This window comes from Vibrio crassostreae, assembly GCF_041439375.1.
GTDB lineage: Bacteria > Pseudomonadota > Gammaproteobacteria > Enterobacterales > Vibrionaceae > Vibrio > Vibrio crassostreae_D.
The window spans coordinates 1-57,519 of record NZ_JBGONY010000034.1; the positions used below are offsets into that span (position 1 = coordinate 1).

Sequence of the window (57,519 nt, forward strand, 5' to 3'; positions counted from 1 at the left end):
TCGAGCCCGAGTGTTCTTTGGATTATAAATTCATCAAAGTATGCTCGCGCCCTGGTCGTTTGATAAAGACTTATCTTGATTGATTTCAATTACTTTCAACCATCCAATTAATGGGCGGTTAATTGTTGAACGTTTGTGTTTCTGTAACTTCGTTATCTAGGGCATGGGTTTGGAAAAATAAGTCAGCAAGATTGATTAGAAAGATATATTGTTGACTGGATGGTGAGTAAGAACGTAAGCCATCATAAGAAATGATGTTGTGATAGGTAGGATCAAAAAATGCAGCGAACAACCTTTCGATTGTTGCTGCATTTTTGTTTGTATCGCTCGAATTAACTTGATTGAACGCGATTAAGCATCCCCAGGCTTTTCCCGTTTGCTGTTCCAGCCCATAAAATTATAGATGTTGTATCGAGCAAAGCCGACTTGTTCGTGCAGAGCAAAGTCTGTTACCGCAAAGTTGTACCACAGTGGCAGCCATGAGATTTGAGCAGCCATATAGTCGGCTCTCACTGGAATAACATTCAAGCCGAAGTGGTTGAAGTAGAGCTCGCTACGACGAATATGTAGGCCAGATGAAACCAACACAATGTTGTCGAATTTATGATGCTTCATTAGGTCACTAGTGAGCTGAGCGTTCTTCCAAGTGTTGACGCTATTTGGCTCTTGAATGATGTCACCCATCGGAACGCCAAGTCTCAGCAATTGTTGCTGATAAACTTCTGCTTCGGCAACACCGTTATTTTGTGCATCGCCACCACTGATGATCACTTTGCATGTGGTTTGGGTTTTGGCGCAATCTTTATATTGGCTGGTGGTTTCACTGATTCGGCCAAAAGAGAAAAAGGCTGGCTCGAACTCTTGCGTGCTTTTAATTAACTGCGTTCCCGCACCCAGAAGAACAATGGCGTTATTGTCAGACCATTGGATATCAGGCTTATTTTCGTAATCGGCTTGCAGATCGTTCAGTAAATAACGAGGAATTAAACCTGAACCAATCAGCACAAATGACGATATAAGAACAAGAGATAAAAACAGAGAGGTTTTTCGCCACTGAAGTAAACGTGTAAAGCATACGAATAGCAGAAGAAGTAATAATATAATAAAGCTCATGAGGATCCTGTTATCGAACTGGTGCCAAGATGATGTGACATACTGAAGCGGTGCATCATATATCAGTTATGTTAATCATTCATAGGTAACTCATTTTATTATTGAACAAATGCACGATTTCTCTCTATTAACGATTAATGTTCGCGATAGTAGTAACTAAAATGCTTCATTATTGTTCGATTAATCCCTCTTAAAATATAGGCATATAAATCAGGAGGATTATTTAAATCTTATTTTGTGTCATTTAAACCTTATTTCGTGTTATTTAGTTTATTTGTTTATCAACTTCTCATCTTTTAAATTCATCAACTCAACTCAACTCAACTCAAGCTATCAAAGTAATTCTGAGAAAACTTGATGAACATTTTATTCAACATCAAGGGCAGGTGATTGGTGCTATTGGTATTAGCGGATTAAGTGAAGACGACGATGAAGCATTAGCTGAGAAAGTGATTCGATTAGTGCTTTAAGTTCTACTGTTTACAGAGTGGCTCTGACATAAAACAGATAATAAAAAACCGATGCGTGGGCATCGGTTTTTTTGTTTGTCGAGCTGTTTGATTCAGAATTAAGCGTTCGCTTGTTCCAGATCTTGTTGCTTGTCTTTCTTACCTAATAGGCGACTTGTAATCGTACCGGCTGTCATCGCACCAGATACGTTAAGCGCTGTACGAGCCATATCGATAAGTGGCTCGATAGAGATAAGCAGTGCTGCAATCGTTACTGGAAGGCCCATAGCTGGCAGTACGATAAGTGCTGCGAATGTTGCGCCGCCACCGACACCAGCGATACCGAATGAGCTCACTGTGATAATAGCAATCAGAGACAGAATGAAGTTGATGTCCATTGGGTCGATGCCAACTGTAGGCGCAACCATGACTGCTAGCATTGCAGGGTAGATACCCGCACAACCGTTTTGACCAATTGTTGCGCCGAAAGAGGCAGACAGGTTAGCAATCGCTGGTGGCACGTTTAGCTTAGTGATTTGAGCTTCAACGTTCAGTGGAATCGTTGCTGCAGAACTACGAGACGTGAAAGCGAACGTCAGTACAGGCCAGATCTTTTGGAAATACTCTTTCGGGTTTACACCAACAAAAGAAACCAACACACCGTGTACAACGAACATCAGTAGAATCGCAACGTAAGATGCAACGATGAAACCCAGTAGGCTGAGGATGTCAGAAGCACTTGATGTTGCAACTACCTTCGCCATTAACGCTGCGATGCCGTATGGCGTTAGTGCCATGATCATCTTAACTAAGCGCATAACGATAGATTGTGCCGCTTCAACAAACGTACGGATCGGAGATTCTAGTTCTTCTTTCTCTGCCATCACTTTACGAGCAGCGATGCCCGTTAGCACACCAAAGATAACAACCGCGATGATAGACGTAGAGCGAGCACCCGTTAGGTCTGCAAATGGGTTAGTCGGAATAAAGCTGATCAGCATTTGTGGAATTGTTAGGTCTGAAACGCTACCGATGCGGCTTTCAAGTGTTGCGATACGTGCTGTTTCGCGAGCGCCTTCTGTTAAACCTTCAGCAGATAGGCCGAATGCTTGCGTTACAACAATACCAACAATCGCAGAAATCGCGGTTGTTGCTAACAGTACAGAAATGGTGATACCAGAAATCTTGCCCAGTGAGCCGCCTTTTTCAAGCTTCACTACTGCTGCAATCATTGAAACCAATACTAATGGCATGATCACCATTTTCAGTAGGCCAACATAACCACGGCCAACAATATTTACCCAGTCTAGTGTTTCGTTGATGACCGGATTGCCTTCACCAAATAACAGCTGTAGACCAAGACCAAATGCGCTACCAAATACTAAACCGAGTAAAACGAGGCGAGAAAGTGTGTTTTCTTTTTTCTGCTGTCCGTAGAGAAAAAAGAGGATACCAGTGAATACCGCTAAGGCAGCGATAGCTGAAAATGACATTTGTTTTCCTTATGAATCTCTTTAAATCGATAGGGCGCTTAGATATATGGGCGCAAATACTGTTAGCTACAGTAGCGACCTGTAACAAAACGTAAAATAAGGAAAAGTAATTTATTAGAACGATTAGTAATATCCACTCAATAGGATGGGTGGATATTCAACATTGTGATGAATAGGTGAGCTTTTTAGCGATATTTTGCCAATAAATTGAGCATGTCACTTGACGAGTAAATTTCGATATTTTGGAAATTATTTTCGAATAACCGGAACAACATTGCTTTGGCTACGTCTTCCGACTGAATAGGGCGTAGGTTTTTGAACTTACCAAGCATAAATGGAGACAGCAGAGGAAAGACACTTTGCAGGAGTTTTTCATCAGCTCTAGGTTCATCACGCTCACCCACCAGAGGCCCAGGGCGTGCGATGAAAAGCTGCTTGAAGCCAATACGTTTTAAATTTTTTTCCATTTGTCCTTTACAGCGAAGGTAGTGCGAATAGGAATCTGGTGAAGCGCCATAGCTAGAAACGACCGCTACGCGTTGAACCCCAAGAAACTTCATCGACTGTGCGACTTGGCTAACCAGTTCCACATCGATTTTGCGAAGCGCTTCTTTTGATCCTGCCTTTTTCTTAGTCGTACCTAAGCAGATAACGCCAAGATTAGGCGTCGCATTCGTGTCATCCCAACTGGTAACTTGCAGGTCGCTGTGAATGAGTGTGTGGAGCTTGTTGGAATCAAACTGTGAATCTAACGCTCGGCGAGATAGGGCATAGATATGATCAACGGCGGGTTCATCGATGAGCAACTTCATCACATGATGACCAATTAACCCGGTTGCACCAGCCACCACGACCGATGTTTTGTCTCCAGAAATGCTCATTTTAATCCCTTCTTCACTCCACAAGTGCTTGTTTAATATAAACAGTGTTTGAATTTTAAGCGAATAAAAGTTTGTTAAACGAGTGGTCAGTAGTATGTGGGGAGTCGCCTGTTTATGGAAAAAGAGATGATTTAGTTTGGCTCGACGCATAAGTACGGTCTGAAGCATAAGTACGATATGAAACATAATGGCGGTGGGAAAGATAAATGCGGTTTGAAACTTAAGTTAGGCGTTAAACATAACAAAGCCCGCTGGGCGACGGGCTTTGTTACTTTTCTTGCTTCTTACTAGGTAAAGGACAGTGGGATTTTCCTTACCTTTTTGCTAGCTTTCTTACTTGATTTATTTGGTTTTCTTTTACTTGAATTTGGAATCATTACCCCTCCTAAATCGTTGTTCTGTTTTGTCTTTCAATCGATTGTCTTTCTTCGTGTAGCGTCAGTGTTGTGGGCATTCACTGTATGGGTACTTATCAATGGAGAGATTAATAAGTAATTTAGATAAGGCATAAACGATGCCAAAATGTAAGTTATTGATAAATCTATTATCAGTATTATTTGTGTTTTAGGGTTCGTCAATTTGACTGTCAATCTGAGAAAAAACCAGTGTGATCTGTTTAAATTAAGAACACTCTCTGCGGTTTCTGCCACATAGCCATAGATACAGCCTTGCTTAACACGTAAACTGAGTCGTAATTCACATAGACCAAGGACGTGCTATGAACCTCAAGCTTGATACTCTTGCTCCCACTCAGATTTATCACCTGATGACACAAACCGTTGTTCCTCGCCCGATTGCGTGGGCATTGACGGAATCTTCTGACCAAGAGTACAACCTCGCGCCTTTCTCTTATTTCACGCCTGTTTCTAGTAATCCGCCGTTACTGATGTTATCGGTTGGGAAGAAGCCGTCCGGCGAAATCAAAGATACCACTCGTAATGCCCTAGAAACGGGTAAGCTAGTGATTCACATTGCTTCTTCAAGTTCTGCCGAAACCATGACGGCGACAGCAGCTACCCTTGAACATGGTGATTCGGAAGTCACCGCGAATAACATTGATCTGGTTGAATTTGAAGGCTTCTCTTTACCGAGATTGAAAGAGTGCGCGGTCGCTTTTGGATGCACCTTGTACGAAGTAAAAGAGGTTGGAGAAGTGCCACAAAGCCTTATCTTTGCTCAAGTCGAAACCGTGTACATTTCCGAAGACGTGATCGACAAAGACAGTGAGCGTCTTAAGATCGACGCGTTAGCACTTGATCCTTTATCTCGATTGGGTGGCGGTGAATACGCCACGCTTTCCAATGTGTTTTCTGTCGCACGCCCTAAGTAGCAGCCCTATATCAACGTACCCAGAATAAGCGTTTTTAAAAACTATGTTAGATACCCAATACTCGCAGTACATCCAACACCGAATTGACCAAAAAACCAAGCCACTTGGCGCACTTGGCTTACTAGAAAAAGTCGCACATCAACTGGCTTTGATTCAGAGCCAAGGCAAAGAAGCGGCGGTTGAACACATCGAATTGAATAAGCCAAGTATCATCATTTTTGCTGGCGACCATGGCATTGCTGACGAAGGCGTGAGTATTGCCCCAAGTGCCGTCACACAACAGATGGTGTTGAACTTCTTAAGTGGTGGCGCGGCGATCAATTGTTTCTGTGCGGTGAATAATATCGATATCACGGTAGTCGACACGGGGATATTGTTGCCTGTTGAATCAGACAGTGACATGTTGATCTCTCAGCGCTTGGGTACGCGAACCAATAACTTTGCCAATGAAGCGGCAATGAGTTTAGAAACGGTGGAACGCGGGATTGAACTGGGCACTGAGCTTGTATCTAAAACCATTTCGAATGGCACCAATATCATCATGTTTGGTGAAATGGGTATCGGAAATACCAGCAGCGCATCAGCGATCTTAAGTGCATTAGCGAATCGTGCTGCAGCGGAGTGTGTTGGCCTAGGCACTGGCATCAACAATGAACAGCTTGCACGTAAAGTGGCTGTGGTTGAGCAAGGTGTCGCGCGTTGCAAAGATTTAGATGCGAAAGAAGTTAAAGAGCTTACAGATCTTAAAGATATTAAAGAGGTACTCGCACAAGTCGGTGGCTATGAAATCGTTCAAATGGTCGGTGGCTTCCTTGGCGCTTACCAAAACAGAACACCAGTGTTGGTCGATGGCTTTATCGTGTCGGTTGCGGCGTATGTCGCGACTTTAATTGAACCGAGTTGCCGAGACTATATGATCTTCGCCCATCGCTCTGAAGAGTCAGGACACAAAATTCTGTTAGAGCTGCTCGACGCTGAGCCACTGCTCGATCTTGGATTGAGATTAGGCGAGGGCACAGGTGCTGCGCTAGCTATGCCAATCATTCGTGCGGCAGCCGAGTTCTATAACAACATGGCGAGCTTCGAAAGTGCTGGAGTCACGGTTTAATGAGTGATGCACCAGAAAGATCGTTGAAAGATCGAGTTACTTATCAGTGGGAGCTTTTTGCGCTGGCGATGGGTTTCTTTTCTCGCTTGCCAATGCCGAAAAACACGCCCTATTCTACAGAGCGAATGAACCGTTCTGGTCGCTACTTTTCAACGGTTGGTTTGTTGCTTGGTGTTCTGTGTGGCGGTGTGTTCTTGCTACTTGATGTGGTACTGCCGAGTGCAGTAGCGATCTTTTTGATGATGAGTTTTAGCCTGATGCTCACTGGCGCATTCCATGAAGATGGTTTGACTGATATGGCCGATGGCATTGGTGGCGGCATGACCCTAGAACGCCGTTTGACCATCATGAAAGACAGTCGAATCGGTACTTATGGTGCGTCTGCTCTGATTATGGCTCTGCTTGGCAAGTGGGTGCTGTTGAATGAACTCATAAGCATGACGGGACTGTTTATGGTAATCGTGACCAGTTATACCTTTAGCCGCGCGATTGCTGCATCGCTAATTTACGACATGCCTTATGTCAGTGATTTAGATACCAGTAAAAGTAAACCATTGGCCAACAAGCAAACCAAAGGCGAACTTGTCTTCTTGTTGCTGGTAGGCGTGCTGCCTAGCCTGTGGTTTGGTCTTGAATTCGCTTTGGTTTTATCTGTCGTCGCCTATCTGTTCAGAACAGGTTTTAAAACGTGGTTAACGGCTCGAATTGGCGGCTTTACTGGGGACTGCTTGGGTGCGGCTCAACAGTTAATGGAGTTGCTGACTTACCTTGTATTCATTACTGCATTTTACAATGGCTTTCTATAACGGCTTCCTATGACCAACACGAATGAAACTATTCAAGCTAATCAAATTAATCAAGCAAGTCAGCGAAACAGCCATTTGGTATTGGGCGGGGCTCGTTCTGGTAAGTCTAGTTTTGCAGAGCAACAAGCATTATGTGCGCTTGAAGCATGTTCAAATGGACGCCTCAATTATATTGCGACAGCGACATATCTTGATGATGAAATGCGAGAACGAATCGCGCACCATCAACAACGTCGTGGCGAGCAGTGGATTGAGCATGAAGTACCCGTCGAATTAGCCGAAAAACTGCAGTCTTTTGAGAAAGAAGATGTGGTATTGATTGATTGCCTAACCTTGTGGTTGAACAACATCATCTTTGAACTGGGTGATGACGCAACTAATGAACAGGTTGAAGCCGTGGTTGAAGTATTGGTCAAAAGCGTCGAGCAAAGTCCGGCGCAAATTATCATGGTCTCTAACGAAGTCGGTTTAGGTGTGGTGCCGCTGGGTAAAGTGTCTCGCTTGTTTGTGGACAATGCAGGACGAATGAACCAAGCGCTAGCTCGCGTCGTTGAGCGCGTCACGCTGGTTGCTGCCGGATTGCCGCTGCACTTAAAACCATCTAATCACTTGGTTGATATTCAAGGCTAGGTCGCACACATGGTCAATGGAACAACCAAAAACATCTATTTGTTAAGACATGGCAAGGTCGAAGGAAAAGCTGCGCTCAATGGTTTATCTGATGTGCTGGTCAACTCTGATCTTCAAGAACAGATATGTGAGGCACTAACTACACAAGACATTACCTTTGATAGCGTGGTTAGCTCTCCACTAAGACGATGTGGTGATCTCGCGAGCTTGTTTGCAGAGCGTATGTCTGTGCCTTTATCAGTTGCATCGGGTTTTCAGGAAATGAACTTCGGTGAAGTAGATGGTGTCCCATTTGATGAACTTGAAGACAAGTGGGGAATGTTAGAAACCTTTTGGAAAGACCCTGCTAATCATCAATTAACTGGCGCAGAAAGTTTACAGAGCTTCCACGACAGAGTAACTCAAGCTTGGTCGCAACTTTTGAATGATTCAAGTGACAACATATTGTTGGTTACTCATGGTGGTGTGATTCGCATACTGCTAGCGCACTGCCTTAATATTGATTGGAAAAACCCGAGTTTGTACTCGAAGTTATCGATAGAAAACGCATCGATAACGCATATTCAAATCACTCAGTTTGCGCAGAGCTTTATCAGCGTTAAATCGATAGGGATACCTGTTCTCTGAGTGTTCAAAAAACACAGTTTAAGAATTAACAATCTTTTAGATCTGTAAATAGAAACAGAAATATAAATAGAAGTATAAAGCGGCGTTCACAGCCGCTATACCTGATTGGTATTACTACCTACGTGAAAGGAATTTAGTCATGACAACACCAAGTTGGGATCTAAGCATTGCTTATAGCGATCTTAATGATGCAAAAATCGAACAGGACATTGAACTCATTCAGCAGTGCATTGAGCTGTTGAACCTACACGTTGAAAAGCGTCATATCATTCTAGCGATGCAAAACGCGATTCAGACTTCAGAAGCGGCAGGCACGTTACTGAGTACAATCAACACCTTCGCTAATTGCCACGCATCGGTCGACGCGACACACACAGAAGCGAAAGCATTGCTTGGTCGTGTAGCGAAGCTGAACTCTGAAATGTCTCAAGCGTTCAGCCCTTACGAAGATACGCTAATTCACGCAGAACCAGAATTTATTGATGCAGTATTAGAGCATGATAGCGCAGATGTAGCAGGGCAGCGCTTTGCGATTGAAAGCTCTCGTAAGTTATCAAGCAGCCGACTCAGTGTTGCTGAAGAGCAGTTATTGGCAGCGATGAAGGTTGATGGTCGTGACGGATGGGGTCGTTTATACGATAACCTAACCGGATCTTTAAAACTGTCGCTAAAGCTGGACGGTGAAGAGGAAGCCCTAGGCTTTTCACAAGCCGCGAGCCTGTTGTACGGCAGCGAATTCGACAAACAAGAACCAGCATGGCGCGCGGTTCAAGGTGCGATGAAAACGCACCAAGAGTCTTTTGCTTCGATTCTAAATGCATTGGCGGGTTGGCGACTGACTGAAAACAAAAAGCGTTCGAAGATTAGCGATGTGCATTTCCTAGATCCAAGCCTACACGGCAGCCGCATTGTGCCAGAAACGCTAGACACCATGATGTCGGTAGCGAAAGCTAATCGAGCTGTTGGTCAGAAAGCAGGTTTGTTAATGGCAAGAGTTCATGGCTTAGATGAAATGAAGCCATGGAACCACTTAGCTGCGATGCCGCCGCTTGGTGACGCTGAATCTAAGGTTTATCCATTTGATGAAGCGATTGAAGTGATCAAAACTGCCTTCGCTGAAGTGAACCCAGAGATGGCTGACTTCGTTGCTTTGATGGTTGATAATGGTTGGATTGATGCCGCACCAGCAGCCAACAAACGTTTAGGCGCTTACTGCACCAAGTTTGCTGCTACACGCACTCCGCTTGTGTTCATGACATGGAGCGGTAGCCGCTCAGATTTAATGACATTGGCACACGAGTTAGGCCACGCGTTCCACAACTGGGTGATGAAAGACATGCCGTTGTGTCAAACACGCTACCCAATGACGCTAGCAGAAACCGCTTCGATCTTTGCTGAAAATATCGTTCGAGACCATTTGTTAAAACAAGCACAAACACGTAATGAGAAACTTGAAATGCTGTGGGAAGAGCTTTCTTCTTCTTTGGCATTAATGGTGAACATTCCCGTTCGTTTTGAGTTTGAAAAAGCCTTCTACGAGCAGCGTGAAAAAGGCGAGCTAACGGCTCAGCAGCTGTGTGACTTGATGGAAACGACTTGGAAAGAGTGGTATGGCGATGCAATGACAGAAGCTGACCCTTACTTCTGGGCGAGCAAACTGCATTTCAGCATCTCTCAAGTAAGCTTCTACAACTACCCATACTTGTTCGGTTACCTGTTCAGTAAAGGTGTTTACGCTCAGCGCGATGCGAAAGGTGAGCAATTCTACGGCGATTACGTTTCGTTGCTTCGTGATACGGGCAGCATGATGGCGGAAGAAGTCGTTCAAAAGCACTTAGGAATGGACCTGACTCAAGCTGATTTTTGGCAACAAAGCATCGACATGGTCAAAGTTCAAATCGATGAATTTGAAAGATTGCTCGATCAGGAAGATTAATTGATCTCAATCTGTTCATAGCAGGTAAGAGCTGTGTTAGCTTACGTGGCTCTTATCTTGCTGGCATAACCTGAGATAAGCCGAAACAACCAAAAGTCTCTTTAAATAGAGAAAGTTATTTGGAACAGATGTCGGTTAGTAAAGTCAGCAGGTAATATAAAAATATATGGGTAGTATTTGTGAGTGATAACGGAGTTTCTGTTGATAAGTGCGATCCTAGCAACACAATTTCTATGTACAATTTATTAACATACGGCCGTGCAATTAAGGAGTAGCGCATGACGAAGACCCTCTTTCGCCAATCATTTCTTTTTGACAGCCTAGATCTTGAGCAAGAAGTGTTTGCAGGACAGACCGTACTGAGTAACGGTGTTCAAATTAAGCTTCATCAACGCGGTGTCTTGGAAGTGATTCCCGCGGATTTTAATTCTGAAACCAAGAACATCATTTTTTCAACCGGTGTTCATGGCGACGAAACTTCACCAATGGAGCTGATCGATAAGCTCATTGAGGATATTGAAACAGGTTTCCAAGTAGTAAACGCGAGATGCTTGTTTATCATAGCTCACCCAGAAGCCACTAACGCGCATACTCGTTTTCTTGATGTGAACATGAATCGTCTGTTTGATGAAAAGCAGTACGAGAGCAATCGAGAAGTGGATATCGCGAAGAACTTGAAGTTCTTGGTGACTGAGTTTTACAAAGAAACGGAACCTGCCACTCGTTGGCATCTAGATTTGCACTGTGCAATCCGTTTATCTAAGCATTACTCGTTTGCAGTGAGCCCTAAAGTTCGCCACGAAGTACGCAGTAAAGAGCTGTTTGATTTCATTAACAGTGCGCACGTGGAAGCAGTGTTGTTGTCAAATGCGCCAACCAGTACATTCAGTTGGTACAGTGCTGAAAACTTCGAAGCGCAAGCACTGACAATGGAGCTAGGGCAGGTCGCGAGAATTGGTGAGAACCAACTTGATAAGCTAACGGCTTTTGACTTGGCGATGCGTAACTTGATTGCTGAAGTTGAGCCAGAGCATTTACCTAAGCGAACCATCACTTATCGCGTGAGCAGAACCATTGTTCGTTTACATGATGACTTCGATTTCATGTTCTCAGATTCTGTAGAGAACTTTACCGCGTTCAAGCACGGTGAAGTATTCGGTCATGATGGTGATAAACCGTTAATGGCTAAGAATGAAAACGAAGCGGTGGTGTTCCCTAATCGTAATGTTGCTATCGGTCAACGAGCAGCCTTAATGGTGTGTGAAGTTGAAACGCGATTCGACCATGGTCAGCTTGTGTACGATTAATATCGACTCGGGTTTAAACGACGAAAACAACCGCTCAACTGGTTGAAATATCAAGGTTCACATTACGGTGTGAGCCTTGAGTTTATTTGGGGATACAGGTAAGGTTACGCGAACATTTTCAAAGTAGCTTGATATGGATTTCCAACAACTTCTTCACCAAAAACAGCGCAAATGGACTAGAGCCATTTATCTGATGGCAGCACTGCTTGTCGCGCTGAGTGCAATTTACCTAATGGTTGGCGATCTCTTCATTTCCCCTCTGGACACCTTGTCCACGTTAGAACAAAAACTACTGATTGATTTACGCTTACCTCGATTATTAGCAGCTATTGCTATCGGGGCAGGGCTAGCAGTATCTGGCGCAAGCTTACAAGTCTTATTAGGCAACGTATTGGCTGAGCCTGGTGTGCTCGGCATTTCTGGTGGCGCAAGCTTGGCGATGGTGATTGTACTGTTCTTCTTGCCGTTTGCTCCCACACCAGAACTGTTCATGATTGCCGCCGTTTTAGGCTCGCTCTGTTTCACCGTGATACTGGTGAGCATGGTAAAAACGATGCGACTCACCACGGCTAAATTACTGCTAGTGGGTGTCGCGTTAGGCATTCTTTCTGGCGCGATGGTGACATGGGCGTTCTATTTTAGTGATGACTTAAGTCTACGCTTATTGATGTATTGGCTGATGGGCAGCTTAGGTGGCGTCACTTGGTATCAAAACTCGCTCACGTTGGTGATGATCCCCGTGATTATTTGGCTGTGCCTGCAAGGTAGTAAGCTAGATAAGTTAATGATTGGCGAGACTCATGCTGCACAGTTAGGCGTGAACGTTCCGAGATTACGCTGGCGTCTAATTTTCGCCGTGTCTATTTTAGTAGGTTGCGCGGTGGCATTGGGCGGCGTGATCAGCTTTGTTGGCTTGGTTGTGCCACACTTGTTGCGCTTAGCGATTGGTACTGACAACCGATACCTTCTTCCTTTGTCTGCTGTTGCTGGTGCAGCATTGCTTGTATTTGCTGATATCTGTGCAAGAACTTTATTAGATTCAGCAGAGCTGCCTTTGGGTGTGATGACCACCAGTATCGGTGCGCCTATCTTCATTTGGATGTTAATTAAAAATCATGATTCAAATTAAGAGCCTGAGCGTCGGCGCTCGTTTATTACCACTATCATTTGAGCTCAAGCAAGGGCAGGTGACTCACGTTATCGGCCCTAATGGCAGCGGTAAAAGTACCTTGCTCGAAGCGATATCTGGAATTGGTGATGGTTACAAAGGCGATATAAAGATCGACGGGCAGGATTTGTCGGAGCTGTCTTTACAAGATTTATCATTGCATCGTGCTTACTTGTGCCAAAGCGCAAGGCCAGCCTTCAACTTAGAAGTGTTCCAATATCTTGCATTGTCACTGCCAAGCTCCTCACACGGCCTTGATGCTGAAATCAACGCAGCTTTGGAAGAAATCAGCCAGATGCTAGACATTGCAGACAAACTTCATCGCTCAATTCAGACACTGTCTGGTGGTGAATGGCAACGCGTACGTTTGGCGGGAATGTGCCTGCAAATTTGGCCGACACTTAACCCATACGCGAAGCTGCTGATCCTCGACGAACCCGCAGCTCCGTTGGATATTGCTCAAGAAGCCTTGTTGTACAAGCTTATCGAACGAGTGGCTGAGAAGGGCATCACCGTGATCATGGCTAACCATGATTTGAACAGAACACTAAGACACGCAGACCAAGTGTTGTTGCTCGATAAAGGTGTACTTCAAGCATCAGGCTCAGCTGATCAAGTGCTTACCCCTGAGCAGCTAGAGTCCGTGTTCAACACCGAAGTCAAAAGTATCTCAGTCGACAATCAGACCTATCTTTTGTTTGGTTAAAAGACTAATTAGTTAAGCTGCTCATTGGGTTTAAGGCGAGTTAGTAAAGGAAGCAAATATGTTTAGATACATCCAAAGAAGAAGAATCAAAAAGGTGATTAAGTCATTGTCTGCAAAGATGGTGAAGAGCTACGGAAGCCGTGATTTCTTCTCTATTGGGCAGGTTGAAACAAGTTCTCGTGAGTTGAGTAAACGCCAACAACAGATTGCTTTAGCCTTGTTTGCGGATCCACAAGATCTTGCTGTTGAATTAGCTCCAACTATTCAGTTGCTGCGTAATGATGTGTCTAATGACTTCTTTGGCGGAGAAGACTACACAGCGCGAGATGTACTTAATCTATTGGGTGGCGGCGGTTGGAAGGGCGGTCGTATGGACGATGACATGTCACATCGCATGGGCATGCATAGCCGTTATTAAATATCTTCTTACTACCTAACGCCTTTATATCCCCAAAGCGGCTTAATCATAAAGCCGCTTTTTTATTCATTCCGAATAATGTTCCCTCAATCAACATAGAATACTGAAATGTCATAATTCGAAGCAACATCATCTATCTACAACGCATTTGTTTGAGTTGCGTGATGCTGATTCCTATCAATATAAAACCCGCTGTTATTGATAAAATTGACGTATATATTTTTCGTTGTTCTTTAAGTCAGAAACTATAAACCTTCGAATTACAGTGCTGGTTGGTTAGTAACCAATTGGTTTTGTGTTTAGGGTAAAATAATAGAGAGTGGGAAAGTGACAACAATAAATAATAATATTCTAAAAATAGCAGTGGGTATGGCTATGCTATCGAGTGTGCCGTCAGTGGCAAATGCTCATGGTTGGTCTGAGTTTCCAAGCGCGCGTCAGAACACGTGTTACGAGCAAGGCGGGATTTGGTCGGGTACACCACCTAATGCTGCGTGTGCTCAAGCAAAAGACATTTCGGGTTCATACCCGTTTGTTCAACGTAACGAGTACGCGAAAAATATCCAAGATTTCAACAACATCAATGCTGTAAAAGCGGCGATTCCTGACGGCACGTTATGTTATGCCAACGATTCGCAAAAACGCGGCATGGGTGCGCCTCATACTGGTTGGACTCGTACCGAGCTAAATACTGGTACGTTTGAATATGTATTCAATGCGACAGCGCCACACAACCCTTCTTTCTGGGAGTTCTACCTAACGAAACCAAACGCGGACCTAAGCAAAGGCCTAGCGTGGGGAGACTTAGATCTTATCCAAGAAGAGGGTAACGTTCCGGTTAATGGCGGCAAGTACCGCATTAATGTCACTATTCCTTCAGACCGTTCTGGCGATGCGATTCTATTCGTTCGTTGGCAACGTGATGATGCTGCGGGCGAAGGCTTCTACAACTGTTCAGACATCACTATCGCGGGTGGCACAACCCCTCCACCAGAGCCGGGTCCAGAGCCTGATCTAGTGCGTGGTGACCTGTTTGTTTCTGACCAGTTTGGCACGCCAGAAATTGGTGATACGGTTAAATACGACATCATCAACAAGTACGGTGAAGTAGCGCGTAGCTTCACCATCGTCATCGACGCTTCAAACGTTAACGATTGGGCTCGTTTGTTGGCTTCAGAAATTAACGGCTGGCATGAAGAGTTTAAAGACGGCGCGATCTTCATTGGTGATTGGCACGCTGAAATGCAGCACTACATGTACTTCCAAAACGATCCTTCACGCAACTTCTTCAACTCAAAAGATAGCCGTGCTTCTGGTCAGTTAACGCTGATTGACGGTGGCGACGGTGGTGTTGAACCATTGAAAGGTGATATCTACGAGCTAGTGAAGAGTGACAACGTAGTGAATGCTGGCGACAAAGTTGTAATTGCAACAAGCGAAGCGGCGACATTGACTCAAACTCAAGGTACTTCTGTAAGCATTCAAAATAACGGCACGGCTTCTATCGTAGTTGATACCACTGGCATCACTGCAAACGAAACTTTATCGTTTATGGCTAGCTCGATTGAAAGCGACAGTGTTGAAACCTTCACTTTTGAAGTAATTGCCGATGACGGTGGCGTGACACCAGACCCAGATCCAACGCCGGATCCTGATCCGACTCCTGACCCAGACCCTACGCCAGATCCAGGTACGTGGGACTCATCAGCGACTTACCTTGGTGGCGAAGTCGTGACTTACTCGAACCAGTCATGGAAAGCACAATGGTGGGTTCAAGGTGGCACTAACCCTAAAGCGACTTACGAAAATGACAAATGGGGCGTTTGGCGTCCAGCCAACTAATCTTAACTATTGTTAGTTAATTAGCCTTGCAATAATAACCAAGACACCACACTTTTTGACGAGTGTGGTGTCTTTTTTAGCCTCTGCATTTGCGGTTTTGAACGTCATTAGCTTAGAGAAAAGTGATTCAGAAACGGAGTCTTAATCGCTGAGTAGGGCTCTATAAGAAGATGAGAGTTATATAGAAAACAAGAGCTATATAAAAGACCAGAAGCGTGAGTTTCTGGTCTTTTACGTTTTGTAATGTGTTGACGAATTATTCCAGAATAAGGTTTTCTTTAATCTCATCGTTAAGATACCCCTGATCAAAATCTGGTGTCATGAATTCGACTAAGGAGGAGTCTAGATAGCTGGTTTCTAGATAACTCGGTTCTAGATAATGGGAGTCTAAGTGATCAGCACTTGCGTAGGTGGGAATCGCAGAAAACAAAACGATACTGATCGCTGCAGCGATATTAATGACTTTGTTGCGTTGAGAAGTAATTTTCATAGTAGTGCCCTCGAAAGGTGGGCAAATCCATCTGCCTATGAGAATTGAATCTGAGATGTTTAGAAGTCGTAAGACAAACCAAGTGTAATGATGCTGTCGTTGTCGATTGAGCCAATTAGATTGTCGCCAACTTGTAGGTTACCCTCGTTGGTGTTGAAGTAGGTGTATTTCACGTAGGGCGTCCAGTCGTCGATGCTTTTAGAGAGAACGACTTCGTGCTCATTGGTACGGTAGTCACCTTGATGAAAATAGATATTGTCACCGTCATGGGTAAACCCGCCATTGGATCCATCACTGTTTTCGTGAGTGTATTGGTAAGCTAAATCCCAGCCTGCGAGTGAGTACCCAGCACCGGCGATGAACTTATTGGTGTTAATCGTGGTGTCGCTTACATTCTCGAGTACTTGCCCTGACTGGTTATATCCCAATCCACTGAATACATTGAAGTTGTCGTTCACTTGATAATCGATAATACCTTCGATTAATAACTCTTCACCGTTGTCCCATTTACCGAGTTCACCGTATAGGTTGAACGTGAAAGACTCGCTGATGTGAAAGTCGTGTCCGTAACCCGCGGCTAGCCAACCCTGGTCATCAAAACCTATATAGACTTGTCCATTTTCTGAGGTATCGATTAATGCGCCAGCTTCTGTGGTGTAGACACCGTTATCAGCAGCATTAGAGGCAACGTTTTGTTCGATGTAAACTTGAGTCGAAGTCGCAAACGCTGCGCTGCTGAGTAACGTAAGTGGTAGAGCAATAAGGTTAAGTTTTTTCATGGATTCTCCAGTGTCGTTCTATTGAATTAACTTGCTAGAGAGTATGTGATTAAACTGAATTTATATTAATAGGGTTAACTTTAGTTAAAACCTCAGTTTCATTTATGTTTCCTTAATGCTGATTTGATTGCTTCACGGGTTTTGATGTGCTGTTCGTCTTTAGCGTAGCGGCGGTGATAGAGCATTCGAAACGTGATCGGTCTTAATTTGATGGGGATAGGGTGAACGCGTAAGCCAAGCGCTGGTGCAAGCATTTCTGCAAAAGAGCGAGTAGAAGCGGCGATATAATCTGTCGTGCTTGCCAAAATCAGCATGCTTGAAATTGAGCTGGTTTCAATTCTGACTTTTCTCGGCTCGATATCGCTCTCTGATAAAAACTCGACCGTGTTCATGTTGGCGCGTTTGATCTTGAGCGCAATATGTTCCTCTTGGAAATACTCTTCTTTACTTAGTGTCTCACCAATTCGAGGGTGGTTGATTCGAGTCAGACACACGGGCTCCTCATCGACGATGGTTTCTTCAATCAATGAGTGTTTCTTACTCGAAAGTACATCAATGACGATATCTACTTTTTGTGCAGTAAGCGCATCAAACAGTTCTTCCTCTTCGAGTGGCGCTTCCGTAAAGCTTACGCCTTCAACCTGGCTAACGAAATGAAGCAAGCTCTCTGTGCAATAGACTTTAAGGTCATTCTTTTGCTGCTCAACCGTTCCAATGATGTTCAATGGGTCTTCTATCTTATTAGCGAGTGATACCGCTGCTCCAGTGGGCGCGATACCTCGTCCTTCTCTCACAAATAAAGCCTTGCCCACGACACCTTCGAGTCTCTTAATCGCCGCGCTTACCGCGGGTTGAGAAATATCGAGCTGCTCTGATGCCACGGTGATAGAGCTGTGTTTGTAAACGGCCAAAAATGTCGTCAGTAGATTAAGGTCCAAATTCAGTTCCCTCTATTCTTATTGCCACTCATCCAAATCATGGTGGAGTTATCATTAACTCATAAATGAAATGGAGGTTTTAAGTAAAGTTTACACTATATATCAAGGTTCTGTTTATTAATAAACTTGTTTGCATCGGAGTGAGGAAGGAACTTCATTCATTTACTAAATACTCAGACCGATAGGTGAAACTATGAGAACTTTCGCAAAATTATCAATCATCTCTACAGCAATGATCATCACGACCACCGCTTTTGCTGCTGACCCAATGATGCAATACAACACCAAGCAAACTAACTCTGATATTCAAAAACTCGAGAAATTTGAATATCACGAGGGTGAAACCCTTGAAGAGTATCTGAGCACTCAACCTAAGGGGAACTTGTACTCTTCAGAAGAAGAGGTGCTTTCTGTGTTAATGGGCGGTGTAAACAATGGTGACTATCGCAAAGAAACCAATTCAGGTTGGAAAGAAGGCCTGATGTTTGAGGGCATTGCACCTTATGGCGATCACATGGTGTCGGGCGCCAACTGGTTCCCACGCACTGAAGAAGTTCAACCGGATGAAATGCGTGTCACGTTCATGGGGACATCACCAATGATTCGCCCGGGGCAGGCAAACACCTCGATATACGTCGAATTGGGTAACGGCTCTAACTTTGTCTTTGATTTAGGTGAAGGATCAATTGCGAACTACGTAGCGGCGGGTGTCGCGATGAATGAACTCGACCATATCTTCATTACTCACTTACACGTAGATCATTACGGCTCGTTACCTTATCTGTATCAATTTGGTGGTTGGAATGGTCGCTGGGAAAAGCCGCTTAACATTTATGGTCCGAGTGGTGCGACTCCAGAATATGGCACTCGTCATATGATTGAAGGCATGCAGCAAATGTTGAACTGGCACACCGACGCATTTGATGTGTTCCCATCAGGCAACGACATAGTGGTACACGAGTTTGATTTCCGCGACGACGGTGGCGTTATCTATGACCAAGACAATGTGGAAGTGATTCACTGGCGACGCAGTCACGCAAAAGATGGCGCGTCTGGTTACCGCTTGAATTGGACTCAAGATGACGGTCGAGTGCTTTCGTTTGTTTGGACAGGAGACGGTCGCCCAACCGAGTTGGATTTGAAATACGCAAAAGGTGCAGACTTGTTCATTACTGAGCTGCAAACCGAAACGTTTGGTGTGTCTTCGATTATTCAAGGTGTGCCGCCATTCTTAGCACGTTACACCGTTGATACTCACCATACACCAGCGTACGCGGCGGGTTATGTGGCGAATGAAGTACAACCGCGTTTGTTCATGACAACGCACATGACATTCGACCCATATCTTAATGAGGAAACCGTTGCAGAGGTTCGCCACCATTGGCAAGGGCCTTACCACTTCGGTGCGCCAGATGGGATTGTCGTTAACATGACTAAAGATAATGCGTGGGTTCGTGAAGGTATTTTACCTGATTTCCCGAATGCGAGAGCGCCACAATTTGATATGGCAGATGGGTCTGACTTTAGAATTCCGCTGCCGAAAAACAGCCGTGAAGACATACAAGAACAAGAGATTCGTGATTTAGAGTTGGATCCAAAACTGTACTACCCAGAAGGCTACCACCCAGAGCTGTTAACAGAGTGGCCAGTCGACCGTGACATCGTAATCCCAGCTGAACAAGTACCAGAAGCAATGAAGCAAGGTATGAACACCAAGCAAGAATACATGGATAGAGTGCGTGCTCACCACAATCTTGAGCGCAAATCGGTAAGTCGTCCAACTGAGCCTGGTGAAGGAGCAGGAACCGATAACAAATAGGGTATTTGCAGTGAGGGCTGATATTGCCCTCACATCCTAAAAAGTTAGGTAAATAAACCCATTCTCTTACTCAATCATAAAACTATTGCTTACCACTTCTTTGCTTAGAATATCTGGAGTTCATTATGAAAAAATCAATTTTAGCGGTCGTCATTCTATCTTTAGTGTCAGCGTCTGTTTTCGCTAACGGACAATCCAATGCTCACAACTATCAACCTGGTGCGACGAATAACTCAGAACGTTTAGCGGATATTGATCCTAACTACGAACTGACCTTACCTTCAGAAAAAGAAGGCTACACCATGTATGACAACCAATCCATGTCAGATGGCGGGACCTACACAACGTATGTTAAACCGAATCCTTCCGATGCAATGCATGTCGCCGATGAAGGCTCACTAAAAATAACGCATGGAGAAGGTGGTGTCATTATGACGGAATACACCACAAAGAATGGCCAACACACGTTTTCAGTGATGTGCGGCTACACCTCGGGTCCATCGTACTGGGCTGACGGAAAACCAGCGAAGGTATGTGAAGAGGCGCAAGCACTAGCGGTTGCATTGGAAGCAAAAGGTGAATGGGAGGTGAAGCCAATGACTTACACCATCGCACCAGCAAGAATCGTAGTTGATAAGTGATTTTTGTCTACAGAACGCTCGTTATATCGAGCCTCGTTATCCAACCATATTGATTATTTGTAGTGAGACAGAGGGGTACTCAGGCTGAAATGGTCTTGAAGTTCCCCTTAACTTAGCTCACAAGAAGCTAAGTCAGCCAACTAATCAACTTTGTATTCGAAAATACAGAAGGTCTATCCCATGAAAAATACCATTAAGCTACTGGCTATCGCATGTGTTTTACTTACTCCAATGCTTGTCGCCGCTGCCGAACATAATCACAGTCACAATCATTTTAACCCTGAATTAGAGCAACTTGGCGACGACATTATTGGCCTAACCGTGTGTTACAAAAATGGTCATCTATCAGATGAGAATCAGGAGCCTGCGTTTATGAATCTTATCAACCACGCCAATGTAGAAGGTGAGGAGTTGGGGATGTACTACATGGATAAGCTGGGCCCTAAAGCTGAGCAAATCATGAGTGATGACGACGCTCGTCGCTTATGGACTCAAGATTATTGTGCTGATTTGACTGACACTTATTTGGATTCAGATAAGTTAGCTCAAAGATCAAATGAACATCAAAGTCATTCAAACGGCCACGATCATGGACATCACCATAATCACGATCACCATGGACATGGCGACTTGACTCCAGAGGTGCTTGAGCAAGATATCGAACGAGGTCGTTTACTCAGTATCAACTAAGCCCAATAAGATAAGCGTACTTACTTTGTTACCTCTTGGCACAAAATGGTAAGACTCGAATCGAGCGAATGACTAGAATTATCTCAAACGAAACAAGTGAATTAGGGCGGATTCTAGTCACTTTATCTTATTCGAATGGATGCTTTGAAAGCTCGAAAGAGGATTATTTTATGTACGAACTCACACTGATTCTAAGCCTAATGATGGGTGGCGCTGATAGCACAGCAGAAATGGAAGTTAACACCCAATTTACGACTCTTGAGCAATGTAATGAAGAAGGCGCAGCGCTAGCTGAGAAGCTAAATGCAACAGACCTTAAAGTCATGCAAGTTCAATGTGAGCGTGATTAACTAGATCAAGATGAACTAGTTCATGATTAACCAGAACAGAATTAGTTAGATCATGATGAACCAAAGCTAACTAACTCCATAGATTTGGCGGCGTGGGCACACCCGAGGTGCCCATATCGAATTACCTCCAGTTTAACTAGCCTTGATTCCTCAAATGTACTTCTTCAGAGCATCCACATACATTCCCCACATCAGCCCCAATAAAAACAATTTCATCTAACCTATTGTTAATTATTTACTATTTGATAGTGTGTCTAGGTGCACATTAAGGATGTGTTTCATATTTAGCGATGAAAATAGTAGGAGTTGCGATGAGTATTATAGTGAGACGGTCTGAACCGTCAGATGCAAAGGGAATCAAAGAAGTTTACGAATGCACTAATGCTTATACCGGTACGCTGCAACTCCCAAATCCATCTCTGGAAAGCTGGCAAAAACGAATCTCTAATATGCCTGACAACGTGTACTCGTATGTCGCGATGATCGACGATGAGATTGTTGGCAACTTGGGAATGGAAGTGTGTGTGAATCCAAGAAGACGACATGTGGCTTCATTTGGTATGGGTGTTAAAGACGATGTGTTAGGCAAAGGTGTCGGTAGCCAACTGCTCGCAACAGCAATCGACTTGTGTGATAACTGGATTAACATCAAGCGAATGGAGTTAACGGTGTATACCGATAACGAAAGAGCGATCAGTCTGTATAAGAAGTTTGGTTTCGTGATTGAAGGAGAGTCCGCAGGGTTCGCTTTCAGAAATGGCGAATATGTGGCGGCTTATCATATGGCACGACTGGTATAGCGCTTAGCTACACAGTTAGAATTGACTGACAGATAATGAAACGCCACGTTATTTAAACGTGGCGTTTGCTATTCAAATTAGCTGAAGCTTTTAACCGCTTCAGTCTTAACCTTATTTAAGCAGTTAGTGGCTCAAGGTTCGCAGGACGGTAGTGTACTGATTTTAGTACCTTACCTTGGCGAACCGTCTTGCCTTCCGATACGAAATCTTCCGCACACTTAGCGATGATATATTCGCCTTTTTGAACCGCCATCAGCTTGATGTTTTGCTCAGCATAGAAAGCTTCTGTTTCAGCGTATTCAGTTTCGTTGCGACATACCTTGCTCATGTTGCTTGAATGTACTTCGTCCCAGCAAGGTAAGAAGTCAATTGAGCGGTTTTTAGAAACATTCAACAGTAGGTCGATCAGGTAGCTGATTGCTAGGTTGTCTTCAACCTTAGCTTGACCAAGGTGAACCAAGCGTCCCATCAAAACATAAACGCTGTCTACAATAGCGTCCGCTTGTTCGATTTTAGAGTCAGCTTCTGCAAGTTCTGTTAGTTCTTCGATCGCTAGAGAGGTATGTAGCGTATCGCCTTTTTCGTCCATTGTTTCAGGAGCAGCAACAGGCAGATCAAAAGTACTGCGGAACTCTTCAATGTCGCGGTAAAGGTGATCGTAGATTTCTTGGCTTAGTTGAGAAAGGTTCATTTTCCTATCCATTCTGTTTCGTTAATGGATTATTTTACCAAAGCTAGGAATAGGGTGCTAACGCAAAGTCGAAGAAGTCGACTTTTATTCATTGGACCAATGAGGTATTTTGCATACAAACTAATTGATTATTATGTTTTTTTACACTTTACTCTTCTTAATATACGAAATATTAATGCTGCCATTAACTTCAGCAGCAGCGGAATTCCATTTATGAACCAAGCCAGTGAAAGTGAAATTGTTATACGCCGCTTGTATCAAATCACCAATGATTATCGAAAGGGCTTTGATATTCAGATCGCTCAGCTGCTTATTATGGGGCTTGAACGCTTCAACCTTGATATTGGTATCTTATCGAAAGTCGATGGCAATGCTTACGTTGTTGAACATTGTGTTACGCCTGAAGGAGTAGAACTCAATAGCGGTGACACCTTCGATTATCGTTCAACCTATTGCGAAATTACCTGTAAATCGATTGGCCCCATCTGCATTGAGCATTGTGGTAAACACGATAAGTATGCGAAGCATCCTGCTTACCAGTCTTTTGGCTTGGAGTCTTATATTGGGGTTCCCATTTTCGTTAATGATGAGCTTTATGGAACCTTAAACTTTTCAAGCCCAGCACCCTATCATCGCGAGTTCAAAGAGTTCGATGTCGACGTGATGAGACTAATGGCATCTTGGATCGAAGTGGAGCTGGTTAGAAGGCAGCAAGAACGAAAACTCAAAGAGCTGAATGAGAAGTTAGAGTACCAAGCTCTGTACGATCCTCTGACACACTTGCCAAATAGACGTTGCTTGTTCAAAACATTGAATGCAGAAGTGGAGCAGTTAAAAGGCTCTTTAGGTAAGGGAACCTTGGCCGTTGTCGACATCGATTTCTTTAAACAGGTCAATGACACATATGGCCACCAAATGGGTGATGTTGTCTTAAAGAAAGTGGCGAACGTGCTGAGCAATAACACTCAAGAGGGTGAGTTTGTGGCGCGTTTTGGTGGTGAAGAGTTCATTCTTTGGTATCCAAATAAAACACCAAGTTGTGTAGAAGATAAGTTCATGACTCTTTTGCAAGAGATGAAGAAAATCACACTGGATAGAAAGCCTGTCACTATATCAATTGGTGCGTGTCACTTTGAGTTGAGTACAGGGGATACCAAAGGGGAAAGGATGTCGGCGTTAGATAAGCTGATCAAAGTTGCCGATGAATGTCTGTACATTGCGAAACAAAATGGACGAGATCAGTTTATTTCTCGTCCATATCATCAAGAGCGCTCAGGAATATGAGCCAGCATGTTAGCGATTAACTGAACTATTAACTGAACAGATAAGGGAACAGTTTGCGGCGTTCTTCCGGCGTTAAAGACTCAACTCTCGCGATGTTGGTATCAGGAATAGCTTCAGGGTTAGGGTAGTGCTTCAACACTTTTTCCATGCTCGCTTCACGAATCAAATGGTAAGCCGGGTACGGAGAGCGGTTTGTTAGGTTTTCATCGTCTTCAGGATCCGCACCACCAAAACAATAGTCTGGGTGGAAGGTTGCCACTTGGTAAACGCCTTCCCAATCTTCTTGTTTGATCAACGCTTCAATCCAATCAATGAACATGTTGTAGTCGAAAAAATCTTGCAGCATGTTAGGCACAACCACCAAAGTCGTCTCTAACTCGGCGACAGGCGTGTTATCTAACTCTACGAAATGCGTCATGATGTCTTCCAACAACGCTTCTTCCGTTTTTGCTTCACTCACAAAGATCTTAATCTGTTTATTACGTTGTGGCTTGGCTGCGAATGGACACAGGTTTAGGCCAATAACGACATCGTCTAACCACTGTTTTACTTGGTCGTGGATGGTTTGAAGATCTGTGCTTTGAGTGTTCGACATAACAGGTTCCGAAATGAAATTTTGCGTAGGATATCAGAACGGACGTTAATCAAAAGCAATAATTGAGTTACAACTTCAGTCGTAGTTATGCTTGTGCGAGTTTAGAGGCTGACACTTGAAGTTGTTTTAGCTGGTAGACCCAAGCAAATATCGCAACATAGAAGATAGAACCACCTGCGATTACACCATTCCAACCAAACAGCTGCCAACAATATAAGAGTAAGAAACCACCTAAACTGCCGCCGATGTAGTAGTGGACTAAGTAAAGTGCCGTTGCCGTCGCTTTGGCGCTCGGTGCTTTTTGACTCACCCAAGAGTAGGCAAGGGTGTGGGAAAAGAACGCACCGCCACTAATCAATAACAAGCCCGCTAACATGAACGGGACTTTGTCGACGGCAGAAACCAGCATTCCAATTAAGCTAATGCACACGCCCATCAATATACCGTTTAACTGATCGAAACGAAGTGTCCATTTGTTTGAAAGCTTAGAGCTCACCGTACCGGCCAAGTAACATAAGAATATCAGCGAAGCTAAACCAACGGGCACCGAGTGAGGCGCAGATACTAGCCTAAAGCCCATTACTGAATACAGGTTAACGAACAGGGCAAAGTTAGCACCACCAATCAACATCGCGAGCCAAAGTGTTCGGTTTCTTAAGTGCATCACTACAGAACGGTTATGATGAAAGAACAGGCCTTTTTGTGGTTTGAAGTTTTGTTGGTCAGGTAAGCTATATGCAATATAGAGTGCGCCAAGCAAAGAGCCGATAACGAAAAACAAAACTGTCGCATGCCAATCGAAATAATCCGTAATCAAGCCACCCAATACACGCCCGAAAATGCCACCTAATGAGTTAGCCGCAATATAACCGCCTATCGCGACTGCGAATGCTTTCGGTGACAACTCTTCGACCATATAGGCAACCGCCACGCCTGCAAAAGCAGCGACCGCAATGCCCATGAATGCTCTGGCAATAACAAGCTGTAGTAGGGTGGTTGTGAACACCATGCTCAATCCAATCAAAGGAATAGCGAACAGACTGAACAGAATGATGGGTTTTCGCCCAAAGGTTTCAGAAGCGATTGCCCAAGGCACTAAACTAATGGAGAGCCCAAGTGTTGTTGCAGCAAACAGCCAGTTGATTTGAGTTTCAGATACTTGGAAGTGCTCCGCCATGTGCGGCAAGATTGGCTGAAAGAGATAAAGGTTACAGAAAATGATAAATGAACCAATCGCCAATGATTGGGTAATTCGTTTGTATTGAGGACTGCCTTTATCAAACATTTACGTTGTGCCTGCACGAGTTAGTAAGCTATTTGTGAACAAGTTATCAGTACAATTGTGATTAAAGAAATATATTAAAGATATCACCTCTATATATTTAATATATCGCCATGCTTGAATCAAAACCACTTCGACATTTTCTGGCTGTTGCGCAGTTTGGTAACTTCACTCAGGCCGCAAAAGCGCTGCATATCGCACAGCCCGCATTGAGTATCTCCATCAAGAAACTCGAACAGACGCTTGAGTTGATTCTGTTTCGTCGCGGAGACAAATCCGTCACCTTAACGGAAGAGGGAAAAGTGTTGTTCGAGCATGCCAAGCGAATCGCCCAGCAGTTTGATGATGCTCAGCTCGCGATGAATGAACTAAAGGGACTAGAAAAAGGAGAGGTTCGATTAGGCGCTCCAAGCATGATGGGGAGTTACTTTTTCCCGCAAGTCGTGATGGCATTTAAAAGCCAATACCCAAATCTAAAGTTGACGTTGATTGATGCCGGCACCGCATCGATTCGAGAAATGTTGTTAAACGGCGAACTCGATATCGGCGTAATCAACCATGAGAATGTACCGGACGATCTTGAAACAGATCACTTACTCAGTTCAGAAATGTTAGCTGTCGTCGGTAAAGAGCATCCTTTGGCTTCTCAACCCTCAATTACATTTGAAGAATTTTTTGAGCAAGAGCTGATCATGTTCAAATCAGGCTACTTCCACCGTGATTTTATTGATGCGACTTGTAAGAAGTACAACCTCGATATGACCATCGCGTTCGAAACCAATTTATTGCCAATGATTCTTTCTATCGTGAAGCGAGAGTTTGCCATCACCGCGTTGCTTAGCTTGGTGACAGAATACGAGGAAGACGTAGTAGGCGTGCCATTTAAAGACCCTGTGAAACTGAACCTATCTTTGGCGTGGAGAAAGGAAGGGTATCTGTCAAAAGCAGACCGAACCTTTATCGAATTCGTTAAGCGGTATGTGTGATTTAGAATGTAATAGACAAAACAAAGCCCGAACATCCTAGGTTGGGCATTCGGGCTTTATTTGTAGAAATATAAGTCTCTTAAATCACGTTAAGTGTTCTTTGAGTTATACATCTTATCGAAGTTTTTCTGATTCCAGCCGACCATCACTTGATCGCCGATCTTAAGCACGGGGATAGAACGAGCACCCATCGCTTGCAATTCTTTACGACCACGCTGCATCTTTGCATTCGTCAGGCGGTAAACAATTTTCTTAGAGTCTAAATACCTTTGGGCATCTTTACAGTGCGGGCATTTGTCTGCGACGTACAATACAACACGTTTCATTTTTTCATTCTCTTGGTGAATCTCGCTAAAGTTTAACGAATCCTAGGTGATTAGAAAAGTGTGATCAGTTACACTATGCGGCTCAATTTTCAAGACCACAACGTATTGTCGTGGTGTAACTTGTACGGTCTTTCAGCATGCATCCTTCTTTACGCTATATTCAAGGCTATCCTAAGCACATTCTCGATCCTGTGACTCAACTTGTTGAGTCGGGTAAATTGGTGCCGTGGTTTGAAGCTCGCTACCCAAAGAATCATGAAATCAAAAGCGAGAAAGCCCTGTTTGACTATGCGATTGAGATAAAAAATCGCTACATGAAAAAAACACCACCGATCAGCAAAGTGATATACGACGGTAAGATACACCTAATCAACAATGCGTTAGGTCTGCATTCTTACGTTGCTAAGAATCACGGTGGAAAGATCAAATCGAAGAATGAAATTCGTATCGCCAGTGTTTTTAAAAATGCACCAGAATCTTTGTTGCGGATGCTGGTGGTACACGAACTGGCGCATATCAAAGAGAAAGAACACGACAAAGCCTTTTACCAACTATGCTGTCACATGGAACCGGAATATCATCAACTTGAGTTGGATGCCCGTTTATTCATGATGTATTTAGATTTAAAGAAGTAGCCCAATGAGCCAATCACAAAATAGAACGACGCTAAGCCTGTCGAAAAACAGTACTTCATCAGCAAAAACAAAAGATAACCAAGCTGATGTTAAGCCAAGTACAGCTAAGCCAAGCAGCGACAAGCGTATTTTTACAAAGAACACATCTGATAAAAGCCGCAAGAATAGTGCACCGAAAGGTGCGAGCAATAACAAAGCAAAGCGACCTTTTGCAAAAGACAGCAAAGGGAAGCAGGGTGCGAATAAAGGGTCATCGAATAAGGGTTCTTTCAATAAAACGGCTTTTAACAAGAACGCAGCTCAGAAAAGACGTTCGGCTGAAAAACCTCAAGGTGGATTACACCCAAGAAACCAGCACACTGGTCGTTATGACTTCGAATTGTTGGTTGCAGCCTTGCCCGAGCTAAAAGAGCATCTGATCAAGAACCCAGTGGGTGAAGACACCATTAATTTCTCTGATCCATTGGCTGTTAAGCTACTCAACAAAGCTTTGTTGGCGCATCACTACGGCGTTAAACATTGGGATATTCCTGCTGGTTACTTGTGCCCGCCAATTCCTGGCCGTGCAGACTACATTCACAGAGTGGCCGACATCCTTAATAGCGATGGCCAAGGCGAACCATATAACCACGCGTCTGTGAAAGCATTAGATATTGGTGTTGGTGCAAACTGTATCTACCCAATCATTGGCACCACGGAATACAAATGGCGTTGCACAGGTACAGATGTTGATCCTGTTTCCATCAAAACAGCGAACTTCATTGCGGAAAGCAACGTTAATCTAAAAGGTAAGATCCGAGCTCGCCTACAAGCTGACTCTGAATCTATCTTTAAGGGCGTGATTAAGGGTAATGAACGTTACGATGTCACTATTTGTAACCCTCCATTCCATAGCTCCCTTGAAGAAGCGGAAAAGGGGTCACAACGTAAACTGGATAACCTAGCGGCGAACCGTGCTAAGAAGGCCGGTCAGTCATTTAAGCCAGAAATGAACAAGAAGCCAGCCAAGCAAAATAAATCAACTAAGCAAGATAAACCAACCTTAAACTTTGGTGGTCAAAAAGCCGAGCTTTGGTGCCCGGGTGGCGAAGCTGCTTTCATCATGAAAATGGCGAGAGAGAGCCAGCTTTTTGCTACTCAAGTTTTGTGGTTTACGACATTGATCTCTAAGAAAGATAACGTCGATATGGTTCGTTCAGAGCTGGGTAAGCTACGAGCTAAACAAGTGAAAGTTGTCGAGATGTCGCAAGGCCAGAAGGTGAGTCGTTTTATCGCATGGACCTTTATGGACGATGAACAAAGACAAGAGTGGATCGCGCTTAAGTAACGACTGCACTTAATTAAGATATTAAGTCGAAATTATGAACGGGCTTGTTGTTAACGCAACAAGCCCGTTTTTTGTGTTTTGCATATTCGCTAAGCAGAAAGCAACTCATCTAACTTACTCTGATATTTCTGCTCTAGGGCTCTGTTCCCGGCTTTGTTTTCGAGATCGACCAAGATTTGAAGTGATGGAATTTGATAGCCATAACGCTGGTGGAATTTGAATAAACGAAGTCGAGCCTCATTGTAATCGGCCTCACTGACTTCGATTTTAGAAAGCTGTAATATCGACTTTACTCGATTTGGGTCATGGTCAATGGCGCGAGTGAAGTAGTACTTCGCTTGGTCAGTATTGCCAGCCTTAAATGCGCAAAATGCCGCGTTTTCATAACTTGCAGACACCAAGTAGTAGTAGGGTTGGTCGATGGCTCGATTGAAGTACTTGTCGGCTTGTTCGTATTCGCCCTGTTTACACAAAAATGTACCGTAGTTGTTCAATACATTACCGTTTCTAGAATCGAGACTGAGTGCTTTGCGGTAAGTGGTTCTCGCTTCGTCTACTTCGCCCACTTGTTCGTAGTAATGCGCCATTGAAAGTCGAGCACGGTAGTAGCTAGGTGCGTGCTTGATAGCCAGCTCAAGATTTTCACGCGCTCTTACCATATTGCCTTGTCCCATATAGCCCAAACCTAATTCGATTCGAGATTCAGACATCGCAATAGGATCGCTTTCAATTTTTGGTGGTCCTTCAGTGACAGAGACGCAACCGACCAACGAAAGCGAGGTGAGTAGTACCAAACTTGGTAACGAAAGGGGGCGGTGCAACGAAATCGGATTTGAGAATGACGGCTTGGCAGGCATGTGAAGCTCCTTATGAACACCAACCCATCATATGAAATCAAACCCATTGAAGTGTTAAATCTATTATGGAATGCGACTCAACCACCATAAAAAAACCGCGTCCAATTCGTCGTTTTATCAACAATCTACTGAACACGGCTTTATGTGTTTTTGAATCGGAATAAAGAACTTAATCGTCTTTAGTGAAATTTTCTTCGCTGAAATGATCCAAATCATAAGGCGTTTGTTGGTAAACGCAGTAGTTTAGCCAGTTAGAGAACAACAAGTGGCCATGACTACGCCAGCTTGCAACAGGCTTGTTGTCTGGATTGTTGTTCGGGTAGTAGTTGATCGGTATAACAGGCTCCATGCCTTCACCTAAATCACGAATGTATTCATTGTGAAGTGTATGGGAGTCGTATTCAGGGTGACCTGTTACAAACACGTTTCGCTTATCTTTGGTCGCCGCTAGATATACACCCGCAACATCAGAAGTCGCAAGAACATCAAGGTCGGTATGCTCAGCTAAGTACTCCTGAGAGAAGTCAGCATAGCGAGAGTGCGGTGCCAAGAATGTATCGTCGAAGCCACGTAAAATAGGGTGGTATGGGTTATGTATCTCGTGGTTATAAACACCAGACAGCTTCTCTTTACGAGTACGTTTAGGCAAATCATACAATAACTTCAAACCAGCCTGAGCCGCCCAACATACGTATAGAGTTGAAGTCACGTGTTTGTTTGCCCATTCCATGATGGTTTTTAAATGATCCCAGTAGATAACATCTTCAAATTGAACCAAGCCAAGCGGCGCACCAGTGATGATCAATCCATCAAAGTTTCTTCCTTTGACCATTTCAAATTGGCGGTAGAAGTTATCAAGGTGTTCAGTCGGTGTGTTTTTACTTGGTCGGTCATCAATGCGCAGCAGCTCTACGTCCACTTGCAATGGGCTGTTTGATAGTAGGCGTAAAAATTGAGTTTCAGTTTCAATCTTTTTCGGCATTAGGTTGAGGATCAAGACTCGAAGTGGACGAATTTCCTGTGTCGATGCTCTTGATAACGGCATAACGAAGATGTTTTCTTCACGAAGAACATCAGATGCTGGCAATTGGTCTGGAATGCGAATAGGCACAGCTTTCTCCCTAAGCTAGATATGTAGACGTCTATACATCTAAATCTATAGTAGTTTGATACGCTTGTCGATATGCAAAATGGATAGATGTAAATTATTTGTGTTTTCTATCAGAAGCAATCCACGGGCTTCGAGGGGAGTCTCGTAGTATTCAGTGATTACCTGACTCTAGTGTAAGGACTTGGTTTTCGGACGCAGAGTAAAGGCAGTTATCAGAGAAAATCTTTATTATTTACGATAAACTCATGTTTTCGAATTAGCCTGTAAAGTGACAGATGAAGTTAATACTCATTCGAGGGTTGCCCGGTTCTGGCAAATCAACAAAAGCAAAAACCTACGATGCATTTCATGTTGAAGCCGATATGTATTATGTGAATGAGCAAGGTGAGTACCATTTTGACCCTAGGCAGCTGCAACAAGCACATGAGTGGTGTCAGAACACGGCTGAAAATGGTCTAAAGCAAGGCCTTGATGTCGTGGTCTCAAATACCTTCATCAAACAATGGGAAATGAAGGCTTATCGTCAACTTGCACTTAAATACAACGCTGACTTGGTGATTGAAGTTTGCCGAGAGAACTATGGCACTATTCACAATATTGAACCTTCAGTGATCAAGCGAATGGCGAAAGATTGGCAAGAATAGCCTCGAGCTTGATTGGCTGAATGGCAAATAACATAAAGTTAATAGAATAACTCCAAGGTAAAGATTGAAATGGCAAAGCGCTCTGTTGTGGTCGACATGACCTCTTATGGTATCTACTCCACATGGGATTCAAAATCTAAAGACCTACCAAAAATCCAAGAGTTCACCACCATCGTTGATGCTGAAATCGACGTGGAATTTGGCTATATCCTGAATATCAAAAAAGCCAAAGGTGAGAAGATCCGTTACTGCATTTATCACCCGAACATCACCACTGATAAAGGTGAGGTGCTCGAACCGTTTGATGGCGAAGAGTATGTCGGCAACAACGATTGGGATTTCTACTTAGGCGACACTATTTGGGCACCAGTCTCAAACAAGATAGGTAAATGGCGTATGACGGTCGAGCTAAAAGGCAACATCATCGCAGATAAGACATTCGATTTAGTAGCGAAAGACGAAGGCCAGTTTTGGAAGCGTAGAGGTTTCTAGGTTCGAACTTTCAGCTAAGTTCAGACACAAAAAAGCCGAGTCATATGTGGACTCGGCTTTTCGATATGAGCTAAATGGTAGTCTCCATCTAGCTCACAAGTAAGATTATTGTGTTACGTAAGCCACAACAAACTCAGTGATAGCAACCATGTCTTTCACTGCGATGTACTCTTCAGTAGTGTGTACTTTCGCCATACCAGTCGATAGGTTAACGGTTGTTAGACCTTTCGCATTGAAGTTGTTTGCATCACTACCGCCACCGGTGCGTTTGGTGTTTGCTGTTACGCCAAGCTTTTCGAACGCTGATTTGATCGAAAGAATATGCGGGTGATCGTCTGCAATAACGAATGCATCGTAAGCACGAGTTGATTCGATTTCTACTTCAGCGCCGAATTGCTTCGCGCTTTCTTCGAATGTCGAGATCATGTGTTCAACTTGAGCCGTTAGCTTTTCGCCGTTTAGAGAACGTGCTTCAGCCACGACTTTAAGCTCTGGCATTACGATGTTAGTCGCTTGACCACCTTCAACAATACCAACGTTTGCTGTCGTTTCTTCATCGATACGAAGTAGGTTCATCTTAGTGATAGCGTCTGCAGCAACTTGAATTGCGCTGATGCCTTCTTCTGGTGCTAAACCAGCGTGAGCAGGGCGACCTTTGATTTTAGCAACAATCTTCTGCTGGCCAGGCGCTGCGTTTACGATAGTGCCAATTGGACCGCCTGTATCAAGTACGATTGCGTGCTCAGATTGAATGTAAGACATATCGAAGTTCAAAGAGCCGAACAGACCGCCTTCTTCGAATACAGTAAATGCAATCTCGATAGTTTTGTGCTCTTGTCCTTCAGCTTTAATGCAACGAACCGCTTCCATGATAGCTGCGATACCAGACTTGTCGTCACCACCTAGAATTGTGTTGCCTTTTGAACGGATGATACCGTCTTCGATGATTGGCTCAATGCCGATGCCTGGCGTTACTGTGTCCATGTGGCAGCTGAACACTGTGCTACCTGGAAGAGTGCCATCTAGACGAGCGTAGATGTTGAAACCATTAGACACTTCTTCAGGAACCGCCAGTTTGTGAACTTCAAAACCTAGTTCACCGAGTTGCTCAGCCAAAGCTTCAGCAATCGCTTTTTCGTTACGAGATTCACTATCAATTTTCACTAGATCGCAGAAATGTTCTACAAGACGTTGTTCATTAATTTGGGTCATTGTTAATTCTCATTATGCTTCCGCTTGTTCAAAAAGAAGCCGCGGAGGTAGGAACAGGAAAATCACTATAACGCCAATGAGGTAGATGATTGTCTGAGTTAAATCAAGAAAGTTGCCTGATTATTCTAATTAATGAGAAAAACCCAATTCAGATCCACCAGTGCGCAGGATTTTAATCTGTATATCTGTCGGGTATAATGTTTGACCGCTCTTAAAAAAACGTCAATAAAATTGGAATTCAATCAATAATGGCCCTGATAAATGAATAGAAACAATGTGTTAGGTTCATTCCTTTTCGTGGTGCTGATGAGTATTGTGCTGGGGCTGTATTTGCTCTATCCAACTTATGACGACGATTTAAAGCATATTCGCCCTGAAAACCCGAGTGTTTATAGTCCAGAGAAAGAGTTATCACTCTCTCAATATGGATCTGCGTTGATCGATATTCTCGATGTATCTCGCGGTGACCCTAATTTAGCTTCCCAACAACTTGAAGCTCTGCAAGTCAAGTTCCCAGACCAAGATAAAGCCATCTATCGTGCTTACGAATTGATGATTTTGTCCAACCTCGCGCAACATAAGTTGGACACCGAAGCGGTTTCCGAATACGTCAGGCAGATTAAAGCACTCGCACAACACGAACATATGGGTTGGCTAAAGGCCCAATCTCTCGTTGAATTGGCGATTGAATACATCAGTAAGGGTGAGCTAGCGGAATCTGAAATCCAAATCAGAGCAGCGATAGATATCGCAGAATCGCTTCACTATGAAGAGTTGTTGATTAAGGCCTATAACACGGCTGGTGTCATCAATAACATCCGCAATGACTTTCCTGAAGCTCAATACTTTTTCCATAAAGGTTTAGACCTTGGTAAGAAGTACCCTCATCACATCTACAACAGCAAGTTAGTGTCAAATATGGCACTGCTTTATATCTATTTGGAAGACTGGCCTAAAGCGCTCAAGCTGATTAAAAGAGCCAAAAAGCTCTATTACAAGAGTGGACTACTCGAAGCGTCTACCATCGGCGTGCTGCATGTGAATGAGTCTTTTGCTTATCTGCGCAGTGGTGATTTAGTCAAAGGCCGAGAAGCATATCAAAGTGCGGCTAAGCTAAATGGCGATAACGTGAGTGAACGATACAAAATCATCCTATTAAAAGCAGAGAGTGATGTGTTGTTGGCGGAAAAGAACTTTGAGTCAGCACGACAAGTCGCAAACTTGTGTCTTAGATACCCAGGCGTGGACAAATACACACTTCAATTGGGGCAGTGTTACCTAAATAGAGCCTTAGCGAACATTGGTTTGAACCGAGATAATTTTGTTTTTGCTGATCTAAAGCGATCGTCTGCAATGTTCGATGTTGTGGGGACTCGCAGCTGGAAGGTCCTCGGCTTAAGAACACTTGCTGAATACTATGATTCAAGAGGCGACAGCGAGAACGCACTTCGCTACTTCAAGCTCTATTACAAGGGTAGTAAAGCGCTGCTATTTGATAAGCGCCAGAGTGATATCTTTTTACTCGAGCAAGATTTCGCTACGGCATCATTAGCTCAAGAAAACGAACTGCTTAACGCAGAAAAAGAGTTGGGTGAGCTGACATTAGATAAGCAGCAGCTACGGAATCGAATTGTTGTCGCCTTGGGTATCATGGTGATGATAAGTGCCACATTACTTTTGATAAGGTTGCGCTCGATCCAGAAGACCAACAAAGAGTTACTCAAGCAATCTACAAGATGCGAACTGACAGGCTTATATAACCGACGTTACTTGGAACAACTTCTAGCACAACCAATGTCATTTAATAGTTCACAGTTTGGAATCAGTCTGGTTATTCTAGATCTTGACCATTTTAAACGCGTTAATGACACTTTTGGCCATGATATTGGTGATGAGGTTTTAGTGGAAGTAGCAAGGCGAGTAAAACAACATTTATCCCCGAATGACGTCGTGGCTCGCTGGGGTGGTGAAGAATTTGTAATGCTGTTGTCTGGTTCCATTGAGCCTGAGCAACAGTTGAACGTTATCCGTTTAGCTATTTCTGAAACGCCAATTGATACACACTCCGGCTTTTTAAACCTCACCACATCGATAGGGGCGTCGATTGGTATTACTCAAGAGCAACTCAACCATGATACTTGCAAGAAGTACCTCAAAGCCGCGGATGATGCATTATATCAAGCGAAGGAGTCGGGTAGGAACCAAGTTATCATCGTTGAAAATTAATCGCTCATCAGGAAACAAAAAACCATTCTGATCTTCGAGAGATAAGAATGGCTTCTGGGATACTCTGAAAACGCTAATATCAAAGTTTGAGTTAAAGGTGTGGTTTACTTAGCGGTATATCGAGTTTATCTATATGAGTCATTTAGCGACGCCTTGCAGCATTTCAACCAGTTCGCCCTCTGTAGAAGGTTCTCTTGCTAGTTCAATAACAGCGGAAGCGCCACCTTTTAACATGTAAGCTCGAGTTCCGCAGTGGTCATAGTGGAACCACTTACCGTCTACACATACATCGGTATAACATCTTGGGTCTTGTTTGAGTTCCATATCAATTTCCTTATTAACATTTGCCTAACGTTTTTCAGGCTAGTTGATCACAAGTTAAGGTAAATTGATCTAAATCAATCTAGAGTGTAATTGATGGTTTGGATATCAAATAGGAGAGATGTGTCTAGCGTGGGAGCGAGCTCTCGGTGATTGCAGCGCTCAAAGGTCGTGATTCTGGTTGGTAACTCTCGCTCTTTTGCTTGCCAGGTGATGCTTTTCTACATACGCTAGCCACTCTCTTAATCCCTATACAGACTTGATTGTGTTGGAAAATGACTAATATCTTTATCGTTGTAATTGTTCTGGTTGTATTCTTTTACTTTATTCAAAAGTATGTGGTGAAACATGATGACACCAAAGACCATGCTTATCAGAAGAAAGGGGCGTTGATGTCGGCGCAACAGGCGACATTCTATAATGCGCTTAAATCCGCTGTGGGTAACCATGGGGAAGTGTTTGCCAAAGTCAGCATGTCGAACGTACTTGTTCCTGCGAAGACGAACAACAAGAAGAATTGGTTTATCGCCAACAACAAGATCTCTCGTAGTTACTTTGATTTTGTCGTCTGCGACCCACGAACGTTAGAACCCCGTGTGATCATCGAACTCGATAACGGTAAAGAGCTCAATAAAGGGAAGGTCGACCGCGAAAAGCTACTGATTCACGTCTGTAAATCGGCAGGTTTACCTTTGATTGGTGCTTCGATTAAACACAGCTACCAAGTAAGCCGTTTGAAGAGGTTACTGGCAGCGCACATTGATTTAATCGAACCATCCAAAGAAGTTCGATTTTGTAAGAAATGTGGTAGCCCGATGATCATCAAACTGGCAAGCCAAGGCGATTACAAAGGCCGACGCTTCTTTACATGTAGCCGTCAACCTAATTGTACTTACACCGAGAACTACAATGTTGTGTTCGATGTGGATGAGGAATAACGTAAAGCAACACTCAATACTTAGTGTGATGTAACTCAACTTTATTTACGTTTCACGTCTAAAAATTCAACGTATTGGTGCGAATAAGAGCAAATGGTTGATTCAAGTGTAATTTCTACTTGCGCCGCAATAAATCAGTCGTTAATATCTTCCTCGTTCTAAAGGAATGCGTCCGTAGCTCAGTTGGTTAGAGTACCGCCTTGACATGGCGGGGGTCGGTGATTCGAGTTCACTCGGACGCACCATTCCTTCTTTAGTTTTTATTGAATAACTATTGAGTTTGTCACAATGGTAGTAATAAAAAATTAGAACATCGCCCGCTTAGCTCAGTTGGTTAGAGTACTTGCATGACATGCAAGGTGTCACTGGTTCGAGTCCAGTAGCGGGCACCAAATTCGTTCTTTATGAACAAAAAAAAAGCCCACCTAGCGTGGGCTTTTTTGTGTCTGAGTTTCTGGAAAGTACCTTAAATAGCATCATTCTTGTCTGCCTCCTCGTTGAATAATTATTGGATGAGCTAAGTGACTCATATCTCTCAAACTCGATTTGTGACCGCGTGGTGACCATGCTGTGACAACCTTCTAAGCATCTACAGTTGGGAGTAACAGAACATTTAAGAAATAGACATCAGCACATTTTTAAAAAGAGTGCTCTCGTTAATCTGAGTCTGGTGCGGTTTGAAGGGTCCAGCACTACGGTTAATGCAAAACTACTATAGAACTTAGGCTCAAGTTATCAACGTTAACTTTGTGCGGCCAGTGAAGTGGGTGTGCAACAAATTATAGTGTTCTTGTTAACGGGTGATGGCTGATGAGTTATTTCAAGGTGAACTAGGCGCCAGTTGTAGGTGAGGGTAGATTCAAGCAGAGTAGGGAAATGTTCAAAAATGGGAAATAGAAAAGAGCCAAATAAACATGGGTTCATTTGGCTCTTTTTTGAGTAGCTCTCATTAATGCAATTGCTTCAAAGAAAAACTGATCCGTGATTGCATTGCAATCAACAGCCAACTGGCATCTCGATTATTTGGTTTGTCTTTACATAGATGTAGTGCTTTTAGTACACCGCGCGTGACTGAATCAATAAAGACATGTTCATGATGGAATTTATCTGGCCACAGTTCAGTACGTTGCTTGATAAGTTCGTAAATTTCATCGTATAGCCAATCAATATCTTGATGAGAGATTTTCTGAAAACGCTGAGCCTGAAGAATGTCACAGCACAAACTGGTGCAGTGAATAGCTAGAGGTGAGTAAGCCATTTACTTTCCTCCATTTAAATTAGCATCTAATAACTTTTCAAAAGCACTGCCGTCTTGCCTGGTTAGGTTTGGTATATATCGGCTGTAAACTGTGAACAGCATTTTTGTAGTGGTATGGCCCATTTGGCGAGCTATCCACTCGGGTGCTTCTCCGGCTGCTAACCATAATGTTGCAGCCGTATGTCGAGTCTCATAAGGGCGGCGATATTCCATTCCCAAGTTTTTAAGTGTCGGTTTCCAGATTCGGTCTCTGACGTTACCTTTATCTAAAGGGTTTCCAGCTGCATTGCAGAACACATACTCCTTAGTACCAGTCACTTTGTATTGGGATTTTATAGCTTTAAGTACAACAGATGACATTTGAATGTCTCTTGTTGAACCCACCGTTTTCGTTGTGTCTGAACGGCCGTGTACAAACGTTTCTCGAACTGAAATTAAACCACGCTCAAAATCTACGTACTTCCATTTCAGACCATCGATCTCTGAGGTGCGCATTCCGGTGAAGAAACGAACGGTGAAGTAATCTTTAAAATCGGAACGTACCGATGATAAAAACAAGTTCACTTCGTTAAAATCAAACGGGTTTACATTGGTGCGTTCAACACGTAGTGGTTTGATGTTTTCAAACGTCGAACGAAAATCATAGCGATCTCCGGCTTCGCTCAAAATCATGCGCAGTGGCGTCATGACATGATTAATGAACTCGGCAGATAATTTTTTTCCGTTGTTACGTGGTTTCACTAAAGAGGCACGGTATTTTAAAATGTCAGGTCGAGAGATCTTCGCGACGTCTAAATGCCCGAAGTGAGGTACAAGGTACGACCATAAGTAGATCTTCATACTGTCCTTATAGCTTTCTTTCCAACGCACTTCGTTTTCGTCGTACCACTCCTGCGCGAAGCTTTCGAACAAGACAGTTTCAATTCCTTGTAGCTCTTGTACTGCCGTTTTGTAACTACCAAGTAATTCCTGTTTGCGTTTTTTTGCTAGGATGTCTTGTTTCAAAAATGTTTGAGCTTTCTTAGACTCGGGGAAGTACTCGCTATACACAAAACAACTCAGACGAATGTCCGCTTCAATTTGATTTAGCAGTTTCTGTAGCTTGCGTTGGTTTACTTGAGTTGCAGGCAGTGCAGTTTGCTCACGGCAACGCATACCTTCATATCGGAAGTCGAGATAGAGCTTACCGCTACGTGAATTGATACTACCCATGACACACCCTCCCGCCAGCCATTGGAATATACTGAAGGTTACGTGATGCAGATTGGTATAATTCTGCCTCTACCTCTTCCCAAATGTAGAGAATTTTTCTACCATTGAATGGTCGAATGTAGTGCTTACCTTCGATGAAAATTGAATCTCGCAGAGTCGAATTGATATAGTTGGCGCTAAATTTGATACGACCTGCAAGCTCTTTTGCTGTAAGTAATAATTGGTCCATTTGACCTCCATTATTTGTGTTTTAACAAGACACAAAATCAGCTTAACCATACTTTTGTGTTTTATCAAGACACATTATTATATCTTTTAGGAATTGATGTGTGATTAGATATAACTTAAAGGAACTTATAGATAAAAAATCAGCGGAAGAGGGACGGAAGATCTCTGGAGCTCAAATTGCTGCCGAAATAGGTATTCAGCGTTCGGCCATGGCGAAAATGATCCGAGATGAAGGGTACACTACAACCACAAAAACTCTTGATGCCTTGTGTCAGTACTTTGATTGTGATGTGTCAGAGGTTATTTGGTATCAGAAAAGGAATATTAGCTAAAAACTTATCGAGTGAAATGTAGGGTGTTTTTAGTCGTCACTTTACAATAGATGTAGGCTGCTGTTTTAAAGCATTCAGCAAGGAGCGTTTATTCATGGATCTTTACACCATAAATACAGTCAGCCCTAGTTTCGAGTAGACAGGTAATGTTCCATCTAGAACATCACCAATCTTATCGGGTTGTCTCGAACGAACCTTGATTTATCTCGTTAGACTTTCGTCAAAGTAAGCTGTCAATTGGTAGGCTTCTGGTTGTTCTTTTAGCAGCTTTTGGTCTTGTATGACGCTCATACGTCGCAAGTAATAATTGACTAAAGCTCCACGAGTTACTATTTCCATCTTCTTGTTTTTCATAGCGTAGTCGTCAGCAACAACAACTTGTTGTTGCTCAGACAAGTAAGGATTAGGTGTAATCGTTAACTTAACTTGATGGTTCCAGTTGTCATCATGTTCTCGCATTTTTGGTGACTTATCCATTAAGTCAGGTTCGTTCCTAAAGCGACTTAACACGAAATCTCGAAATTCATTCTTCTCTTCACAATATGCTCTTACATGCCACCTGATCCCATCATAGACTAAGCTGTGAGGCGCAATAATTCGACCTCGAACCTCAGGTGTAGAGAGCGATACATAGTCAATATCGACTCGAAGGTTAGCCCTTGCTGCCGCAATTAATCCTCGAACAATGCTTGGTGATATAGCCCTTTCAGGAACGTTCAATACGGTCGATTGAGCTTCCCCCCAATTAAAGAACTCGAAGGTCTCTTCTTGGTTATATTGCTGATGAAGCATAAGTAGATACTCATGAGCAGTGCCTTGAGTAAATAAAGGCTTAAAGTTGTCTGCTGGCCTATAGCCTTTAATTGTTCTATCCAGTATCAATTGACCTTGGTCAGTTAAGCTAATGTACTTGTTGATATCCCTGGAAGCTTGTTGTCTCCCTATGTGAAAAGCATCACATAGGTGATTTGTCGTCAGTCGACCCTGCCAAAGAGCAATTATCTCAATTAGTCGAAATCGTACTTGTTGGTCCCATTTGATATCTGCTTGACTCATGTTCGTGCTCATAAATGTCACATGTTGATGTATACAGTATATACATGTAGCAAAAAAGTACATATATTTATTGTGGATATTGACAAGGGCAGGAAAAGTCAGGAATCTTTACTGTGAGAGAGTCGATGGTATTGAAAGCTGTAACCTGATTTAGTGGCCACAAATTCAAACTGGTTGATTTTCAGTCAAGAAAAACAACATAACTCGAGATAGATACGATGATGTATGCCGGATTGACCAAAGTTATCGCAATAAATTCTTATCAGAAAAACAAGATGTTTTCTGAGTATTCTTTTGACGCTCCCACTCAGATCACTGGCGGTAACGGAGAAGGCAAAACATCACTTTTAAGGCTCATTCCGTTTTTTTATGGGGCGACTGGCACGCAGATCGTCAGGAAATCGAATGTCAATAAGCCCTTTGCCGAATGGTATTTACCACACAACAACAGTTATATTGTTTTCGAGTACATTACTGCTCGTGGTCAAGTTGCTCATGTCATTTGTTATCGAAACCTTAGTACTAAAGGTGGCATTGTTTACCTTTTCGTTAAAGGTCAGTTTGAGCAGTCAGTGATCATTAAACAAGACAGCGAAGATAAGCCTTACGCTATCGGCTGTACAAAGCTGGCCGCGGAGCTGAACGCTAACGGCTTAGAATACGAGTCGCGTATTACTAGCGTCAAAGAGTACCGCGAAATTATCCAAAATATTAATGCAGGGAATTTGAGCAATCAGTTCCTGAGCTACTCTTTGTGCTCTGGTCGTCATGATGTCCGTCACATTGAAAAAATCACAGCGGCGTTGATTCAAGGTGAATTCAATATGGCCGACACAAAGGCGCTTTTCCTGGATATCCTCGAGCAAGGAAATAGCACATTAGAGTTTGGTGTGGATGCAAACAGAATTGAACAATGGTGTGATGACTACAACGGCCTAACAGCGTTCCTAGCCAAAAAAGAAGCGTTCATTGAAGCTATTGCGAACAATAAGCAGATTGCCTATCTAACCACTCAGCTCGCCAATGCCTTAACAATCATTCGTGAAGCCTCTGAAAGCCTTGATGAATCTCTTAAGAAAACCGAAATCGAGCGCTCAGATTTTCTTGAAAACAGTGACAAGCAGATTGGCGAAATTAATCAAGATAAGCTTGATAAAGAGGTTCAAAAGAGCGCTCTTCAACGCTCTATCACAAGTATTAACTCTGAGATCGAAGTACATCACAGCAAGCTTATAACATACGAAAATAGTGGTTATCCAGAACTGTCCGTTAAGCTAAAGCAATTGCCAGAAATGGAAGACAGGGTGGCACAACAAAGACAAAGTTACGCCGATCTTGAAACTAAGGTAAATGATGCGAAAGCAAAGTATGAGAAAGACAAACAAAACCTTGTTAGTAAGTTCAATAAAGAAAAGTCTGACCTAACAGAGCAAAAACTTGATGCCGAGAAAGAGTGCAAGGTTAAAAAAGACAAGATAGACGATGTATATCAGCCACAGTTAAAGGAACTGACCCAAACCCATACGAGTTTTATAGCGGATAAATCTCAGACTCTTATGGAACATAAGGCTGAACTCGCTACTCAAAAGCAGCGACTAAAGAACCCAGATATTGATGAGCTTCTCATTGAGCAGAGAGAGCAGTTGGAGTCTGAGAAAGACAGATTGCAAGAACAAGTAGACACGTTAAAACACACGACAACAGTGAGCGAGAAGGAAGGAGTCAACTTACAAGCTAAACGTGAAAAGCTACTCGAAAGATTAGAGGCCACTCGTCGAAATATGCGCGATGCCGAAGCCAGGCTAAAAGTAGTCAGTAACCGATTAGACCCAGATTCAGGGACCTTGTTCTCGTTCCTGGAGGCTAATCGACAGGGGTGGCAAAGCTCTCCACTTGGTCGTGTTCTCACCGATGAGCTTTTGATGGACACGACACTCACACCATCAATGACTGAAGATTCTGGTTCAATGTACGATTTATATATCGATACGAGCAACCTAGCAGATTGTAGTGTCACCAACAAAGCTGATGTGGAAGAGCAGGCTCACTTGATGGACCGTATCGTTGAGCTTGAAGACGCAGAGGCTGATTTCAATAAGCAAATTTTGAAAAATGATTTTGCTGTTAAGCAGTCAACGCTTGAGTTATCACGATTACGCAATGAACTGCGAAACGCTGAGGGTGACCTATCACAAACTAAGGTTAACCTTAAAAACAAGAAAATAGAGATTGCCCGTGCAAAAGAGGGCTTAGTCGAAAAAATTAATATAAACATCAAATCGATTGAGAAAGCTATAGCCCTGATTGATAGGGAAATCTCAGTAACGCTTGAACGTTTTGAAGAAGCAAAATTAGAGCTAAACAACGACAGGCTTACTCAAATTAGCAATGTTGAATCATCACTTGATCTCACGATCGGAGCTATAGATGAACTACTGGAAAAAAGTACTCTGACGTTGGGCGAGAACAAACAGCGCATCAAAACGGAGTATGAACAGCGGTTGAGTGATCAAGGTATTAGCGGTGAAATCTATCAACGCTACAAAGAAGAAATTGAATTGCTTGATAATGAGATCAAAAACTTAAAAGTGAAGTCTCATAAAATCAAAGAATACGAGATATGGCTTGCTGTTTATGAAGTGGATGATCCTAAGAGACGTGACGATCGAAATACTAAGGTCAAAGAACTTGAAACGGTGCATCAAGAGTTTGAATCTTTTGAAACTAAACTGAAAGAGTTGAGAGCCAAAGCTCATCGAACCAAAAAAGAGTTTGATGAGAAGCTCTCTATCTTGAGAAACCACAAACAGCGAGCTGACAGTGCAATCTCTCGCCTAACTAACTATGTGATGTTTGAGGGCGAAGAAGGCAGCCAAGAAGCGCTCGATTATAACGGCGATTTAAATTCACTCTTGAGCTATGTAGAGAGCAAACTCCCGGAGTTAGAGAGGCTTACTAAGCTACGTAAAAAAGATATACAACAGATGGAAACTATCACTCTCAACCTTGGTGACGGGGAGCTGTATCGTTTCTGGAATGAAAGCAGCCGAAACGCCATTACAGAGGATATTGTTGCTAGTGACTCTAAGCGAATAGATATTCTAGAAATCATCATGAATGACATTATTCCTCAGGTGACCAGCATAACAATTGAAAGCGCGGTCAACATGGGGCGTATGCTCGTTGACTTCAAGCATCGGCTACTCGGCTTCGACCGTGACATTAAGAAACTTGGTCGTAATATCTCTGAACAAGTAAAGCTCAATAACACGTTCTCGGTGGTTGGTTCTATTGACATTAACGTTGAAAGTTCACTTTCCAAACTACAAGGTTGGCAAGATATTATTAACTTCTCTGAGATTTACGAAGAGTGGGATAAAACGGGATCTGCTGAGCTACCAACCAAAGAGTTTTTCAACGCTTTAAGCACACTGACATACCATATTAGTGCCGAGAAAGTTAAAAAGCCTACTGAGCTGTTTGACATCAAATTTGAAGTCATCGAGAACAACCAGCGTAAAACGGCCAAAACAGATAAAGATATGCGTGATTTGGCCAGTAATGGTACGAACTTGCTCATTCAATCCATGTTGTATTTAGCACTTCTGACACAACAACGTGGAGCAAGTCGACTATCCATAACTTACCCAACCGATGAGATTGGTAAGCTGACGGCAGAAAACCAAGCCAAACTGCTCAAAATGATGGGGGCACACAACTTCAATGTTATCGCGGCTCAACCCGATGGCAATAATCGTACGGCCAACTTATTTAAGTATCTGTATCACTTAACGCCTTACAAGAACATTTTCAACAAACCTAAAGTAAGCAAACTTGCGTTAGCTAAAGCCGCTGAAACTAGCACAGGAGTAGAAGCATGAAGCCAGTATCACAAGTCTTAGAATCTCTACTTAGTGGTAGCTTTATCTGCCCAGCAACGGATCGTGAAGCTTACAAGACGCTTAAAGAGGATCGTACACGCCGAGAAATCAATCAAGCGTTGACTCTTATGGGGCGCGAGCTCCAATGTACGAGCAGAACCAGCGCCTATTATGTTACCTATAAAAGTATCGACGACCACAATCGTCGTCAGGTGACCGCGTTGATGAGTAATGTACACGGTATCATTCGACCTGTGGTTAAGTTCGTAGCTACAGTCAGTGAGGCTGCTCAAGTTGAAGCAGTGATGGTTGGTGGTGATGAGTTAAATGTGCCTATGCTGAGTGCGCAAATCCAATCGTCTCCTAGCTTGATGGAGAAACTCGATAGTATTTATCGACTTCCAAAAGTGAGTCGAAAAAAAGTGCGTGACAGTGCAGCGGATAAACTCAATGTAGTTGTCGAATTTCTGGTTAAAGAAGGGGTGGCTCATTTAGTAAACAAAGAGCGCCAACTCTATGTGATGACGGGAAAATTAGACTTTGTCTACGAGGTGCTCGATTTCATCGATACGCATGAAAAGATCGTTGAGACAGTTAACAAAGCAAACGAGAACCAAGGGGAGTTCGACTTTTGATGAGCCCTCAAAACAATGGGAAACATGGTGGTGTTAACCACATGCTTCGCTTAATCAGCCAAGCAAAGGACACACTAACGCATGTTTTTGAAAATGGCACGATACGTGAGACTCATGAAAACGCCAATGACCTACGTAAATTAAAAGAAGCCCGTGTTGTTATCGTGACAAGCCGCGGCTACCGCGTGCACCCTAAGATGGAAGCATTGATGAACTACTTCCTTGAAACGGAAGCGAGTTCATTTCTTGGGACTCAACATGCTGAGCGCATTCCAGAAATTCAGAGCTTAGCGCAAGAATACCTGGAAGCTAAATTAAATGGCAAAAGAGAACAAGAGGCGGATAGGTTTAATAGCCTTGAAGGTGTCGTTTATGAAATCACAATGGACTTGCAAGAGTCTTGTCGTCGTCTAAGAAACCGTATCAGTTATGACTTTGGCTATGGCCATACGCTCGCTCAAAAACAAAAAGAGAACCAAGTTGCTATAGAGCAAGCTGAAAAGCTTGTTAGTGGCATGAAAGCTTTCTCTTTTAAGTTGTTGAGTGAAATGGCTGGAGATAACTCCGAGCTCAACACCTTGTTTTGTGCTGAAATGCACAGTGCGATTCGTAGTTGCCAACAAGAGCTCGGGTCTATTCTAATTCAACTTCGAGCCTTGATGCTGAAGTATCGTAACCGCGAACGCGATAAGGACCTGATCAATGCCTTTGATCGGTTTATTGATCAAGAGCCACACTGGACACCAAGTGACGATTTAATTTTGCCTGATGAGGTAGCAAAGCACGATGGTATACCGATGTTTTGGCTTTCAGAGCCGATACAATTTGCACATCACCCAAATCCTGATGATATGGACCAAGAGCCGGAATTGGCCGATATTGTTGAAAAAATTACGGCACAGCCCGCCGAACAAGAAGAGCTTCCGGTTGTTGAAGAAGCTGAGCGCCGAGAATTGACTCTTGATGTTGAAATACAAGAGCTGATTGAAGCGGACATTGATTCACATTGCGATACCTTTTTTGCTGAAGCCTTTATTGGTAAGGGAAAAACCAGCATTTCCGCTTTGGAGTATTACGAGCAAATCAATAGTGACTTACCGGAAGATCTTGACCAGCTCACTTGCGCTAAAGACGTGTGGCTATTTAGCGTGCTTAATTTCCATAGTTCAATGCTTCCCGAAGATAGCAAAGGCTTTACCGTTGAGCCTATCGGGTCTTATACCTATTTAGCAAAAGGTAGCAATATAGGTTACGGCAACCTTCACTTAGAAGATGTGTCTATAGCGAGGAAACTGTGAGTAGAATTATTGATGATATAACGGGTAGTGATTTAAATCGGTTAAAGCAACTCTTCTCTCCTGCGAAGGTTAATGAAGGTGCCAGTGTAGCGCTGAGTGGCGTGTTTGATACTTTTCATCGCGACTTTAGTGTTGGGAGCGCCAGAGGAGAACATTTGCAGCTGACGCCTAGAGATATACGTCAAATTAGGAAGGTGATTAAAGAGCAATCAGGCTTTGATCTTCTAACCGACTCTATCCCGGATTCTCGAACGGATATGGCTCAGTTCTTTCCTAACGAGAAGTTAAGCTCAAGTCCTGTCAAAGACAAGGTCATTAAAGTTTATGGGATTTTGTCCACGAACATAAATGGTAAATCATATGACTTACAAGAGGGCATGAACATTGAGGTAGCTCTAAGTCATTTGACGAGCATTGAGCACAGCCAAGTTGTGATTGTTGAAAACTATGAAGCATTTTCTAAGTTTAGATTAGTACAAACCGACATAGGGCCTAACCTTCTTATCGTTTACCGGGGGGATAAGGACACGGGAGTAATCTCAAAAGAAATTGCGTTGGCTTTTCCAGACGTAGAGCTTATAGCTTGGTTTGATACCGATCCTAAAGGTATTTCTTTAGCTTTATCATCGGGAGCGACTTATATGCTGCTACCTAATTTATCAACAGATACTCTCAAAGAACATGGTCGCTCAGACTTGTTTGCAGACCAATACCAAAACTGGGATCGTGTCTCAAAACTTATCCCCCCTAAGTTAGAGTCCATAATGTCTGAACTGGAAAAAGGGATAACCCAAGAGTCAATCATGGCAAATCAAATAGCCGTAAGGTTACATCAAATTTAGTCACCTTTACCCTAGGGCAATCAATCAAATGCTTTGAAGCTCACGCAGAATGCCTACAAGACTGTTAGGTGCTGCTAATCTAGTCACTGAATTATTTATAAAGATTAAACGAATTTTGTGGCTTTTTTAAAATGCTCGATCATTTGGATATTTCCTTATCTTAAGGTACGTAAAAAGCGCCTAAAATCGGAGCTTTATCAATTCAACTCATTCAATTTCATATATAATCGCCCTCAATAGTCTGCGCTTGAAAGCAGAGTCCTACATTATTCGAGTAATTAACAACATGGCAAAAGCACCCGCTAACAAGAAACCCACCTCAAAAGCTAAGCCCGCATCAAAAGCTAAAAAAGTGACCAAAGGCTTTGAAGAGACCCTTTGGGATACAGCTAATCAGCTGCGTGGCAGTGTTGAGTCATCTGAATACAAACACGTGGTGTTAAGCCTTGTGTTCTTAAAGTTCATTAGCGATAAGTTTGAAGCACGCCGTCAGAAGATGATAGACGACGGGCAAGAAGCGTTTGTTGAGATGAAAGAGTTCTACCAACAAGACAACATCTTCTTTTTACCAGAAGATGCGCGTTGGTCATTTGTTAAAGCGCGCGCTAAGCAAGATGATATCGCTATCATCATCGATACCGCTTTATCGACTATCGAAAAAAACAACCCTAGCTTAAAAGACGCCCTGCCAGACAACTACTTCTCGCGCCAAGGTTTGGAAGTGAAAAAGCTGGCGTCACTTATCGACAGCATTGAAAACATCGACACGCTGGCAAACGAATGTGACATGAGCGAAGAAGACTTAGTCGGTCGTGTGTACGAATACTTCCTAGGCAAGTTTGCAGCAACCGAAGGCAAAGGCGGGGGCGAGTTCTATACGCCTAAGTCAGTGGTAACACTGTTAGCTGAAATGCTAGAACCTTTCCAAGGTAAGATCTACGACCCGGCTTGTGGCTCGGGCGGTATGTTTGTTCAGTCTTTAAAATTCATTAAAGAGCACGAAGGGCGCACCAAAGACATCGCTATCTATGGTCAAGAGCTTACCTCGACCACTTATAAACTGGCGAAGATGAACTTAGCCATTCGCGGCTTATCGGGCAATTTGGGTGAGCGTGCAGCTGATACCTTTTTTGCTGACCAGCATAAAGACTTAAAAGCTGATTACATCATGGCTAACCCACCGTTTAACCTTAAAGGTTGGCGTAATGAAGCAGAGCTAACCGATGATGCGCGGTTTGCTGGCTATCGCACACCGCCAACAGGCAATGCCAACTACGGTTGGATTTTGCACATGCTGTCTAAGCTAAGTGAAACAGGCACTGCTGGTTTTGTTCTGGCGAACGGCTCTATGAGTTCAAACACGTCCGGCGAAGGTGAGATCCGCCAACAGCTAATCGAGAACGATCGCGTTGAATGTATGATCGCTTTGCCGGGGCAGCTGTTCTTTACTACGCAGATCCCTGTATGCATTTGGTTTATCACCAAAGACAAAACCGAGAACACCAGCAAAGGTTTCCGTAACCGCCAAAAAGAGACTTTGTTTATTGATGCTCGTGAAATGGGCACCATGATTAGCCGCACCAATAAAGAACTCACTAAAGACGATATCGCGCTAATTGCTGATACTTATCACGCATGGCGTAGTGATGACGTAGAACTAAAAGCACGTATTGAACGTGGTGATGGCAAAGTAAAGAAGTATGAAGACCAAGCTGGCTTTAGTAAATCAGCAACCATTGCTGATATTCAGGCTAATGACTTTGTACTGACTCCGGGACGTTATGTTGGTGCAGCTGACGTGGAAGATGATGGTATTCCGTTTGAAACCAAGATGAGTGAGCTTTCACAAACCCTATACAGCCAAATGAATCAGTCCCAAGAGCTAGATAAGATGATTCGCCAGAACTTGGAGGTGTTAGGTTATGGTGAGTGAAATTGTTACATCAACCCTCGAAGATATGTGTGAGCTTATAGTTGATTGCCCACATTCAACTCCGAAATGGACTGACGTCGGGGTAGTTGTTTTAAGAAACCAAAATATCCGTGGCGGAGTGTTAGATTTATCAACGCCTAGTTACACCGATGAAAGTGGATATTTAAGCAGAGTTAAGCGAGCTGTTCCCCAAGCGGGTGATATCGTTATTACTCGTGAAGCTCCCATGGGAGAGGTATGTGTTATTCCGGAAGGTTTAAAATGCTGCTTGGGACAAAGACAGGTTTTGTTGCGTCCGAAGCATGATGTATCGACAGAGTATTTATTTTGGGCTCTTCAGTCACCTTATGTACAACATCAGATATCTTGGAATGAGGGAACGGGAACAACAGTTAGTAATATAAGAATACCTGTTCTCAAGGCTTTAAAAATACCTCGTCACGGTGAAAATGAAACCATACTTTCTCAGCCTTTATCAAATATCGCGAGTAAGATTGAAATAAATACCAAAATAAACCAAACCCTTGAGAAAATGGCACAAACGCTGTTCAAATCTTGGTTTGTCGATTTTGACCCTGTAAAAGCCAAAATGAATGGCGAACATCCAAAAGGGATGGATGCCGCCACTGCCTCGCTATTCCCAGAAAAGCTAGTTGAGTCTGAGTTAGGTTTGATTCCAGAGGGTTGGGAACCTAAGCAGCTCAAAGAGGTACTTGAATTAGCCTACGGTAAAGCTCTTAAGAAAACTGATCGCGTTGCTGGCGATGTCCCAGTATATGGTTCAGGAGGACTAACGGGATACCATAATCAAAGCCTCATTGAAGGTCCCGGAATCATTGTTGGCCGTAAAGGTACTGTTGGTTCGGTGTACTGGGAACCAAAAGCATTTTACCCAATTGATACAGTCTTCTACGTTAAACCGAAAACAGGTTATTCACTGAAATACTGTCACTTAGTATTGCAAAATCTTGGGTTGAAAGACATGAACACGGATGCTGCCGTGCCGGGTTTGAATCGAAACAATGCATATCGTCTCGATGTGATTACGCCTAGTGAGCCTGTACTCAAAAAGTTTGAAGAAATGATGCAGTCTTTCCAGTCAAAGGTTGATACCAATAATGCACAAAATGCAAGCTTGGAGTCTTTGCGTGACACGCTTCTACCTAAATTGCTTTCCGGCGAAATCGATTTAGAGAACCTGCCAGTAGAACAAGCTAAGGCGCTGGCAGAGTAACCTTTCGTCATTCCAGAAAGTGAGGGACGAACTTATCAGGAATCTCGTTTTTGACGGTGGTGAAAAGCGAGATCTCAGATACCTCGCGCCTCGGTTCTGAGATAACGAAGGTGGGAATTAGATGAATCCGAAATAGAACAAAGCAAAGCGTAGGTGGAACCATAATATAATGAACGCAACTAATACTCGTGAAATCGACATTTCTGAATTGACGACACTGTGTGAAACAAGCACTTTGCAAAAAGGCATCTTGCTTTCACGCAGTGGTGCAGTACGCAAGCTTAACCTTGTTGGCAACACCGCGACCGCACAGGTCAAAGGCAGCCTCAATTATCAAGTGAGCCTCGATTTCACTGGCGATCTGGTTGGCACTTGTACTTGCCCTGCGGCGCAATATCAAATGTTGTGCAAGCACGGCGTGGCGGTTGCCCTTTGCCTACAAGACCAAGAACAAGCTTTAAACCAAAGTAGTGAACGAGATACCATAAAAAATCACCTGCAAAGCCTTGGTGAAGAGGCAATGGTAGAGATGCTACTCGAATACCTAGAAGAAGATGAGTACACATGGAATGCACTGCTGACAAAAATTGAAATACGCGAAAAGCCAGCCGTATATGGCGAGCTGAAAAAGTTGGTTACCCAAGCCTTACCGCGAGAACAGCTCTGGGATTGGCGAGAAAGCCATGATTATTTCAACTCAGCAGAAATTCAATTGAACATGATCATTGAATCAATGCAAAGCCTTAACGCCGATCATCAATGGAAATTAATCAACTACCTTGTTGAACGGTTGAATAAGGTGCTAGAGCAAATTGATGACTCCAATGGCGATCGTTATGGCATTGAAAGCATGATTAACGAACACATGCCAAAGACGCTGGCAAAGCTTAATTGGAGTGAGCAAGAGAAAGCGCAGTGGATGTTTGAGCGTTTGACCCATTACGAATTTGACGTATTTCCTTCGATTGAAGAGAGTTTTGGAGCGATTTGGCAATCTAACACCCACTTTCTAACCTTATGCCGCCAAGCGATAGATCAAGCATCGCAAGATGAGAGTAGCTGGAACTTACGCTCATGGGCAGTTCCGTTAATGAAACACAGCTCCGATTGGCGTGAAGTGGCGGAAATTAAACAAAAAATAGCACGAACGTGTCGAGATTATCTTGAAGTTGTTGATATGTTCATTGATGAGCAAGAGCCGTTAGAAGCTGAGTTTTGGTTAGCTAAGGCGAAAAAAATGGCGAGTGATTATGAACTTCGTGCGTGCGAACAAGCTCAATTCCGTCTTTATGTTGAACTAGGTGAAATCCATTCTGCATGGGTATTAGCTAACCGTTTGTTAGAACAATCACCAAGCTTTCAATATTATCAACAGTTAGCGAAGTTTAAAGCCAATTACCAAATTGATGATGTTGAATTTTTCTCCCGCACTGAACTGCTACTTGCCAATGCCTATCAACAACCAGACCGCTATAATCAAGCTTCTGATCGTACGGATGCCTTGGTTCTGTTCTATATCGATAACCAGCAATTAGACAAAGCGTGCGAATGGGTTGCCGAACATAAAATATCAATACAAGGACTTATTTCGCTTGCCGATCATATTGTGGATGATAAACCTGAAAATACGCTGGATTATTATCTGCGAGCAGTCTCATCTTATATCGAACAGACCAATAATACGGCTTACGATCAAGCTTTAGAGTTACTTCGACGTTTAGAGAATATGCTGAAATCGCATCCTACTCAATTGGCGACATTTTATAGTCAGGTGGCGCAACTCGCTACCACGTACAAGCGTAAGCGTAATATGTTCGCTTTAATTCAGAAATATTATTCAAAATATATCTGATTCTGCGGAGGTGACAAGATCTGCGGTGTTGAGAAAATGGAACAAAGCCCGAAACCGAGTTACTACAAAACAAATTTAAATAACTCAATTTAGAAAACAACAAACAACGTCAAACAGCAGTAGGAAAAGGCGATGAGCTTAAAATTTACTGAAGCCAAACTCGAACAGGCCATTATTGAGCTATTGGGTGAGCAAGGCTACCCACACGTAGTGGGTGAACAAATAGCGCGTGAAGACAAAGAACAAGTACTCATCTTAGATGACTTACGCCGCTACCTTGCCAAGCAGTACCGAGGCGATGCTATAACCGAGAGCGAAATTGACACCATTGTTCGTATGATCTCAACGTTGCCTGCCAGTGATTTATACCATAGCAATAAAACCTTCTGCCAATGGCTAACCAATGGCTTTCTGTTTAAGCGTGAAGATCGCTCAAAGAAAGACCTCTATATTGAGTTAATCGACACAAGACATTTGGCACAAGCCTTACGCTTGATGTTTGTCCCGTTGCTAGAGAATAAATCTAAATCAGATAATACTGATAGAGAAGTTGCAGAGGGTAATGTTAGTTACTTAGAAACATATCGCCTAGACCCGACTGATACCAATATCTATAAAATCGTTAACCAGCTAGAGATTGAAGGTGTCGATGAACAAGTTCGAATCCCTGATGGCATCCTTTATGTGAACGGCTTACCGCTGGTGGTGTTTGAATTCAAAAGTGCCGTGCGAGAGAAAGACGCGACCATCTTTGATGCATGGAAGCAAATTTGCGTTCGTTATCGCCGTGATATTCCCAAGCTGTTCGTCTACAACGCGATGTGCATCATCAGCGATGGCGTGAACAACAAAATGGGCAACCTGTTTGCGCCGTATGAGTTTTTTTACGCGTGGCGCAAAGTAACGGGCAACGAGTCTACCGAAAAAGAGGGTATTAACTCCCTCTACACCATGATTGCCGGGTTGTTTAACCAAACTCGATTACTTGATGTAGTGAAGAACTTTGTCTTCTTCCCTGATACCTCTAAGAAAGAGATAAAAGTCTGTTGTCGTTACCCGCAGTACTACGCAGCGCGTAAGCTTTACTACAACATCGACAAAGAACGTAAGCCATACGGTAGTGGTAAAGGCGGTACTTACTTTGGTGCAACAGGGTGTGGTAAGAGCTTTACCATGCAGTTTCTATCTCGCCTATTGATGAAAAGCATCGATTTTGAAAGCCCGACCATTGTACTTATTACCGACCGCAACGATCTCGATGACCAGCTTTCTAAACAGTTCTGTAATGCCTCTGATTACATTGGTGATGAGATGGTGGTGCCAGTTAAAAGCCGTCAAGATTTAAGAGATAAGCTACAAGGCATCAAGAGTGGTGGTGTGTTCCTGACTACCATTCATAAGTTCACCGAAGACATCGAATTGCTTTCAGAGCGTACAAACATCATCTGTATTTCTGATGAAGCGCACCGTTCACAGGTCAACCTCGATAAGAAAGTGGTGATCAAATATCAAGATGGTGTAGCCGTCGATGTGAAAGAGACATACGGCTTTGCTAAGTATCTACACGACTCTCTGCCAAGCGCGACTTACGTTGGCTTCACCGGAACGCCGATCGATGCCACCCTTGATGTATTCGGTGATGCAGTAGACAGCTACACCATGACAGAATCTGTTAATGATGAAATTACGGTTCGTATTGTTTATGAAGGCCGAGCCGCTAAAGTCATTCTTGATAACAGCAAGCTTGAAGAGGTCGAGAAATACTACCAAGCGTGCGCAGAAGCTGGCACCAATGAACATCAGATAGAAGAGAGTAAGAAAGCTACTGCCAATATGAACGCGATTCTTGGCGACCCTGACCGTATTGAAGCTTTGGCGAAAGACTTTGTTGAACATTATGAAGGGCGAGTTAAAGAAGGTTCTACGATAAAGGGCAAGGCGATGTTTGTCTGTGCAAGTCGTGAAATCGCGTTTGATTTTTATAAGCAAGTCAAAATCTTAAGGCCAGAATGGTTTGAGGAAAAGCTATCAATTGATGGCGTCGAGCTGACTGATAAAGAGAAAGAAGAGTTAAAGCCACTTGCGATGGTGCAAATGGTGATGACGCGCGGCAAAGACGATGATCCTGATCAGTACAGCCTGTTAGGAACCAAGGAATATCGAAAATCGCTCGACCAGCAGTTTAAGAGTCCTAAGTCGAATTTCAAAATAGCCATTGTAGTCGACATGTGGTTAACAGGTTTTGACGTTCCTGAATTGGATACTATCTACATCGATAAGCCGTTGCAGAAACACAACCTGATTCAAACCATCTCACGTGTTAACCGTAAGTTTGAAGGCAAGGCGAAAGGGCTGGTTGTCGATTACATTGGTATCAAGTCGCGAATGAATCAAGCCTTAGCAATGTATTCAAAGGCTGATGAGACTAACTTTGAAGATATTCGTTTTTCTGTCATTGAGGTGAAGAACCACCTCGATCTATTAAGACAGATGTTCCACAAGTTCGATACGTCAGGTTATTACACAGGAGAGCCGTGTAAGCAGCTGGAGTGCCTTAATCAGTCGGCAGAATACATCCTTCAAACCAAGAAAGGCGAAACCCGATTCATGGCTTTAGTGGGCCGTATGAAGGCGGCTTATGATGTTTGCTGTGGTAGTGAATTGTTATCTCAGCAAGAGCGTGACCAAATTCACTTCTATATCGCAGTGCGCTCTATCATCTTTAAGCTAACCAAAGGTGATGCACCAGACACGGCACAAATGAATAGACGTGTTCGTGAGTTAGTGGCAGAAGCACTTCGTGCCGATGGAGTAGAAGAGATCTTTACGATTGGTGATGAGCACGCCGAAGCTATCGATATTTTTGACGAAGATTACCTAGCTCGTATCAACAAGATTAAGCTGCCAAACACCAAGATTCAGTTGCTTCAAAAGCTGTTAGAGAAGGCGATAAGTGATTTTAAAAAGGTCAACCAGCTGCAAGGCATGAACTTCTCTAAGCGCTTCCAATCGCTGGTGGAGCAGTATAACGAACGCCGTGAAAATGATGTGTTGAATGGCGAGGAGTTCGATACCTTCTCTCAAGAAATGACGGACATTATCTTTGATATCGTGAAAGAAATGGGCTCGTTTGAAGACCTAGGTATCGACCTAGAAGAGAAAGCGTTCCTCGATATCTTGAACCACATTCGCAAGAAGTACGATTTCACTTACGACGATGACAAGATGCTCGAACTGGCGAAGGAAATGAAAACTACCGTAGACAATGTCGCTCAATACCCAGACTGGGCAGGGCGCGATGATATCAAAGCCAAGTTGAAAGTGGATTTAATCTTACTGCTACACAAATACGGCTTCCCACCAGTTGCCAATGATGATGTTTACAAAGGCGTGCTAGAGCAGGCTGAGAATTATAAGAAAGGTAAGAGTTAATGGGTAATAGCAGCTTACTGCTAGTCGATCGTATTCATCGATACAGAGCAGACATTAAGGGTGCGCAAAGAAAAAATCGAAAGAAGCATGTAGCGACTAGACGAATGTCAATGATCGCTTTGATTGGCTTGTTTTTTAGTCTTGGCGTCTTGTCTATCAACAAGTTTTTTGGTGCTGATTTTCTACCTGATGACTGTTTACTGATCACGTTACTAGAAAATAACGCAATTATTACGGACTTTGTGGCTATGTTGATTGTTATCACGATACCAGCTGCATTGTACCTCATCGTGTTTTCTTTGTATGAAAGTACACAGAATAAGCCTGGAAATGAGTGTAACCTAAAGTTTTACATGAGTTTACTCATCGTTTTTCTTTTGGTTTCAGTCGTTTTTTCTTCCCCGTTATTTTTCATGGCCATGTGTACTGTTGGTGTGACCTTGTTCGTTTTGTCTTATGGCTCTAATCGATACTTTGGTTATACCAGGGCTTGGGTTCGAAACCGTGCTGTTCGTTTTCACATTGAGAGACTGTTGTCAGAACACGAGTTAAACGTCTCAGGTAAAGCCCCGTTCATGGTGGAAATTGAAGAGCAGGCGCTGCAAAAGAAGTTCTATACGTTAGTAGATAAGAATATCGAACAACAACAAAAAGATATTGTTGGCGACCATTTGTCAGTTGGTGATGCAACATTAAGTTGGATTAAAGCTTTAAAAAAGTAGGTTAGTTATGGTTTATAGGTTAGATGTTTCAAGAGAAGAGTATCGTGATGACTATGCGAGTCAAGCTAACGAGGGTGAGTTATGGCAAGTATATGCCAAAGACCAATTGGTTGAGAACTTACGTACTATATTGGCTGATGCTGAAAGCTATAAGAGCTTGCGCAAGCATGATAACAATAAAACATGGCTATCACACAATGCAGTCTTGGTGACAAGCCCTAGGGGATCGGGTAAGACAGTCTTCTTGCGTAACAGTGAGAAGATGTGGAAAAACTCTGAGCAAGGTAAAGCGAAGCTAGATAGTTTGATCTGCTCCAGTCAGACTGGACACTTAGCTAAGCGACATTTCGCTTTTC

At 43.3% G+C, this 57,519-nt stretch carries 52 protein-coding genes, 2 tRNA genes and 2 pseudogenes; 38 read left to right on the plus strand and 18 right to left on the minus strand.

The annotated features are described in order from the left end of the window. Positions 1-351: 351 nt before the first annotated feature. Positions 352-1,113, minus strand: coding sequence for a YdcF family protein (locus ACED45_RS14525; RefSeq protein ID WP_371714329.1), 762 nt, complete (start codon positions 1,111-1,113; stop codon positions 352-354). Between the two features lie 368 nt (positions 1,114-1,481). On the opposite strand from ACED45_RS14525, the pseudogene ACED45_RS14530 reads away from it, so the two are divergent. Further along, positions 1,482-1,583 (plus strand): annotated as a pseudogene (locus ACED45_RS14530) (heme-binding protein); the annotation flags it as partial. Between the two features lie 98 nt (positions 1,584-1,681). Here the strand turns inward: ACED45_RS14530 and ACED45_RS14535 are convergent. Then, positions 1,682-3,055, minus strand: a complete 1,374-nt coding sequence (locus ACED45_RS14535) for an L-cystine transporter (protein ID WP_048611859.1) — start codon at positions 3,053-3,055, stop codon at positions 1,682-1,684. A 185-nt stretch (positions 3,056-3,240) separates the two neighbouring features. After that, entirely contained in the window at positions 3,241-3,936 is a 696-nt protein-coding gene (locus ACED45_RS14540) for an NAD-dependent epimerase/dehydratase family protein (RefSeq protein WP_371714330.1), read from the minus strand. A 718-nt stretch (positions 3,937-4,654) separates the two neighbouring features. Here ACED45_RS14540 and ACED45_RS14545 point away from each other — a divergent pair. The 11 genes from ACED45_RS14545 (at position 4,655) to ACED45_RS14595 (ending at position 15,814) form a co-directional block, all read left to right on the plus strand. Next, positions 4,655-5,266: a flavin reductase family protein gene (locus tag ACED45_RS14545; RefSeq protein WP_017065519.1), complete on the plus strand. Its 612-nt coding sequence runs from the start codon at positions 4,655-4,657 to the stop codon at positions 5,264-5,266. Positions 5,267-5,309: 43 nt separating this feature from the next. Then, positions 5,310-6,374 carry a nicotinate-nucleotide--dimethylbenzimidazole phosphoribosyltransferase gene (gene cobT, locus ACED45_RS14550; RefSeq protein ID WP_017070914.1) on the plus strand — a complete coding sequence of 355 codons (1,065 nt, stop codon included), beginning with the start codon at positions 5,310-5,312 and terminating at the stop codon, positions 6,372-6,374. Beyond that, the gene (locus ACED45_RS14555; RefSeq protein WP_017066160.1) at positions 6,374-7,180 is read left to right on the plus strand and encodes an adenosylcobinamide-GDP ribazoletransferase; all 807 of its coding nucleotides are present in this window, start codon (positions 6,374-6,376) and stop codon (positions 7,178-7,180) included. Before cobT ends, ACED45_RS14555 begins: the two co-directional genes overlap by 1 nt. 9 nt (positions 7,181-7,189) lie before the next feature. Then, complete coding sequence (gene cobU / locus ACED45_RS14560) at positions 7,190-7,810, plus strand: bifunctional adenosylcobinamide kinase/adenosylcobinamide-phosphate guanylyltransferase (protein ID WP_371714331.1); 621 nt, start codon at positions 7,190-7,192, stop codon at positions 7,808-7,810. A gap of 9 nt (positions 7,811-7,819) precedes the next feature. Then, positions 7,820-8,437 (plus strand): alpha-ribazole phosphatase family protein, encoded by a 618-nt coding sequence (gene cobC, locus ACED45_RS14565; RefSeq protein ID WP_017059155.1) that lies wholly within the window; start codon positions 7,820-7,822, stop codon positions 8,435-8,437. Positions 8,438-8,576: 139 nt separating this feature from the next. After that, positions 8,577-10,373, plus strand: a complete 1,797-nt coding sequence (locus ACED45_RS14570; protein WP_371714332.1) for a M3 family oligoendopeptidase — start codon at positions 8,577-8,579, stop codon at positions 10,371-10,373. A 278-nt stretch (positions 10,374-10,651) separates the two neighbouring features. Beyond that, a complete protein-coding gene (locus tag ACED45_RS14575) occupies positions 10,652-11,680 on the plus strand; it encodes a succinylglutamate desuccinylase (protein WP_017059157.1) in 1,029 nt (342 codons plus the stop codon). A 133-nt stretch (positions 11,681-11,813) separates the two neighbouring features. Further along, on the plus strand, positions 11,814-12,809 hold the full coding sequence (gene btuC / locus ACED45_RS14580; protein WP_371714333.1) for a vitamin B12 ABC transporter permease BtuC: 996 nt from the start codon (positions 11,814-11,816) through the stop codon (positions 12,807-12,809). Next, positions 12,796-13,554 (plus strand): vitamin B12 ABC transporter ATP-binding protein BtuD, encoded by a 759-nt coding sequence (btuD, locus tag ACED45_RS14585; RefSeq protein ID WP_371714334.1) that lies wholly within the window; start codon positions 12,796-12,798, stop codon positions 13,552-13,554. The genes btuC and btuD overlap by 14 nt, the downstream gene beginning before the upstream one ends. Before the next feature lie 58 nt (positions 13,555-13,612). Beyond that, positions 13,613-13,972 carry a DUF6559 family protein gene (locus ACED45_RS14590; protein ID WP_017066163.1) on the plus strand — a complete coding sequence of 120 codons (360 nt, stop codon included), beginning with the start codon at positions 13,613-13,615 and terminating at the stop codon, positions 13,970-13,972. Positions 13,973-14,347: 375 nt separating this feature from the next. Then, the gene (locus ACED45_RS14595; RefSeq protein ID WP_371714351.1) at positions 14,348-15,814 is read left to right on the plus strand and encodes a lytic polysaccharide monooxygenase; all 1,467 of its coding nucleotides are present in this window, start codon (positions 14,348-14,350) and stop codon (positions 15,812-15,814) included. Between the two features lie 256 nt (positions 15,815-16,070). Here the strand turns inward: ACED45_RS14595 and ACED45_RS14600 are convergent, their stop codons facing one another. From ACED45_RS14600 to ACED45_RS14610, 3 genes are all read right to left on the minus strand, one after another. Then, the gene (locus ACED45_RS14600; RefSeq protein WP_102320091.1) at positions 16,071-16,304 is read right to left on the minus strand and encodes a hypothetical protein; all 234 of its coding nucleotides are present in this window, start codon (positions 16,302-16,304) and stop codon (positions 16,071-16,073) included. 59 nt (positions 16,305-16,363) lie between these two features. Further along, entirely contained in the window at positions 16,364-17,083 is a 720-nt protein-coding gene (locus ACED45_RS14605; RefSeq protein WP_102320092.1) for a hypothetical protein, read from the minus strand. Between the two features lie 98 nt (positions 17,084-17,181). Continuing rightward, a complete protein-coding gene (locus ACED45_RS14610; RefSeq protein ID WP_017068280.1) occupies positions 17,182-18,021 on the minus strand; it encodes a LysR family transcriptional regulator in 840 nt (279 codons plus the stop codon). A gap of 193 nt (positions 18,022-18,214) precedes the next feature. Between ACED45_RS14610 and gntH the strand changes: the two genes are divergently transcribed. The 5 genes from gntH (at position 18,215) to ACED45_RS14635 (ending at position 22,321) form a co-directional block, all read left to right on the plus strand. Beyond that, positions 18,215-19,840 carry a guanitoxin biosynthesis MBL fold metallo-hydrolase GntH gene (gene gntH, locus ACED45_RS14615; RefSeq protein WP_017068281.1) on the plus strand — a complete coding sequence of 542 codons (1,626 nt, stop codon included), beginning with the start codon at positions 18,215-18,217 and terminating at the stop codon, positions 19,838-19,840. 125 nt (positions 19,841-19,965) lie between these two features. Further along, positions 19,966-20,481 carry a hypothetical protein gene (locus tag ACED45_RS14620; protein WP_017068282.1) on the plus strand — a complete coding sequence of 172 codons (516 nt, stop codon included), beginning with the start codon at positions 19,966-19,968 and terminating at the stop codon, positions 20,479-20,481. Between the two features lie 180 nt (positions 20,482-20,661). Next, entirely contained in the window at positions 20,662-21,171 is a 510-nt protein-coding gene (locus ACED45_RS14625; RefSeq protein WP_371714335.1) for a hypothetical protein, read from the plus strand. Between the two features lie 170 nt (positions 21,172-21,341). Then, positions 21,342-21,521, plus strand: coding sequence for a hypothetical protein (locus tag ACED45_RS14630; protein WP_017095358.1), 180 nt, complete (start codon positions 21,342-21,344; stop codon positions 21,519-21,521). A gap of 311 nt (positions 21,522-21,832) precedes the next feature. Continuing rightward, positions 21,833-22,321, plus strand: coding sequence for a GNAT family N-acetyltransferase (locus ACED45_RS14635; RefSeq protein ID WP_017068284.1), 489 nt, complete (start codon positions 21,833-21,835; stop codon positions 22,319-22,321). Between the two features lie 115 nt (positions 22,322-22,436). Here ACED45_RS14635 and ACED45_RS14640 read toward each other — a convergent pair whose 3' ends face one another. Then, a complete protein-coding gene (locus tag ACED45_RS14640; RefSeq protein WP_017059167.1) occupies positions 22,437-23,012 on the minus strand; it encodes a nucleoside triphosphate pyrophosphohydrolase family protein in 576 nt (191 codons plus the stop codon). A 213-nt stretch (positions 23,013-23,225) separates the two neighbouring features. On the opposite strand from ACED45_RS14640, the gene ACED45_RS14645 reads away from it, so the two are divergent. Next, entirely contained in the window at positions 23,226-24,296 is a 1,071-nt protein-coding gene (locus ACED45_RS14645; RefSeq protein WP_048611898.1) for a sensor domain-containing diguanylate cyclase, read from the plus strand. A 28-nt stretch (positions 24,297-24,324) separates the two neighbouring features. Here the strand turns inward: ACED45_RS14645 and ACED45_RS14650 are convergent, their stop codons facing one another. After that, positions 24,325-24,891 (minus strand): DUF1415 domain-containing protein, encoded by a 567-nt coding sequence (locus ACED45_RS14650; RefSeq protein ID WP_371714336.1) that lies wholly within the window; start codon positions 24,889-24,891, stop codon positions 24,325-24,327. An 85-nt stretch (positions 24,892-24,976) separates the two neighbouring features. Then, on the minus strand, positions 24,977-26,176 hold the full coding sequence (locus ACED45_RS14655; RefSeq protein WP_371714337.1) for an MFS transporter: 1,200 nt from the start codon (positions 26,174-26,176) through the stop codon (positions 24,977-24,979). A 110-nt stretch (positions 26,177-26,286) separates the two neighbouring features. On the opposite strand from ACED45_RS14655, the gene ACED45_RS14660 reads away from it, so the two are divergent. Continuing rightward, the gene (locus ACED45_RS14660) at positions 26,287-27,159 is read left to right on the plus strand and encodes a LysR family transcriptional regulator (protein ID WP_371714338.1); all 873 of its coding nucleotides are present in this window, start codon (positions 26,287-26,289) and stop codon (positions 27,157-27,159) included. An 89-nt stretch (positions 27,160-27,248) separates the two neighbouring features. On the opposite strand, the gene ACED45_RS14665 is transcribed toward ACED45_RS14660, so the two are convergent. Further along, on the minus strand, positions 27,249-27,485 hold the full coding sequence (locus ACED45_RS14665; RefSeq protein WP_016786183.1) for a glutaredoxin family protein: 237 nt from the start codon (positions 27,483-27,485) through the stop codon (positions 27,249-27,251). Between the two features lie 137 nt (positions 27,486-27,622). On the opposite strand from ACED45_RS14665, the gene ACED45_RS14670 reads away from it, so the two are divergent. Next, positions 27,623-28,120: a YgjP-like metallopeptidase domain-containing protein gene (locus tag ACED45_RS14670; RefSeq protein WP_371714339.1), complete on the plus strand. Its 498-nt coding sequence runs from the start codon at positions 27,623-27,625 to the stop codon at positions 28,118-28,120. A 4-nt stretch (positions 28,121-28,124) separates the two neighbouring features. Then, positions 28,125-29,447 (plus strand): 23S rRNA (adenine(1618)-N(6))-methyltransferase RlmF, encoded by a 1,323-nt coding sequence (gene rlmF, locus ACED45_RS14675; protein WP_371714340.1) that lies wholly within the window; start codon positions 28,125-28,127, stop codon positions 29,445-29,447. A gap of 89 nt (positions 29,448-29,536) precedes the next feature. On the opposite strand, the gene pilW is transcribed toward rlmF, so the two are convergent. Beyond that, complete coding sequence (gene pilW / locus ACED45_RS14680) at positions 29,537-30,304, minus strand: type IV pilus biogenesis/stability protein PilW (RefSeq protein ID WP_371714341.1); 768 nt, start codon at positions 30,302-30,304, stop codon at positions 29,537-29,539. Positions 30,305-30,473: 169 nt separating this feature from the next. After that, complete coding sequence (metA, locus tag ACED45_RS14685) at positions 30,474-31,415, minus strand: homoserine O-acetyltransferase MetA (RefSeq protein WP_060981869.1); 942 nt, start codon at positions 31,413-31,415, stop codon at positions 30,474-30,476. 275 nt (positions 31,416-31,690) lie between these two features. Here metA and ACED45_RS14690 point away from each other — a divergent pair, with 275 nt between their 5' ends. Both ACED45_RS14690 and ACED45_RS14695 read left to right on the plus strand, forming a co-directional pair. After that, positions 31,691-32,059, plus strand: a complete 369-nt coding sequence (locus ACED45_RS14690) for an ATP-binding protein (protein WP_371714342.1) — start codon at positions 31,691-31,693, stop codon at positions 32,057-32,059. 69 nt (positions 32,060-32,128) lie between these two features. Further along, on the plus strand, positions 32,129-32,551 hold the full coding sequence (locus ACED45_RS14695) for a DUF3859 domain-containing protein (protein ID WP_213865285.1): 423 nt from the start codon (positions 32,129-32,131) through the stop codon (positions 32,549-32,551). Positions 32,552-32,656: 105 nt separating this feature from the next. Here the strand turns inward: ACED45_RS14695 and ACED45_RS14700 are convergent, their stop codons facing one another. Further along, positions 32,657-33,763, minus strand: a complete 1,107-nt coding sequence (locus ACED45_RS14700; protein WP_050645257.1) for a M20/M25/M40 family metallo-hydrolase — start codon at positions 33,761-33,763, stop codon at positions 32,657-32,659. Positions 33,764-34,024: 261 nt separating this feature from the next. Here ACED45_RS14700 and ACED45_RS14705 point away from each other — a divergent pair, with 261 nt between their 5' ends. Beyond that, positions 34,025-35,989 carry a tetratricopeptide repeat-containing diguanylate cyclase gene (locus tag ACED45_RS14705; protein ID WP_371714343.1) on the plus strand — a complete coding sequence of 655 codons (1,965 nt, stop codon included), beginning with the start codon at positions 34,025-34,027 and terminating at the stop codon, positions 35,987-35,989. A 138-nt stretch (positions 35,990-36,127) separates the two neighbouring features. Here the strand turns inward: ACED45_RS14705 and ACED45_RS14710 are convergent, their stop codons facing one another. Next, entirely contained in the window at positions 36,128-36,313 is a 186-nt protein-coding gene (locus ACED45_RS14710) for a hypothetical protein (protein WP_048658547.1), read from the minus strand. A 272-nt stretch (positions 36,314-36,585) separates the two neighbouring features. Between ACED45_RS14710 and ACED45_RS14715 the strand changes: the two genes are divergently transcribed. The 3 genes from ACED45_RS14715 to ACED45_RS14725 all read left to right on the plus strand — a co-directional run bounded on the left by ACED45_RS14715 (position 36,586) and on the right by ACED45_RS14725 (position 37,640). Next, complete coding sequence (locus tag ACED45_RS14715) at positions 36,586-37,248, plus strand: DUF2726 domain-containing protein (protein ID WP_048658548.1); 663 nt, start codon at positions 36,586-36,588, stop codon at positions 37,246-37,248. A 168-nt stretch (positions 37,249-37,416) separates the two neighbouring features. Then, positions 37,417-37,493, plus strand: a tRNA-Val gene (locus tag ACED45_RS14720). Between the two features lie 70 nt (positions 37,494-37,563). Beyond that, positions 37,564-37,640: transfer RNA gene (locus tag ACED45_RS14725), tRNA-Val, on the plus strand. A 557-nt stretch (positions 37,641-38,197) separates the two neighbouring features. Here ACED45_RS14725 and ACED45_RS14730 read toward each other — a convergent pair. Genes ACED45_RS14730 through ACED45_RS14740 form a run of 3 tightly spaced genes read right to left on the minus strand, consistent with a single transcriptional unit; the run spans position 38,198 to position 39,947 of the window. Continuing rightward, the gene (locus ACED45_RS14730; protein WP_102321029.1) at positions 38,198-38,506 is read right to left on the minus strand and encodes a hypothetical protein; all 309 of its coding nucleotides are present in this window, start codon (positions 38,504-38,506) and stop codon (positions 38,198-38,200) included. Next, the gene (locus tag ACED45_RS14735; RefSeq protein WP_371714344.1) at positions 38,507-39,718 is read right to left on the minus strand and encodes an Arm DNA-binding domain-containing protein; all 1,212 of its coding nucleotides are present in this window, start codon (positions 39,716-39,718) and stop codon (positions 38,507-38,509) included. Then, the gene (locus tag ACED45_RS14740; protein WP_102321027.1) at positions 39,711-39,947 is read right to left on the minus strand and encodes a hypothetical protein; all 237 of its coding nucleotides are present in this window, start codon (positions 39,945-39,947) and stop codon (positions 39,711-39,713) included. The genes ACED45_RS14735 and ACED45_RS14740 overlap by 8 nt, the downstream gene beginning before the upstream one ends. Positions 39,948-40,047: 100 nt before the next feature. Between ACED45_RS14740 and ACED45_RS14745 the strand changes: the two genes are divergently transcribed. Continuing rightward, the gene (locus ACED45_RS14745) at positions 40,048-40,278 is read left to right on the plus strand and encodes a helix-turn-helix domain-containing protein (protein WP_102393890.1); all 231 of its coding nucleotides are present in this window, start codon (positions 40,048-40,050) and stop codon (positions 40,276-40,278) included. A gap of 201 nt (positions 40,279-40,479) precedes the next feature. Here ACED45_RS14745 and ACED45_RS14750 read toward each other — a convergent pair whose 3' ends face one another. Further along, positions 40,480-41,334, minus strand: a complete 855-nt coding sequence (locus ACED45_RS14750) for a WYL domain-containing protein (RefSeq protein WP_371714345.1) — start codon at positions 41,332-41,334, stop codon at positions 40,480-40,482. A 221-nt stretch (positions 41,335-41,555) separates the two neighbouring features. On the opposite strand from ACED45_RS14750, the gene ACED45_RS14755 reads away from it, so the two are divergent. The 10 genes and pseudogenes from ACED45_RS14755 to ACED45_RS14800 form a co-directional block, all read left to right on the plus strand. After that, positions 41,556-45,215, plus strand: a complete 3,660-nt coding sequence (locus tag ACED45_RS14755) for an ATP-binding protein (RefSeq protein WP_371714352.1) — start codon at positions 41,556-41,558, stop codon at positions 45,213-45,215. Further along, entirely contained in the window at positions 45,212-45,850 is a 639-nt protein-coding gene (locus ACED45_RS14760) for a hypothetical protein (protein ID WP_136974917.1), read from the plus strand. Before ACED45_RS14755 ends, ACED45_RS14760 begins: the two co-directional genes overlap by 4 nt. After that, complete coding sequence (locus ACED45_RS14765) at positions 45,850-47,148, plus strand: hypothetical protein (protein ID WP_102393893.1); 1,299 nt, start codon at positions 45,850-45,852, stop codon at positions 47,146-47,148. Before ACED45_RS14760 ends, ACED45_RS14765 begins: the two co-directional genes overlap by 1 nt. Beyond that, positions 47,145-47,990, plus strand: coding sequence for a DUF7281 domain-containing protein (locus ACED45_RS14770; protein ID WP_371714346.1), 846 nt, complete (start codon positions 47,145-47,147; stop codon positions 47,988-47,990). The genes ACED45_RS14765 and ACED45_RS14770 overlap by 4 nt, the downstream gene beginning before the upstream one ends. 286 nt (positions 47,991-48,276) lie before the next feature. After that, the gene (locus tag ACED45_RS14775; RefSeq protein ID WP_371714347.1) at positions 48,277-49,923 is read left to right on the plus strand and encodes a type I restriction-modification system subunit M; all 1,647 of its coding nucleotides are present in this window, start codon (positions 48,277-48,279) and stop codon (positions 49,921-49,923) included. Beyond that, a complete protein-coding gene (locus ACED45_RS14780; RefSeq protein ID WP_371714348.1) occupies positions 49,913-51,157 on the plus strand; it encodes a restriction endonuclease subunit S in 1,245 nt (414 codons plus the stop codon). The genes ACED45_RS14775 and ACED45_RS14780 overlap by 11 nt, the downstream gene beginning before the upstream one ends. Before the next feature lie 169 nt (positions 51,158-51,326). Further along, a complete protein-coding gene (locus tag ACED45_RS14785) occupies positions 51,327-53,009 on the plus strand; it encodes an SWIM zinc finger family protein (protein ID WP_102398486.1) in 1,683 nt (560 codons plus the stop codon). Between the two features lie 132 nt (positions 53,010-53,141). Beyond that, positions 53,142-56,441, plus strand: coding sequence for a type I restriction endonuclease subunit R (locus ACED45_RS14790; protein WP_371714349.1), 3,300 nt, complete (start codon positions 53,142-53,144; stop codon positions 56,439-56,441). Beyond that, a complete protein-coding gene (locus ACED45_RS14795) occupies positions 56,441-57,163 on the plus strand; it encodes a hypothetical protein (RefSeq protein WP_371714350.1) in 723 nt (240 codons plus the stop codon). The genes ACED45_RS14790 and ACED45_RS14795 overlap by 1 nt, the downstream gene beginning before the upstream one ends. Before the next feature lie 7 nt (positions 57,164-57,170). Then, positions 57,171-57,519 (plus strand): annotated as a pseudogene (locus ACED45_RS14800) (hypothetical protein); the annotation flags it as partial.

Coding starts and splice junctions, on each gene's coding strand:
- ACED45_RS14630 (WP_017095358.1), top strand. CDS start 21,342: ATGTACGAACTCACACTGATTCTAAGCCTAATGATGGGTGGCGCTGAT.
- ACED45_RS14740 (WP_102321027.1), bottom strand. CDS start 39,947: ATGGACCAATTATTACTTACAGCAAAAGAGCTTGCAGGTCGTATCAAA.
- ACED45_RS14735 (WP_371714344.1), bottom strand. CDS start 39,718: ATGGGTAGTATCAATTCACGTAGCGGTAAGCTCTATCTCGACTTCCGA.
- ACED45_RS14795 (WP_371714350.1), top strand. CDS start 56,441: ATGGGTAATAGCAGCTTACTGCTAGTCGATCGTATTCATCGATACAGA.
- pilW (WP_371714341.1), bottom strand. CDS start 30,304: ATGCCTGCCAAGCCGTCATTCTCAAATCCGATTTCGTTGCACCGCCCC.
- ACED45_RS14625 (WP_371714335.1), top strand. CDS start 20,662: ATGAAAAATACCATTAAGCTACTGGCTATCGCATGTGTTTTACTTACT.
- ACED45_RS14705 (WP_371714343.1), top strand. CDS start 34,025: ATGAATAGAAACAATGTGTTAGGTTCATTCCTTTTCGTGGTGCTGATG.
- ACED45_RS14670 (WP_371714339.1), top strand. CDS start 27,623: ATGCATCCTTCTTTACGCTATATTCAAGGCTATCCTAAGCACATTCTC.
- ACED45_RS14555 (WP_017066160.1), top strand. CDS start 6,374: ATGAGTGATGCACCAGAAAGATCGTTGAAAGATCGAGTTACTTATCAG.
- ACED45_RS14785 (WP_102398486.1), top strand. CDS start 51,327: ATGAACGCAACTAATACTCGTGAAATCGACATTTCTGAATTGACGACA.
- ACED45_RS14710 (WP_048658547.1), bottom strand. CDS start 36,313: ATGGAACTCAAACAAGACCCAAGATGTTATACCGATGTATGTGTAGAC.
- ACED45_RS14660 (WP_371714338.1), top strand. CDS start 26,287: ATGCTTGAATCAAAACCACTTCGACATTTTCTGGCTGTTGCGCAGTTT.
- cobU (WP_371714331.1), top strand. CDS start 7,190: ATGACCAACACGAATGAAACTATTCAAGCTAATCAAATTAATCAAGCA.
- ACED45_RS14640 (WP_017059167.1), bottom strand. CDS start 23,012: ATGAACCTTTCTCAACTAAGCCAAGAAATCTACGATCACCTTTACCGC.
- ACED45_RS14730 (WP_102321029.1), bottom strand. CDS start 38,506: ATGGCTTACTCACCTCTAGCTATTCACTGCACCAGTTTGTGCTGTGAC.
- ACED45_RS14790 (WP_371714349.1), top strand. CDS start 53,142: ATGAGCTTAAAATTTACTGAAGCCAAACTCGAACAGGCCATTATTGAG.
- ACED45_RS14595 (WP_371714351.1), top strand. CDS start 14,348: ATGCTATCGAGTGTGCCGTCAGTGGCAAATGCTCATGGTTGGTCTGAG.
- cobC (WP_017059155.1), top strand. CDS start 7,820: ATGGTCAATGGAACAACCAAAAACATCTATTTGTTAAGACATGGCAAG.
- ACED45_RS14755 (WP_371714352.1), top strand. CDS start 41,556: ATGTATGCCGGATTGACCAAAGTTATCGCAATAAATTCTTATCAGAAA.
- ACED45_RS14695 (WP_213865285.1), top strand. CDS start 32,129: ATGGCAAAGCGCTCTGTTGTGGTCGACATGACCTCTTATGGTATCTAC.
- ACED45_RS14600 (WP_102320091.1), bottom strand. CDS start 16,304: ATGAAAATTACTTCTCAACGCAACAAAGTCATTAATATCGCTGCAGCG.
- btuD (WP_371714334.1), top strand. CDS start 12,796: ATGATTCAAATTAAGAGCCTGAGCGTCGGCGCTCGTTTATTACCACTA.
- ACED45_RS14715 (WP_048658548.1), top strand. CDS start 36,586: ATGACTAATATCTTTATCGTTGTAATTGTTCTGGTTGTATTCTTTTAC.
- ACED45_RS14690 (WP_371714342.1), top strand. CDS start 31,691: ATGAAGTTAATACTCATTCGAGGGTTGCCCGGTTCTGGCAAATCAACA.
- ACED45_RS14665 (WP_016786183.1), bottom strand. CDS start 27,485: ATGAAACGTGTTGTATTGTACGTCGCAGACAAATGCCCGCACTGTAAA.
- ACED45_RS14620 (WP_017068282.1), top strand. CDS start 19,966: ATGAAAAAATCAATTTTAGCGGTCGTCATTCTATCTTTAGTGTCAGCG.
- ACED45_RS14650 (WP_371714336.1), bottom strand. CDS start 24,891: ATGTCGAACACTCAAAGCACAGATCTTCAAACCATCCACGACCAAGTA.
- ACED45_RS14575 (WP_017059157.1), top strand. CDS start 10,652: ATGACGAAGACCCTCTTTCGCCAATCATTTCTTTTTGACAGCCTAGAT.
- rlmF (WP_371714340.1), top strand. CDS start 28,125: ATGAGCCAATCACAAAATAGAACGACGCTAAGCCTGTCGAAAAACAGT.
- ACED45_RS14535 (WP_048611859.1), bottom strand. CDS start 3,055: ATGTCATTTTCAGCTATCGCTGCCTTAGCGGTATTCACTGGTATCCTC.
- ACED45_RS14590 (WP_017066163.1), top strand. CDS start 13,613: ATGTTTAGATACATCCAAAGAAGAAGAATCAAAAAGGTGATTAAGTCA.
- ACED45_RS14570 (WP_371714332.1), top strand. CDS start 8,577: ATGACAACACCAAGTTGGGATCTAAGCATTGCTTATAGCGATCTTAAT.
- ACED45_RS14775 (WP_371714347.1), top strand. CDS start 48,277: ATGGCAAAAGCACCCGCTAACAAGAAACCCACCTCAAAAGCTAAGCCC.
- ACED45_RS14645 (WP_048611898.1), top strand. CDS start 23,226: ATGAACCAAGCCAGTGAAAGTGAAATTGTTATACGCCGCTTGTATCAA.
- ACED45_RS14780 (WP_371714348.1), top strand. CDS start 49,913: ATGGTGAGTGAAATTGTTACATCAACCCTCGAAGATATGTGTGAGCTT.
- ACED45_RS14545 (WP_017065519.1), top strand. CDS start 4,655: ATGAACCTCAAGCTTGATACTCTTGCTCCCACTCAGATTTATCACCTG.
- ACED45_RS14635 (WP_017068284.1), top strand. CDS start 21,833: ATGAGTATTATAGTGAGACGGTCTGAACCGTCAGATGCAAAGGGAATC.
- gntH (WP_017068281.1), top strand. CDS start 18,215: ATGAGAACTTTCGCAAAATTATCAATCATCTCTACAGCAATGATCATC.
- ACED45_RS14760 (WP_136974917.1), top strand. CDS start 45,212: ATGAAGCCAGTATCACAAGTCTTAGAATCTCTACTTAGTGGTAGCTTT.
- ACED45_RS14700 (WP_050645257.1), bottom strand. CDS start 33,763: ATGACCCAAATTAATGAACAACGTCTTGTAGAACATTTCTGCGATCTA.
- ACED45_RS14525 (WP_371714329.1), bottom strand. CDS start 1,113: ATGAGCTTTATTATATTATTACTTCTTCTGCTATTCGTATGCTTTACA.
- ACED45_RS14750 (WP_371714345.1), bottom strand. CDS start 41,334: ATGAGTCAAGCAGATATCAAATGGGACCAACAAGTACGATTTCGACTA.
- ACED45_RS14655 (WP_371714337.1), bottom strand. CDS start 26,176: ATGTTTGATAAAGGCAGTCCTCAATACAAACGAATTACCCAATCATTG.
- ACED45_RS14605 (WP_102320092.1), bottom strand. CDS start 17,083: ATGAAAAAACTTAACCTTATTGCTCTACCACTTACGTTACTCAGCAGC.
- cobT (WP_017070914.1), top strand. CDS start 5,310: ATGTTAGATACCCAATACTCGCAGTACATCCAACACCGAATTGACCAA.
- ACED45_RS14765 (WP_102393893.1), top strand. CDS start 45,850: ATGAGCCCTCAAAACAATGGGAAACATGGTGGTGTTAACCACATGCTT.
- ACED45_RS14540 (WP_371714330.1), bottom strand. CDS start 3,936: ATGAGCATTTCTGGAGACAAAACATCGGTCGTGGTGGCTGGTGCAACC.
- btuC (WP_371714333.1), top strand. CDS start 11,814: ATGGATTTCCAACAACTTCTTCACCAAAAACAGCGCAAATGGACTAGA.